A 48,790-nucleotide genomic window follows, 5' to 3' on the forward strand; every position below is an offset into this window, starting at 1 on the left:
CTCCACGACATCGGTGATCGTCGTGGGGCCGTACCGGGTGCCGCGTGCCTTGAGGTGGCGCCGGGGCAGCGGCCGTCACTGCATGGGGCCCGGCAGCCAGCCGTCGGCCGTCACGGTGCCCGGCTGGTCCTGGGCCTTGACCCAGCCCGCCTTCATCTGGTTGAGCGTGAGCTCGTTGAGCGTCCCGGTCTGCTCGGTGTCGAACAGCGACTGGTACGACTTGATCCAGGCCGCGAGGTTCTTGGTCGCCGTCTGCTCCAGCGGTGTCGATCCGCCCCGGAGGTAGGCGATGTTGGCCCGGGTCAGCTCCTCCGTCGTGCGCAGGTCCGCCGCGTCGATCTCCTCGTTGTTGGCCCAGAGCAGGATGTTCCGCACCCACGGCACCTCGGGGTCGGACTTGCCCTCCTCAAGCGGCAGGGACGTCTTCCCGGCGAAGTGGGCCGTCAGGAGCGCGGTCATCGTGGTCCGGCCCAGGTTGCCGAGCCCGTCCGTCTTCTCCAGCCTGCTGAAGTCGCCGTACGCCTTGTCGTTGGACTTCTGGAAGCACTTCAGCGCCTCCTCGGTCGTCGCGTCCAGCTTGCCGACCGTGTAGTCGCCGGTCAGCTTGCAGCCGCTCGCGCCCTTGGCCAGCCGTACCTGGGCGAACTGCACGAAGAGATTGGGCTTGTGTTCCGAGGTGATGGGGAGAGGTCCCCCCGCGGGTTCCTCCTCGGAGGCGTCGGACTTCTCCTCCTCCTTCTCCTCGTCCTTCTTCTCCTCGTCCCCGCCGCCCGCCTTCGGCAGTTCCTCGGCCGCGTCGTCCTTCGACGGTTGCGCCTCCGGGAGCTTCGGCGCGGGCTCGTCCGGCAGCACCTCCGCCACCTGCTGCTGGGCCTTCTCCTTGGCCATGGAGCGGACGGACGGCTTGTAGGCGAACCAGAGCACGACACCGGCGATGGTGAGCGCGAGTATCAGGCTCAGCGCGGTCATCAGCCAGTACGGCAGCACACCGCGCTGCACGTACGTCCCGTCCACCGCCAGGGGATCGTGCCCCGAGCGCCGCACCGCCAGTTCGTACGGCCGCTGCTGCTTCTGCCCCGCCCAGATGATCTGCCGGGGCTTGAGCGTCGTCTCGACGAAGGCCGCGCGGCCGGGCTCGATCTGGACGTTGGAGGGGACGATCTCGTACGAGAGCTCGTTGCTGCTGTCGCCGGAGATCGACGCGGTGAGCTTGGTGTTGCCGAGGTTGTCGACGGCCAGCCGGGGCCGGCCCTTGAAGCGCCCCTTGACGGTGTGCGGCACCAGCTCGGCCCGCACCTCCATGAACGGGGTGAAGGTGATGTTGCCCTCGGCGACCGTGGTGGCGTCCGGATGCTCGGTGGGCATGACCCGTACACCGAACGGATGCGGCCCCGCCGCCGAGTCCGGGGTACGGGGCGGCGCGAACGTCAGCTCCACGACCCCGGTGGTGCCCGGGAAGAGCCGGATCGACGAGGGCTCCACCGTCACGTACGGGGCGACCTCCCCGACCGTCTCGAAGCGGTACTCGTCGACCACGTCCCCGGTGTTGCGCAGACGCAGTCGTACGGTCGTGCTGCTGCCCGGGTCGACGGTGGTCGAGGCGGGCTCCAGAGCTGTCCAGATGGTCACCCTGTGGACGGTAGTGGTCCCGGCGCGGACGCGGTCAGAGGCCACCGGGTACCACCGCTGCCCGAACAGGCTTCCGCGGCTGCCCCCGGGGCCTTCCGTCCGGAAGAGGCCGGGGAACGTGCCCACCGCGCACCGCCCAAGGGCACCGGGGCAGGCAGCGGCGGCTGTCCGAAGGGTCCGCCCGGCTGCCCGAAGAGGCACGCCCACCGGCCCGTATCCCTTGCGCGCCGGGCCTCGGTCTCCTCGTGTTCACACCCTGCGCGGGTGGTTCACGCCGCCGAGGGCAGAAAGCATGCCCTCGCTCAGGTACGGCAGGACGTTTCAACCAGCGACCACCGGCGTGAGAGTGAGATGACGACTTGTCTTGTACCCCGAGGAGAGCAGAGCATGCCGTCTTACCTGTCGCCAGGCGTGTACGTGGAAGAGGTGGCCAGCGGCTCGCGTCCGATCGAGGGTGTGGGCACCTCCGTGGCGGCCTTTGTCGGGCTGGCGCCGGATGGACCGCTCAACGAGCCGACGCTGGTGACCAACTGGACGCAGTACGTCGCGTCCTTCGGTGAGTTCACCGACGGCTACTACCTCGCGCACTCGGTGTACGGCTTCTTCAACAACGGTGGAGCCGCCGCCTACGTCGTCCGAGTGGGCGGTGCGCGGGGCGGAGTGTCCGGCGCGCCGGCCGAGGGCACCGACTCGCTGGGCGGGCAGCGTGGCCGGTCGGCCATCGGTGCCGCCGGTTCGGCGCCCGCCGCCCTGACGGCCGCGGAGCCCACGGCGCTCGGCACGTTCAAGGTGTCGGCCCTCGCTCCCGGCGAGGGCGGCCCGCTCAGCGTCGAGGTCGCCGATGCCGAGGGCGAGGGTCCGGCCGAGCGTTTCCGGCTGATCGTCAAGGACGGCCCGAAGGCCGTCGAGACCTTCGACGTCTCCGCCAAGAAGAGCGCCCGCAACTATGTGGTCACGCAGGTCAAGGAGCGCTCCAAGCTGATCTCCGTGGTGGAGGGGGCCGCGGCTTCGCAGCTCGCCCGTCCGGAGAACCAGACGGTCGCCCTCCCGGTCCAGGCCGCCCCCGCCGCCGCCCCGGCGGCGCCCGAGGCCCTGGAGGCCGAAGAGGTCGGCGTCGCCCACTACCTGGGCGACTCCGCGGACCGTACCGGCTTCGGCGGTCTTGAGGCGGTGGACGAGGTCTCGATGGTCGCCGTCCCCGACCTGATGTCCGCCTACCAGCGCGGTGACATCGACCTGGAGTCGGTCAAGGCCGTCCAGCTCGGTCTGATCGCGCACTGCGAGCTGATGGGCGACCGGCTCGCCATCATCGACCCGCCGCCGGGCCTCAACGCCCGTCAGATCCGGGTCTGGCGCCAGGAGACGTCCAACTACGACTCCAAGTACGCGGCGCTGTACTACCCGTGGATCAAGGCCTTCGACCCGGCCAGCGGCAAGACGCGGCTCATCCCGCCGAGCGGTCACGTGGCGGGCATCTGGGCCCGTAACGACTTCGAGCGCGGTGTGCACAAGGCCCCCGCCAACGAGGTCGTACGCGGCGCGGTCGACCTGGAGATGCAGGTCACCCGGGGCGAGCAGGATCTGCTCAACCCGCTCGGCATCAACTGCATCCGCTCCTTCCCCGGCCGCGGTATCCGCGTCTGGGGTGCGCGTACCCTGTCCTCCGACCCGGCCTGGCGCTACCTGAACGTCCGCAGGTACTTCAACTACCTGGAGGAGTCCATCCTCATCGGAACCCAGTGGGTGGTGTTCGAGCCGAACGACCACGCGCTGTGGGCCCGTATCCGCCGCAACATCTCGGCGTTCCTGATCACCGAGTGGCGCAGCGGCGCGCTCTTCGGCGCCACGTCGGAAGCGGCGTACTACGTGAAGTGCGACGAGGAGACCAACCCGCCGGAGTCGGTGGACCTCGGACGCGTGCTGTGCGAGATCGGCGTCTCGCCGGTCAAGCCGGCCGAGTTCGTGATCTTCCGGCTGGCGCAGATCTCCGGTGCCGGGAGTGAGCTGGAGGAGTGACAGGCGGCTCCTTCGCCGGCCGGCGGTCCTCCGCCGGCCGGCTCGCCTGACGAGCACGAGCGGTAGCACCGCCCACGGCGCCAGCAGGTTCTGGCGCTCCGGCGGTGCCCGCGGTAACAGGAAGCGCGACGGCGTAAGCGGTGGCGGCAGCTAGTAGCGGTAGCGGTAGCAGAAGGAGCACGCTCCATGAGTCTTCAGCCTCATGACTCTTTTACTTCACACAACTTCGGTCTTCAGATCGACGGCGTCCTGGTCGAGTACCTCCAGGAGGCGACCGGCCTGACGATGAAGCAGGACGTCATCGAGAGCAAGTCGAACACGGCCCAGGGCCAGGCGACCACCTCGAAGGCGCCCGGTGTCCAGGTCGCGGGCGAGGCGACGGTCGTCCGCGGTATGACGATGTCCGACGCCTTCGACACCTGGATCAAGGACTCGATCCGCGGTGACATGGGGTCGGCGCGCAAGAACGCCACCATCGTGGTGATGGACTACCAGAACAACCCGGTACGGCGCTACAACATGCGTAACGCCTGGTGCTGCGCCGTCGAGGGCAGCGCGCTGAAGGCCGGTGAGGCGGGCACGCTCACCGAGACCGTCACGATCACCTACGAAGAAATGACAATCGAGTAATGCGCCGAGGGGTACCGACCAAGTCCGCTCCTGGGGACGCGGTTACGGCACCGGAGGCGGCGGAGACGCCCGCGCCGGTGCCGGCCCCGGTGCCCACCCCGGCACCGGCACCGGAACCCGCCGTTCGGCGGGAGCCTGAAAGGGAGCGGATGCGCACGGAGTTCGCGTTCGAGCTGCCGCGTGGATACGTGGACAGCGAAGGCGTCGTGCACCGTGACGGGACGATGCGCCTGGCCACGGCACGGGACGAACTGATCCCGTTGCAGGATCTGCGGGTTCAGCAGAACCCCGCGTACCTGTCGGTGGTCCTGCTCGGCCGGGTCATCACCCGGCTGGGCGGGGTGCCGATGGTGCACGACGGGGTGGTGGAGAACATGTTCGCCTCCGACCTCGCCTTCCTCCAGGACTTCTACCGTCAGATCAATGCCGAGGGCCACACGAGGGCCGGGGTCAACTGCCCCCACTGCGAGCAGCCGTTCGAGGTCGAACTCGGCGGGAGCCGCCTGGGGGAATCGTGACGTACGCGACCGACCGCATCCATGAGGAGGTCGCGTACATCGCTTACCACTTCCACTGGAGCCTGGAGGACATCCTGGACCTCGAACACCGCGAGCGTCGGCGGTACGCCGAGCAGATCGCCACGCTGGTGACGCGCGCGACGGGGGAGCGGTAATGGGAATGTTCGACCGGTTCAGGGGCCGGGGCCGCGGCGGCTCCGGTGCCAGTGCTGTGGGCGGGAACGGGGACGGCGTACAGCCGTCCCCCACCTCCGTCCCCGTCTCTGTTCCAGCTCCGGACGCCTCGGGCTCCGGGGCCGGGTCCGTCACGGATTCCGGTTCCGGGCCCGGGGTTGGTTCCGGTCCGGGGACCGGCTCCGGTGCCGCCCCTGTGGCGTCCGCCGGGGGGCGGGGCTGGGCCGCGCTGCCGCCGATTCAGCGCGCCCCGGCCTCGCACGCGGTCGCGACCGCCAACTTCGCGGGGACGCTGTCCACCTGGCAGAACCCCTCCTTCATGGGGACGCTCTCGCACGCCGTCCTCGACAGCGCGCCGACCGGTCTGATCCGGGACGCCCTGACCCCCGCGTCGACGTCCAGGTCCGGCGGGCTCGGCGAGCCCTCGCTGTCGCTGCCGGTCGCCGTGGTCGACGACACGGTCGCGGATGCCGGCGGCCCGGACGCGAGTGGTGCGGGCGGTGCGGGAGCTTTCCGTACGGCCCCGGCGGTCCAGCGCGCGACGGGCCCCAGGGTCGCGCCGGTACGGCCGCGTCCCGCCGCCACTTCCACCTCGGGCTCCGCGCCCACCCGCCAGCCCGCGCCGCGTGCGCTGACCCGGGCTCCCGCGCCGCGCACGGTGCAGCGCCGGGTACTCCCCGCGGCTGCTCCGCGTACGGCTGCGGCTCGTACGGACACGCCTCGTGCGACGCCTCCGCGTACGGCCGCCCCGCGTACGGATTCCTCGCGTGCGGCCGGGGCGGGTACGGAAGCGCCGCGTTCGGCCGCTCCTCGCACGGCGGTTCAGCGCACGGCGACACCTCCTGCGGCGACGCCTCCTGCGGCAGCCTCCGCGCCGTCGGTGGCCGCGCCTGCTCCCGCAGCCGCTCCTGTTCCGCCCGCGCCCGCTCGGTCCGCGGCCGTGCCTGGACCTTCCGCGTCCGGGCCTGCTTCCTCCGGGCCTTCCGCGTCCGGGCCTTCGTCGTCTTCGCCCGCTTCTCGTACGAGCCCGGCTCCCGTGCCCGTGACGGCTCCGCCGGCCGTGCCTGCTTCCCCGGCGCTCCCCGTGGCCGGCCCGCCGACCGCGTCCGCTCCTTCCTCTCCGGTTGGCCCGGTCGCTCCGGTCGCTCCGGTCGCTGCGGTGCAGCGCGCCGTCACGCCCGGTACGAAGCGGTCAGGCGGCGAGCCCGAGGGCGACTCGGGCAGCGGTTCGGGCGGTGGATCGGCCCCGGTCGTACCGTCGGGCCCTGGTCCCCGGCCCGCGGGGCCGCAGGGCGCGACGGGCCCGGCCACACCTCCGGCCGCCCCGACGCCCCCGGCGCAGGCCCCCGCCCGTGGCGGCCCCGGCCGGTCCACCCCGTCGGCGGAGCCCGCTCTTCCGGTGGCCCCGGCGCCTGTTCAGCGCAGCGCCGCGCCCCGTGGCACCGGCGGCCGTACGACCCCGCTGGGCGCGCCCAGCGGAGGCCCTGCCGTACCGCCGGCCTCCTCCCCGGCTTCCTCTTCGTCTTCTTCCTCGCCCTCCTCTTCGGCCCCGACGCCGCCGCCCCGCCGTTCGCTGCTGGGCGCCCCGGTGTCCGGCGCACCCGACGCGGGGCGACCGCCGATGGTCCAGCGCGCTACGCGGCGGCCTTCCGGTGGCTCGGCGACACCGCCGCCGCCCGCCCGGCCGTCCGCTCAGCGGCTCACCGCTCCTGACGCATCCGCCCCCTCCGGTTCCTCCGGCGCCGGATCGGCCTCGGACGCTGGTACCGGTACCGGTACGGGTCCTGCGCCGGTGGTCCGTCCTGGTACGAGCGGGCCTTCTCCCGCCGCGCCGGGGCCGCGTAACTCCGGTGCGGCGACGGGCGGCGCGGCCGGTGGAGCCGCTCCGGTACAGCGGCTCGTCGCGCCTGACGCGTCCACCGGCGGGCCGGGCCCCGTGCCGCCGGCCGCCGGTTCCGCCGGTGGCGCCGCTCCGGTGCAGCGGTCCGCCGCACCTGGCCGCGCCCCGGCAGGGGGACAGGGCACGGGGGAGCCGCCCGTACGGCGGCCCGCCGCCCCGCCCGCCCCCGACGGAGGCGCCCCGCGCACGAGCCCGGCGCCGGCCGGACCGGCGCCGGTGGTCCGCCCCGGCCTGGCCGCGCCCATCAGCTCTTCCGCTCCGGCGGGTTCCGGTGCGCGCGTTCCCGGTTCGGCCGGCCCGTCCGGCGGGCCGGTGAGCGCTCCGCCGGTACAGCGGCGTTCCGTCAACGCGCCTTCGCCCTCAGCTTCGTCCTCGCCCTCGCCCTCGTCTTCTCCGTCACCTTCCGCTTCCGGCCCGGGTTCGCCTTCCGCTTCCCGTTCCGGATCGGTGACGGGCGCTTCCGGTCCGTCCGCGAGTGCGGCAGGCGCGGGGAGTCCGGCGCGGCACGCGGCGGCTCCCGTTCCTCCTTCGGCTCCCGCGCCCGCGAGTGGTGCGCCCTCGACGTCCGCGCTGCCCGTGGCGCCTGCTCCGTCCGTACCGTCCGCGCCGTCCGTACCGTCTGCTCCGTCCGTACCGTCCGCGCCGTCCGTTCAGCGGGCACCGGCGCAGGGGGCGCCGCCCGTCACCAGCGTGTCGGCCGAGACGCCGTCGGTGCTCCGGCCGGGGCCCGTGCCCGCCGCTCCGCTGGTGGGTTCCAACCGGCCGGTGATGACGGCACGTTCCTCCGCGGCGGCTCCCGTGTCCCGTACCGCGCCCGCCGCTCCTCGTCCGGCAGGGACGCCGTTGCGGCGGCTGCCCGCCGCGCCCGCTGCCACCGGCTCCGGTTCTGGTTCCGGTTCCGGTTCCGGCCCCTCCGTACAGCGGGCCGTGGCCCCCGTGCCCGGTGCCAGGAGCCTCGGGGCTCCCGTGCAGCGGGCCGCCGCGCCCGGCGGCGCGTCCACGGCGCCGGGCCCACGCCCGTCCGCCGGACCTGGGCCAGGGCCGACGGCACCCGGCATCGGCGCCGCGCCCGTCGCGGGCCCGGCCGCCGGTCCGGACGCCGCCGTACGGCCGCTGCTGGCCGCGCAGTCCCGTTCAGGTCCGCTGACCTCCACGGCCGCCGTGGCCCCCGCGTCTCCCGCCTCTCCGGTGTCCCCGGCGCCCGTCGTCCCGGCCGCCGTCCCGCTGCGCCGTACCGCACCGACCGGTGCGGGCGACCCGTCCGGACCGGCCGGTCCGTCCGGTCCGGCGTCCGGTGGCGCCGTCCAGCGCGCCACCGCGAAGTCCGCCACCGTGCAGCCCGCCGTGCAGCCCGCCGCCGCGCCGCGCCCCGCGCAGCCCGGTCGGCACACCCCCGTCCAGCGCTCCCCGCACCACCCGGGAACCGGAACCGGCGGCGGCCTGCCCGCCCCGGCTCCCGTACGGCCCTCCGTACCGGCGCCCCAGGGGCTCCAGGCACCCCCGGTGTCTCCTGCCCCCCGGGCGCCCCAGGGGCGTGCCGCCGCGCAGGACGGGCCGCCCGTGCAACTCAGCACGGACGGACTGAAGTTCACCGGGGTGGCCCCGTCCTACCCCGTCGTGCAGCGCGCGGCCTCGGCACCGGCTTCGGCATCCGCACCGATGCCGCCGGCCCCGGGCGGGTTCGTCCGTACGCCGGTGATGAGCGCTCCCGGCGCGGCCCCCGGAGTCCCCACGGCCCCCGGAGTCCCCACGGCCGCCGGCGCCCCCGCCGCACCCCCCACGGGGCCCCCGTCCGCGCCGAACCGGGTCGTGTCCCTCGCCCCCGCGGCGCCCCGGCCGCCCGTGGACCTCCCCGTGCAGCGGGCGCCCGCGACCCCGTCCGTGGCGCCCCAGGCCGTCCCGCGGGCCCTCCGGTCCGCCGCCGCGCCCTCGCCCGTCACGGCGTCCGCGCCGCGTCGCGCCACGTCCGTCGCGGTACAGCGGGACCGCGGGGGGCACTCCGGGTCCCGGGGGAAGGGCGGCGGGTTCGCCGGGCGGGGATCGACGAGGCACACCCAGTCCTCGGGCGACAGCTCCTCGGACCAGAACGCCTCGGGCCAGGACTCCTCGAAGAGGTCGCCGTCCGTGACCAGCCAGTTCAAGCCCCGTGAGCTGAAGGAAGATCAGATGGCGGAGCTGGTCCACCGGCTGATCGGGCCGCTGACCCGGCTGCTCCGTACCGAACTGCGGCAGGACCGTGAGCGGATCGGGAAGCTGCGCGACCGCCACTGACGTCCTGACCCGCCCCCACCGACCCGCTCCCGCACGCGTACCGCAGGAAGGCCCACTGGATGTCCCAGGAGCTCGATCCCGGCACCACCATCTTCTTCCACCTCTCGATCGACGGTGAGAGCCTGGGCACGTTCAACGGCTGTGAAGGTCTCTCCTCCCAGGTCGAGATCGAGCAGCGGCAGGAGGGCGGCAACAACAGCTTCGTCTGGCAGCTGCCGACCCGCATCAGCTACTCCAACATCACGCTGACCCGCCCGCTCCGCCCGGAGACGTCGAAGGTCGCGGCCTGGATCTCCTCCGTCACCACCGGGGTGACCCGGCCCACCGCGCAGATCGTCGCGCTGCGCGCCAACGGGTCGATCGTCGCCCAGTGGGGGCTGCTCGACGTCCTTCCGGTGAGCTGGCGCGGGCCGTCCTTCGACCCGAACAGTCCCGCCGTGGCGACGGAGGTCCTGGAGATCGCGCATCACGGCTTCACGGAAGCCGGGGGAGAGGGTTAACCGATGGACCTCAGCAGCTTCGGTATCGGTGACAGCCTGGTACGGGCCTCGCTCGCCATCCATCAGCCGCCGATCGGCAGCAGCACCAAGCCCGGTGCGCTGATGAAGACGTTCGACTTCGACTTCAACCCGTCCCAGCTGTCGCTGACCCGGCGGGCGAACTGGAAGACCACGCCCACGGCCGCCGTGCGCGACGGCGCGGTCCCGGAGTTCATGGGGCCCGAGCCCCGGGAGATGACGGTGGAGATCTTCCTCGACCGCTCCGACGACCCGGACAGCAACGACGTGCGCAAGAAGGTCGAGTCGCTCTTCTCCTGCTGCGAGACGACCACCGCCAGTATCGCGGCGAAGCAGCCCTCCACCCCGTGGGTGATCTTCGAGTGGGGCGCCTTCTCCACGGCTCGCTTCAACGCGTACGTCAGTTCGGTGGAGGCCTCGTACACTCTCTTCAACACCACGGGGATGCCGATCCGCGCCACCTGTCAGGTGAGCCTGCACGAGATCCCGACCGACACCCTCGGCCAGAACCCGACCTCGGGCGCGCTCACCTCACGGCGGGTGCACCGGGCGGTGGCGGGCGACTCGCTCCAGTCCCTCGCCTGGCGGGAGTACGGGGACGCCAACGCGTGGCGCACGATCGCCGAGGCCAACGGCATCGACAATCCGTCGGTGCTGACCCCCGGCACCGAACTGATGCTTCCCGCGGGCGAGGAGGAGGAAGCCTGATGCCCGAGATCGGTTTCTCCTCGATCCTCTACGTGAAGGTCGCGGGCAAGAAGCTCAAGTCTCCCGAGGACAAGCAACTGGTGGGCGGCTGGGTCGACTTCGGCGCGGGCGTGCCGGGCGCGTTCCAGCTCACCTTCCGTGACCAGAAGAGGAAGCTTCTCGGCGATCTGAACGCCAAGATCGGGGAGCAGGTGGTCATCGCGCCCGTCACGGACGGCGACGGCGCGCAGAACCCGCTGATCACCGGTGAGATCACCGCCCTGGAGACGGACTACGACGCCTCCGGTACCTTCACGGTCATCCGTGGCTACGACAAGGGCCACCGCATGTTCCGGCAGCGGCGGGTGAAGGCGTACTTCAACAAGTCCGCCAGCGACATCGCGAAGGAACTGGCCCGCAAGAGCAAGATCGCGCTGGGCAAGGTCGAGTCCTCCGGCGCCAAGTACGAGTTCATCAGCCAGCCCAATGTCACGGACTGGGACTTCGTCCAGCGCCTCGCCGACGAGGCCGAGATGGTGATGTACATCAGCTCGGACGGCAAGTTCCAGTTCGTCAAGCGGAAACCGGCGGCCTCGGCCCCCGCGGTGAGCACTCCCAGCGACAAGAGCCCGTTCGTCCTGGCGGGCGGGGTGGAGATCCTGCGCTGCCGGTCGGCGGTCACCTCGGCCGACCAGGTCGCCGAGGTCGAGGTCCGCGGCTGGAGCGTCAAGGACAAGCAGGAGACCGTGAGCACGGATCCCGCCCTGAAGAACGACGGCTTCAAGATCGGTACCACCCCGGCCGAGGTGACGGCGCGATTCGGCAAGGCCCGGCTCGTCGCGACCGACCAGCCCTACGACGGCAGGGGCGAGACCGACAAGGCGGCCAAGGCGCTCTCCGACGACGTCACCTCCTCCTTCGCCGAGGTGGACGTCATGGCGCGCGGCAACCCCGAGCTGCGTCCCGGAATCCCGGTCACCCTCGCGGACGTGGGCGAGCCCTTCGAGGGCAAGTACACGGTCACCGGAGCCCGCCACACCTTCGGTGACCAGGAGCACTACCTGACGCACCTGACCGTCACCGGGCGCCAGTGGCGCTCGCTGTACGGGCTCACCTCCGGCGGGAGCGGGGGGAACTCGTCCCTGATACCGAGCGTCGCCAACGCCCTGGTCACCAACATCAAGGACCCGCTCAAGCAGGGGCGGGTCAAGCTGAAGTTCCCGTGGCTGGACGACACGTACACCAGCGACTGGGTCCGTACGGTCCAGTTCGGCGGCGTGAAGGGCGGCGGCCTCATCGGCCCGGACGTGAACGACGAGGTGCTGGTCGCGTTCGACCGCGGCGCCCTCGACCACCCGTTCGTGATCGGCGGCCTCTACAACGGCAAGGACAGCCCCGACCCCGTCGACGTGCCGGCGTACGACGCGACCCGCGGCAAGGTCACCCGGCGCACCCTGGCCGACCGCAGCAACAACCGTCTCGACCTGCTCGACCAGAGCGTGGGCAAGAAGCGCGGGGTGCGGCTCGCCACCGGCAACGACAGGCTCACCATCAACCTGGACCGGACGAAGACCGAGATCGTCGTGGACAGCTCGGGAAAGGTGACCATCAAGGGCTCCACGTCGGTGTCCGTCAAGGCGGGCACCAATCTGGACCTGACGGCGGGCGGGCGGCTGTCGATCAAGAGCGGCGGGCTGCTGAGCATCACCTCCGGCGGTCCGCTCAACATCAGGGGCACCGCGCTGTCCCTCCTCGGCACGGCCGCGGTGACCGTGAATTCCCCGGCAGCCGTCACGATCGGCTCCGCCATCAGCGTCGGTCTGAACGCGCCCCTGGTCACCTCCAAGATGAAGCCGATCCTGACCGTAGGAGGTGTCTGATGGCCGAACAGTTCGTCGGCTCCGGCTGGTCCTTCCCGATGCGCATCAGCCCCACCGGTGGCATCGCCATGGTCAGCGGGGAGCGTGAGGTCGAGGAAGCCATCCGGCTCGTCCTCGCCACCGCGCCGGGCGAGCGCCCGATGCGGCCCGAATTCGGCTGCGCCATCCACGACATGGTCTTCGCCCCGGTCAACGAGGCCACCGCCGGCCGGATCCAGCACGAGGTGTACTCCAGCCTCGACCGCTGGGAACCGCGCATCGAGGTGGAGGACGTCACGGTGTCCGCGGGGGAGGACGAGGGCGTGCTCTTCATCGACGTGCGCTACGGGATCCGCGGCACCAACAACCCGCGCAGCCTCGTCTTCCCGTTCTACGTCATCCCCTCCCACGACGGACCCGAGGGGTCCGGCCCGTCCGACGCACACATTGGAAACGACCGCTGATGGCCCTCCCCTCCCCGAACCTCGACGACCGCCGCTTCCAGCAGTTCGTGGACGACGCCAAGCGGTACATCCAGCAGCGCGCCCCCGAGTGGACCGACCACAACGTCTCGGACCCGGGCGTGACCCTCGTCGAGACGGTCGCGCACATGGCCGACCAGATCGTGTACCGGCTCAACCGGGTGCCCGAGAAGAACCACCTGGCGTTCCTCGACCTCATCGGGATCACCCTCTTCCCGCCGTCCGCGGCGCGCGCCGACGTCACGTTCTGGCTGTCGGCGCCGCAGCCGCAGCCGCTGATCGTGGGGACGGGCACCGAGGTCGCCTCGTCCCGCGCCCACGACGACGATTCGGTCGTCTTCGCCACCGAACGCGAACTCACGGTGGTCCCCTGTGAGTTGTCGTACCTCGTCACGCAGCGGGAGGGCGACCAGCCGGTCGAGCACACCTCCGACCTCGCCGAGGCCAACGACGTGCACTGCTTCGGGGAGTCCCCGCGCCCCGGCGACCGCGTGCTGTTCGGGCTCAGCGCCGCCGTACCGGAGTGCGCCGTCGTCATCGAGCTCGACAGCCAGGTGGACGGTGTCGGTGTGGACCCCCGGCAGCCCCCGCTGGTCTGGGAGGCGTGGACGCCGGACGGCTGGGTCGCCTGCGAGGTCGAACGGGACACCACCGGTGGCCTCAACCGCCCCGGCGAGGTCGTACTGCACGTCCCCGGCGGCCACGCGCTCTCGCGTACGGCACGGCGCGAGGCGGGGTGGCTGCGCTGCCGGGTCACGGAGCCGCTCCAGGACCAGCCGTTCTACACCAACTCGCCCACCATCCGCTCCTCCGAGGCGTTCACCATCGGCGGCACCACCGGCGTCGTGCACGCCGAGACGGTGCGCGACGAGGCGCTGGGCGAGGCCACCGGGCTGCCGGGGCTGCGGCTGCGGCTGGCCCGTACGCCCGTCGTCGGCGATGTGCCCCCGCTGCTGCTCCAGGTCGCCGAGCGCGACGGCTGGACCGACTGGGAGACCGTCGGCCACTTCGCCGCCTCCGGCCCCGACGACCGGCACATCACGCTCGACGCGACGACCGGCGAGATCGCCTTCGGCCCGGCCGTACGCGAGGCGGACGGCACCATGCGCCAGTACGGGGCGGTCCCGCCCAAGGGCGCCCCGATCCGGGCGACCCGCTACCGTACGGGCGGCGGCAAGGCGGGCAATGTGGCGCGTGGCGCGATCCGGCTGCTGCGCGACTCCGTCCCGTACGTCTCCGAGGTGAACAACCGGGAGGCCGCACGGGGCGGTGTCGACGGCGAGAGCGTCGAGGAGGCGAAGCTCCGGGCACCGATCGCGCTCAGCGCCCAGGACCGGGCCGTCACGCTGCGGGACTACGAGGAACTGGCCCGGCGCGCCGCGCCCGAGACGGCCCGTATCACCTGTCTGGAGGCGGAGCCGGACGAGCACGGGGCGCACGCCGTACGGGTCCTGGTGGTGCCGCAGGCCGTCTCGGACCTGGGCGGGCGGCTGCGTTTCGAGCAACTCGTGCCGAGCGACGCCCTGCTGGCGCGGATCACCCGCTATCTGGACGAGCGGCGCCTGATCGGGACCCGGCTGGCGGTCGGCCCGCCGTACTACCAGGGTGTGACCGTCGTCGCCACGGTGCACGCCTTCCGGGGCGCCGACACCGACCGGGTGCGCCGTCAGGCGCACGACGCGCTCTACCGCCATCTCGACCCGCTGACCGGCGGCGCGCACGGCACGGGCTGGCCGTTCGGGCGTCCGGTGCAGGCGGGCGAGATCTTCGCGGTGCTGCAACGGGTGCCGGGCGTCGAGCTGGTGGACGAGGTGCTGCTGCACCCGGCGGACCCGCTCAGCGGCAAGCGCGGCGACCCGACGGAGCGGATCGACCTCCAGGCGCCGGCGCTGGTCTTCTCGTTCGACCACCGCGTCCGGGTGATCGGCGACGCGTCGTGACCGGCGACGGGGTCACGGGGACGAGCACCCGCGGCTCGGTGGACGGTCTGGCCTCGTCGTCCCCGCTGGGGATGATGCTCCCCGCGGTCTTCGCCGACGACGACCTGGCGCAGCGTTTCGTGGCGGGTCTGGACGAGGTGTGGGCGCCGTTCCACAACGTCCTGGACTGCCTGGACACCTACTTCAGCCCATCGCTCGCCCCGGCGGACTTCACCCGCTGGCTGGGCAGTTGGGTGGGGGCCGAGACCGAGAGCTATGATGCCGCCCTCGCTTCGGGCGACCTCCCCGATCCTGAGACGACGGCGGCATTGCGCGCCGCCGTCGCAGCGGCCGTACGCTTGCACCGTATCCGCGGCACGCGGCGCGGGCTGGCGGAGGCGATCCGACTGGTCTTCGGCGTGGAGCCGGAGATCACCGAGAGCGGCGCGGCCACCTGGGAAGCGCGCCCGCTGGGAACGGTCCCGGGCGAGCACAGACCCGCACTGAACGTCACCGTACGGCTGCCCAACCCGGGCCCGGCCGACGCGCACCGGCTGGAACGCCTGGTCGCGGGGGCCCGTCCCGCCCATATGCCTTACACGGTCCAGGTGACCGTCGCCGAAAGGACGTCCGACAGGTGACCAGCCAGACTTCTTCCTCGCCCTCACCCTCGCCATCGCGGGGCTCGGAGGAGCCCAAGAACCCTGGGCAGAGGGCGGGCAACTGCGCGGAGTGCGGTACGCGTCCGGACCCGGGCGAGTCGTTCTGCGACGGCTGCGGGGCGGTCCTGAACTGGACGCCGGAGCCGGCGACCGGGCGGTCGACGGGTGCGCCGGATGCGGGGGCGGGGGTGTCCGGCTCGGCGGGCGCGACACCGGAACCGGCCCGCGCGGAGCCCGAGGAGCCGCGTGACCGGACTCCGGAGGGCCGTACTCCTGAGGGCCGGACGCCGGAGGACCGGACGCCTGAGGGCCCGGCGCCGGCCGTCCGTGAACCGCGCGCGCGGATACCGGACATGACGGATCAGGACGTCGAGGAGACGGACACGACGCCCACGATCCCGACCCGCTCCCAGCAGCCGCCGGCCGCGATGCCGGCCTCCTCTCCTTCTTCCTCCTCCGAGGACGCGGCGCGGGCGAGGGCCCTGCTCATACCCGTGGCCGACCCGAGCGCGCCCGCCGCGACGCCGGACGTGGCGCCGGTCCTGCCGGGCCGCCCCTCCGCCGCCCGCCCCCGCGTCAACGGGCCCAACGCGGAACCGGCCGACGAGACCGGCCCGCCGTGCCCCTGGTGCTCCACCGGCAACCGGCCCGACCGCCACTTCTGCCGCCGCTGCGCCATGTCCCTCACGGACCGCACCAACGTCCCGGACGCGCCCCGCCCCTGGTGGCGCCGCATGTGGTGGGGCGCCGGCGAGCGCCCGGCCCCGTGGGCCGGCGACCGCCCGGGGCTGCGGCGCGGTATCGGCCAGATCTTCCGCTGGATCGCCTGGGCGCTCGCGCTGGGGCTCGTGGTCTTCGCCCTGTTCAACGTCGATACGGCATGGAACGCGGCCCGCGACCACTTCGCCAAGCGCGCCCAGGTCAGCCCGGACTCCATGGCGGCGTCCCGGTCCTTCAAGGACCACGACCCGCAGAAGGCGTTCGACAAGATCAGCAACTCGTGGTGGGGCCCCGGCATCTCGGGGGACGCCGAGGGCGAGTGGATCGAGGCCCGCTTCTCGGAGCCCACCCGTCTGCTGGACCTGATGATCACCTCGGGCATCTCCTCGCGGTCGACCGACCTGACGGAGGCCGCGCTGCCGCACCGGATCGACGCGGTGATCACGGGTGCCGACGGCAAGAAGTTCACCCGCCAGATCGTCCTGGACCAGATGAGCGGCGCCCAGCGCCGCAAGTTCCGGGTGGGCGAGGTGTCCAACGTCCGCTTCATCATCCGCTCGGCGTACGGAGCCGGCGACAAGAAGCAGGTCTCGATCGCGGAGATCGAGTTCTTCCGCCGCTCGACGTCGAACGACGTCTGAGCCGACCGCAGTCGGCGGACAGGCCCCCCGTACCGGAATCCCGGTACGGGGGGCCTGTCCGCTGTGAGGCCGGGCGGGCCCGCCGGACGGGACCTTCCGCAGGAGGACGGCCGGGCCGATCACACCGGTCCACAGAACGACGTACGTTCCCGCTCACCCGCTCACCCGCGTACCCCCTCCACCGCCGTGCGCCACGCGTCGGTCACCGCCCGGCGGGCCTGCTCGGCGGCGGCGATCGGGTCGCCGGTCAGCGCCACCGGCGCCCCGACGTGCACATGGAGCGCGGGCCGCCGTACCGGCGCGGTCAGCAGCCCGGCGAGCTGCTTCCCCGTACCCCCGGAACTGACCCGCCGCGCCCCGGCCTGCCCGAGCGGCACGACCGCCGCCCCGCTCTCGCGCGCGAGCCGGGCGATCCCGAGCCGGAACCGCTCGGGCGCCGCCTCTCCGGAATCGGCCCGCTTCGGCAGCCCGCCCTCCCCGTAGATCAGCACACACCGCCCGTCCCGAAGCGCCTCCCGCGCCCCGTCCAACGCGTCACCGGCGCGCGAGCTGCCCCGGTGCACCGGCACGTACCCCTCCCGCACGAGCGCCGCCCCGAGCCCCGGTATCCGCCACAGCCCGGCGGCGGCCAGCACCACGGGCTCAACCCCGAGCCGCCGCAGGGCCGCCAGCACCAGGGCGGGGTCGAAGAGGCTGGTGTGATTGGCCGCGACGATGCTCCCGGGCCCCGGCCCACGCCCGTCCACGGCGTCGGTGGTGACGGTGAGGGGGCCGAAGGCGGGCACGAGGCGGTGGGCGATGCTGCTGAGCACGTACGGGTCCTCCGGATCGGCAGCGGGGTCGGGCACCAGGCCGATGGTCTCCCGGAGAGCCCGTACGCGCGTGAGTAGCCGTACTCACCTCCCGGCCCGCGTGTCCTGCGGGAACCCGCCGCCCGCACCGGTCCGGGCCCGCGACAATGTCCCCGCACCGCCCCGATGACCCGGCCCGACCCCACCGGAGAGAGCACCCCATGAAGATCCACCTCACCAGCGTCTTCGTCGACGACCAGGCCAAGGCCCTGCGCTTCTACACCGATGTGCTGGGCTTCGTGAAAAAGCACGACGTCCCGTTGGGCGAGGCCCGGTGGCTGACCGTGGTCTCACCGGAGAACCCCGAAGGCACCGAACTGCTGCTGGAGCCCTCCGGCCACCCGGCGGTGGCCCCGTACCGCACGGCGCTGGTCAACGACGGCATCCCGGCCGCGTCCTTCGCCGTGGACGACGTACGGGCCGAGTTCGACCGCCTGCGCGGACTCGGCGTGCGCTTCACCCAGGAACCCCTGGACATGGGCCCGGTGACCGTCGCGGTCCTGGACGACACCTGCGGCAACCTCATCCAGATCGTCCACAGCGGCTGAGACGGAACCGACTGCACCCGCCGCCCCCGCGCCCTCACCGCCTGGGGCTCCGCCGATGGCGTCCCGCTAACGGGGTGGCGGCTGGGCGCTGAAGATCTGCCGGAAGAGCGCGGGTTCGTCCAGTGCCCGCAGCTCGGCCCGGACCAACTCGTCCCTCACCGCGTCGAGTTCCGCACGCATCGCCTCGCGGTGGCGCCACAGGGCGATACGGCGCCGCAGGAGTTCCCGCTCGGAGGCCCCGTACACCGGATCCGCGTACAACGCCCGCGCTTCACGCCACAGCCCCCTACGCCGTCGGCTGAAGACCCGCACGGGCCCACTGAACTGCCCCCGCCACAGGGCGACGCTCTCCCACACGGCCCGCGACCACACCCGCACGTCTGTCACCGCGCACCCGGCCCACTGCCGGGCTCGGCGTCCCGCTCGCCGTCGTCGTCGGCCCGGTAGCCGGGGCAGATCGCGTTGCCGCACTCGCAGGGCGGCCACGTGAGCGGAGCGCCGGGGGCGGTCTTCTGTACGACGAGGACGCCGTCCGTCCCGTACGCCTCGATGAGCAGCGACATACGTCGCCGCAGCGACATTCCGCACTCGACCTACGTCGGGTTGGAAGCAGAGGCCGGGTCCATCCTGACCTACGAGAATGTCATCCCCGGACTGTTCCAAACTCGCCGGTACGCCGAGAAAATCAACGTGGGTACGTCCCTGACTCTGGCGGAGTCGGAGGAGGTGCAGGAGCAGCGCGCTGACGTACGGATGCAGCGTCAACAGGTGTTGACCGGCGCCAGCCCCCTTGAGGTGCGTGCGGTGCTCGACGAGTCAGCACTGCGACGGGTGGTCGGAGGCGCAGACCTGATGCGCGAGCAGTTGGAGCGACTGTTGGAGGTGGCTGAGCTGCCCAACGTCATTCTCCAAGTGATTCCATTTACCTCCGGCGCCCATCCTGGGACGAGGCTGGGGCCGTTCGTTATCCTGCGGTTCGAGCATCAGGAAGACCCTGACGTGGTCTATGCCGAGGGCCCTGGGGATCCGTACCCCGCCGACATCCAGCAGTACGAGGTGGCGTTCGACTACCTACGGGCCCACTGCCTGAGCATTCAGCAGACGCTGTCGTTGATCAGAAACGTGATGGACGAGTTGTGAACGACGAAGGAGGCAAGCGCATGGATCTTGCTCACGCGCGATGGCGCAAGCCTCGCCGTAGCCAGGGTGAAGGCAACTGCGTCGAGGTGGCGGACGGTGTGTCGGGGGTCGTTCCCGTACGGGACTCCAAGGCCCCCGACGGTCCGGCGCTCGTCTTTCCGCTGACCGCGTTCGGGTCGTTCGTGTCGGCCGTTCGGCGGGGCGAGTTCGGGGACCGCGCATGAGCGCCGGCTCGAAGTTCTCGGCCGCCGAGTGGATCAAGTCCTCCTACAGCGACGGCAGCGGCGGACAGCGCGTCGAGTTCTCCCGGAGTTTCGCCCCCGACCCGGCAGGCGGCATCGTCCCCGTACGGGACAGCAAGGCCCCCGAGGCGCATCCGCTCGTTCTCCCGGTCGGCGTCTTCGCCTCCTTCATGGCTGCCGTTCAGGCTGGCGGGTTCGGCGACGTCTGAGGCTCTTGAGGTGCTGGGCGGCTGCCGGTTGTCGGGGTTGGCAGGGCCCGTGTACGGGTTCGTGCGCCTGGCGGGCCGTACGGTACAGGCGCCCGGGGGTGGCGAGGCAGCAGGGCCCCCTGGGGAGGCCCTGCTCGGGTTCGCGGGCGGCGGCTTCGGCCCGTGCGTGGTCGCCGTTCAGGCGGGGATCTTCGGCAGCGGCTGCCCCGGGTCCACGGCCGGGTCCACGGCCGGGTCCAGGGTCGGGGTCGTGGCCGGGGGCGCGGCCGGGCGGTGGTGGCCCAGGCGGCCTCGGGTGGCGATGAGGATGATGACGGCCGCCACGCCCGAGGCGATCAGCGGGATGCGGTGGGCCTCGTGCTGGAAGTCGACCGTCGGGAACATGTCGGCCCCGGCCACCGAGGCGAAGGTGTTGATGCCGACGTGCAGCAGCAGGGCCATGGGCAGGCTCTCGCCGGTCCGGTTGAACACCCACGTCATCACCAGGCTGATGGTCGTGGCCCCGGCGACGAATTCGGCCATCATGAGCCAGCTGATCTCCGGGTAGCCGCCCCATTCGCTGAAGAACAGCGGCAGGTGCCACACGCCCCACAACGGGCCGAGGATCAGCGTGCCCACCAGCGGGCCGTACCGGTCCTGGAGGCGGGGGAGGGCGAAGTCGCGCCAGCCCGGCTCTTCCGCGAGGCCCGTCGTGACGATCTGGAGGACGAGCACCGGCAGGTAGGCCACCAGCACCGTTGCCGAGGGGAACCGGATGTCGCCGCCGGACAGGGGGAGCGTGGCGAGGACGAGGGCCGCGGGCACGCCGAGCAGGATCCCCGCGTACCAGCGCCAGCTCACCCGCCACTTCGTCAGCCGCGCCACCCACGCCCTCAGCCCGGCCCGGCCGCCCGTGGCCGCGGTGACGAGGAGCGCCGCCGTGATGGGGCCCAGGTAGGCGCCGGGCAGGACGCCCAGGAGCTGCGAGGTGCCGAGGAGTGCGGGGAAGCGGATGTCCAGGACGCCGAGTCCCGTCTCCGAGAGGATGTACGGCGTCCACGCGACCCAGCTCAGCAGCATCGCCCCGGCGAAGAACCAGAGCATGGGGCGGCGCCTGACCGCGCCCCGGATCCCGGTGTCCGGGGTGGCGGTCGGGTGGACGGTGAGGGATGGGCGCTCGTGAAGGGTCACGGTGTTCCTCGGGGAAAAGGGCCGGCTTTCGGTGTGATCAGCACACCAAAGGGCGGCCCCTGGGGTCACTCCCGCTCACTGCCCAACGAGGGTGGAGTCCGCTCCACCCTCAGACCTCCACTTTCCACCCTCAGACCTCAGACGAAGAGGAACGCCGCCGCCGTCGAAGCGCCCAGCGCCGTACCCGCCACCGTCTGCGCGACCGTGTGGTACGAGAGGACCACGCGGGACCAGCAGACCGCCGCCACCAGCGTGTACGCCGACAGCCACCACGGGGAGTGCGCCGCCGAGAGCAGCGCCACGACACCGGAGGCCACCGCCGCGTCCACCGAGATCTTCCACACGGTGTTGACGGCCAGGAGCCCCACCGTCATGACCCAGAGGGCGAGCATCGTCGCCAGGATGCCCGTCGGCGCGCCGCCCAGGAGCATCACGGCCGCCCCGGTGCCGATCGAGCCCAGGATGACGAGGAAGATCGGCGCGCGCTGGGTGCGGTCGGCGACGTGGCGGTCGCCCCAGGCGCCGCGCTTGACGCGCCATTTGATGTAGCCGGCGGGTATGAGCCCAGCGCACAGCGCCGCCAGCAGCCCCCACGGGACACCGGTCCAGTCGCCCGCCGTCGCCAGGCCGATGCCGGGCGCGGCGGCCAGGATGAGGTTGCGGGGCTGAAGTACGTTCGTGACCGTGCGGGCCCACCTCGTGGCGGAGCCCGCGGAGCCTACGGAGCCCGCGGGAGTCGCGTGCGACGGGTCAGGGGTGGTGTCGGGGGTCATGCCGGCTGCTCCATGGACGCGGGCACGCGCCGCGGTCCGGTCGTCGGTGAGGGTGTCCGGTACGCGTCGGCCACGCGACCTCGTCGTCCTGGTCGCTCCGGTCGGCGGCGTACCGCGGCTCCACCGCCGCGGCCGGACCGGCGGCCGGGGCCGCCTCGATCCAGTATGCGTCGCCCGCGGCCCGGCCCGCTCCGGAGTACGGGCCTCGGCCGCGCCCGCTACCGCTCCGGCTGTCCGCCGGCCTCGTCCGGCAGGCCGTCCCGCCGCCGGGGCGCCGCCCCCGTGTCCTCCAGGAGCGAGAGCGCGAACCGCAGCAACTCGGGCGGGAGTCCGCCGCCGTCCAGGTCCTGCGCGGACAGCCCGCTGATCTCTCCCGTACGGCGCCTCACCAGGAACTGGAGGCCCGCGACGACCTCGTCCACGACCTCGGACTCCTCCTTGAAGAAGCGCCAGTCGACGCCGAAGCCGAGCCCGAGCGCCCGGAGGATGTCCTCCGACGGGTGGGTGACCTTCCCGGCCAGGATGTTGGAGAAGTAGCTGTGGGAGAGGGCGCCGCCGCGCTCCTTGACCAGGTCGGAGAAGACCCGGCCGGAGATCCGGCGACCCGGGAAGGTCTTCTCCACCATGTACGCGACCTTCTGCTGCAACGTCCGTAGTTCAGGCGCCTGTTGGACGCCTCGCCCCGCCGTGCGCTGCTCGGGGATCACGGGGTCGGCGGGGTGCTGTTCCGGGGCCTGCTCTTCGCCGCCGTCCATTCAGCCAGCCTCCCCCACGTCCACGCCCGCCTACGGCTCGGGTCAACGGGTCCGTACTGTAACCGACCCTGACCTGGTGACGTACCGACGACGGCGAGAAGTGGAACGTCTTGATCCACGGTCAGGTACGGGCTTGCGCAATCAATCCACGGCGCTGTTAACTCGAAAAAACACGGGCAGGGGGCCGCGAGGGGAGTCTCTTGCCCGTGAAGCGTTCCCCGCGCGCGACGGCCCCGGTCGCCTGGGGCGTTCCGGGGCCGTAGAGCTTTGGGCAGAGGTGTAGCCCTTCGCGACGGGGGATGCACGAAGGGCTACGCAACCCATTATGACACCTTGTCAGGGCGTTCGACAGCCGACCGGCCAAAGAGTGTCTGTTTTCCCAGCTCAGAAGCGTCGCATCGATTTTGGACGCGCTCTCAGGGCGCCATATGCCCGCCGGCGGACCGCCGCGTTCACAGGGGGCCCGTCGCGCGGCACGCCGACCACATCGGCGGCGACGGCGGTGCCCATCGGACTCGAAGGCCTCCCAGGGGGCGCGGGAAGTCTGGCCGAAACTGGGCGTCGTCACGAGGGCGTCGCCGAGGGGCCCGAGGGACCTCAGGGACCCGGGAGGCTCAGGAGACATGAGAGGCCCTGAGGCGCCTTCCGGGGCCGGCCCGCGTGTGGTTCTTCCGTACTCGTCGCGTACTCATTCCCCTGGTCGCAAGAGTTCCGCGGAGTGCTTCCATGGTTCCTTTGCCGGTCGTCCGCCGGTCGTCAACTCGGCCGCGTGTCGGCCCGGTTCCGGTCGGCCGGCCACAGCAGGACGAAGCCCGCCTCGGCGCCCGCCGTTTGGGCGCGACCCGGCACCCACTCGATCTGCGTGTTGCGTGCAGGGCGCTGACATGACTGCGCGTTACGCGCGACGGTCTGTACGGTGACGTCTGTGCGGCGGGGATAACCTGTCCGGTGACCCGGGTGACCAGAGGATGACGACGATGGATCCGCAGAACGCCCCGCAGAGCCCGCACGGCGACGCCGGCCTCGGTCCTTCCGGCCCGGCCGCCGGCCCCGACCGGCTGCGCGCGGCGGACCGCCGCGAACTGATCCTGCGGATGGTCGCCGCCGACGGCACAGCGGCGGTGGAGGAGTTGGCCCGCACGCTCGCGGTCACGCCGTCCACGATCCGCCGCGACCTGGCCCAGCTCACGGAACAGGGCAAGCTGGCCCGTACCTACGGCGGGGCCATCACCCCCGGTCATGCGCCGGAGGCCTCGCTCGACCAGCGCTCGGGGCTCGCGGTCGCGGAGAAGGACCGGATCGCGCGCTGGGCCGCCGCGCGGATCGCGCACGGCGATACGGTCATCCTCGACGCGGGCACGACGACCGGCCGGCTCGCCCACCATCTGCGCGGGCGGAGCGAACTCACCGTCATCACCAACGGGTTGACCACGCTGGTCGAACTGGCGGAGGCGGACGGCGTCGAGGTCATCACCCTCGGGGGAACCCTCCGCCATGTCAGCCACGGCTTCGTCGGCCCCCTCGCCGAACTCACCCTGTCGCGGCTCACCGCCGACAAGGTCTTCCTCGGCGCGGACGGCCTGGACGCCGAGCTCGGCATCTGCGAGGCGAGCCTTCAGCAGACGTCGCTGAAGGAACTGATGGCGGCGCGCGGCGCGGAACTGTACGTCCTGGCGGACAGCGGCAAGTTCGGCCACCGTCCCTTCACGGCCTGGGCGCCCCTGGACCGGGCCTGGACCCTCGTCACCGACACCGGCGCGACCGACGAACAGCTGGCGCCGTTCCGGCAGTTGGAGCACATCACCGTCGTCACCGTGTGAGGGATGTCCGAGGGCGTCCGGGCGGCGGCCTGACGGGCCAGCGACGGCCGGCCCGCGACTGCCGACCGGCAGCCACCGGCCGCTAGCTGATCAGACCCTTGCCACGGAGGTACGGGAGCGGCGAGACGTCCGAGCCGAAGGCCGGGCCCGTACGGATCTCGAAGTGGAGGTGCGGTCCTGTGACGTTGCCCGTGGCGCCGGAGAGGCCGATGACCGCGGAACCCTGCACGCGCTGGCCGGCGCTGACCCGTATCTCGGAGAGATGGGCGTACTGGCTGTACGTGCCGTCGTCGTGGCGGATGACGATCTGGTTGCCGTAGTCGCCGCCCGGCCCCGCCGTGTCGATCACGCCAGGGCCGATCGCCTTGACCTCGGTGCCCGTCGGGACGATGAAGTCGATGCCCGTGTGCAGGCCGGTGGACCAGGAGGAGCCCTGCTGGTGGTACGGGGCGCCCGCCGGGCCCGTGACGGGAAGGGTCCAGCTCCCGGGCAGTGAACCGCCGGCCGGTACGACCATGTAGGCGGAGGACTTCACGACGCCCTTGACGTACTCGTACGTCGCCCCGTCCGCCCAACTGGCGCGCGGTACGCCGCCGTACGTCTCCACGGTGTCCCACCCCGCGTGGTACGCGGCCAGGGCCACCTCGATCGGTTTGCCGCGGTAGTCCGGGTGCTCCTTCGCCTTCGCGAGGAGCTTGCACATCGCCCGGCCCTGCGACGGTATGGCGTCGGCCGGGTCCCAGACGTCCGCCGTGCCGTCCTCGTTGGCGTCGTACCCCTCGGCCTCCCAGTCGGCGGGCCGGAACTGGGCGATGCCCTGGGCCGGGGGACGGTCCCCGGACTCGATCGACTGCGCGCGCGGCTGGAAGTTGCTGCCCTGCTTGAGCTGGGCCGCCAGGACGGTGGCGGACAGCTTCTGGTCGCAGTCGGCCGCCGTGTCCAGGATGAGCTGCCCGTACTCGGGAGGCACACCGCCGTCGCCGGGCTTCAGCTCGGTCGACGCGGGCGCGGGCGAGCCGAGGTCCATCTCCTCGCCGTCGTTGACCGACGAGATCAGCAGAAAGCCGAGCCCGACCGCGATGGGAGTCATCACCATCCCGGCCAGCACCGGGACGATCCAACGCGCGTTCCCCACCGCTTCCCCCAGTTCGGGTGTTCGAAGTCCCGACGGCGCACGACCCTATGCCATCGGCCCGCCGGTGAAGGCGGCGGGCCGGGAACGGTCAGCCGGCGACCATACGGAAGGCGCTGTCGGCCCGGTAGAGGCCGCTGTTCTGGTACGGGTCCAGGAGGAGCTGGAAGTTACGGTGCCGTACGAAGCGGCCGGGGTAGTTGACGGACTCCAGCATGATCGTGCCGTTGCCGAGGGCGCGTTGGCAGAAGGTGGCGTCCTTGCGGAAGGTGGCGCCGCCGTCGTTGGCGTCGGCGCGCAGCCGGAACTGGGCGTGGCGCAGATAGCGGCCCTTGCCCAGGGTGAAGGAGTAGCAGTCGGAGTCGGCGAGGCCCGCCGTCACGGTGAAGGTCGCGGCGCCGCGGCTGACGGCGTCGAGATAGCCGCCGCCGTTGTCGCGTATGTGCCAGTAGCGGTCGGGGTAGTTGACGGCCTGCATGGCGGCCCTGCGGGTGGGCGCGGTGGTCGGCTTGCCGACCGCACCGCCTCCGCCGTTCCCTCCGCCCGCGCCGCCGTCGCCCTTCCCGTTCCCGTCGGGGGCGCCGTCCTGCCCGGTCCCGGGCTTGTCCGCGGACCCCGTACCGGACTCCGGTGCGCCGCCGTCCTTCCCGTCCTCGCCGGGGCCGTCCGGGGACGCCTCCGGCGCCTCGCTGCTCGCCGCGCGAGGGGGTCGGCCGTTCGCGGTCTCCTCAAGGCCCCCGTCCGAGGCGGCGGACTCGCCCTCGGACAGGGACCCCGCGGAGTCGCCGCCGTCGCCCGGGTTGCCCTCGGGCCGCTCGGGGAAGCCGCGCAGCCCGGGGACGCTCGCGCCGGTGACCGGCGCGGCGGCCTGCTCGGCCCGCCGGTCCGGCTGACCGGCGACGACGACGAGCGTGGCGCCACAGGCGAGCGCGGCCACCCCGGCCAGCACCGTGAACCACAGGGAGCGCGAGCGCGGCTCCGGCCGCTCGTACGGCATGCGCCCGCCCGGCAGCGCGCCCGCCCCGCGACCGGGCGGCGGCGGCCCCGGCGGCGGCACGGGCAGCAGCGCCGAGGGCCCGACGGAACTCCCGGGCCATCCCAGCCCGTTGGGCAGCCCCTCCGGAGGGAGACGGCCCGGGAGGCCGTTGAGGCGGCCGGGGTTGGTGCCGGAGAGGCGTCCCGCGCCTTCGGCGAAGAGTTCGAGGTCCGAGGGATCGGGTCCGGCGGGCGACCCGGCCGCTCCCATGACCGCGAGCTCCTTGCCCGGAGAGGGCGGTTGCCCGGTGTGGGGCGGTCGGGCGGTGGGGTGCGGTTGCGCGCCGTGGGGCGGTCGCGCCGGTACGGGAATGCCGCCCGGATCCACCGGAGCGGCGCTCGGCGGGGTGCCGGGAGGCGCCTGGTCGATGGGCCGCGTGGGGTCGGCACCGTTCATCTCTGACATGCGCAGCTTGCCTCCAGCGTCGCCCGCGGGGACGGGCGTACGCGGATCCGTGATCACGATCGGGGATCAGTGATCGGTCGGCACAAGAGAAACAGGGGGGCGTCTCGGGGGACGCGGATGGCCGAACGGGGCCATGGGCGGGGTGTGTTGAGTGTAGACACTGTGGTGCTGGTGGTGTGACAAGTGGAAGAGTAGTGGACCAAGTGACCTTTGAGTAAAGGCTGTCGGTGCCGGTTCCGGCCCCGTAAACGCCAAGGAGGCGGTGTGGCCGATACGTTGCGTCGCACCGGTTCGCGGTCGGCCGCGACTTCCGGCTCCACCCCGCGCCTGGCCTCGGACGACGATGGTGGCACCGAAGGGGCGGGCGCGCCCCGCGATCACTCGGATATGGCGGGATTCAAACGCTGCCGAACGCTGCCGAGCGTGACCGGTAGCCGGCCCACTCACACGCGGGGCGGCGGCGCGTTGAGCCCTCCGCGGTCCCCGAGGTCACCCGGATCTCCCAGGTTTCCGGGTCCCGCGAGGTCTTCGAGGTCACCGAAACCTCCAAGATCACCGAGGTCACCGAGGTCGCCCAGGCCCCCCAGACCGCCCAGGCCCGGGTGGTCCCCGTCCGCGCCGGGGAGCGCCTGCTCCGTCCAGATGCACTTGCCCGTGGCCGTGTACCGCGTACCCCACCGCTGCGAGAGCGCCGTGATGAGCTGGAGTCCGCGCCCGCCCTCGTCCGTCGCCGAGGCGCGGCGGATCCGGGGGGTGGTCAGGCTGCCGTCCCCGACCTCGCAGACCAGCTCGGCGCTGCGCAGCAGCCGGAGCCGTACGGGCCCCTTGGCGTGCCGTACGACATTGCCCACCAGCTCGCTGACCAGCAGTTCCGTGGTCGTCGCCAGCTCGTCGAGGCCCCAGGCGGTGAGCTGTTCCCGTACGTGTTTCCGTGCCTCCCCGGCGGCCTGCGGGTGCGAGGGGAGCGGCCAGGAGGCCATGTGGTCGGTGGCGAGCGCGTGGACGCGGGCGACCAGGAGCGCCGCGTCGTCGGAGGTGGGCTGGTCGGCGGGGAGGAGTCCGGCCGTCAGGGTGTCGCAGAGCTGGTCCAGGTCCGCGGTGGGCGAGGTGTCGGCGGTACGGAGCAGCCGGGCGAGGGTGGCCATGCCCTCGTCGATCTCGCGGCCCGACGACTCGATCAGGCCGTCCGTGTAGAGGACGAGCAGCCCTTCCTCGGGGATCGTCAGCTCGGCCGTCTCGAACGGCGGCTCCGCCGCGCCGAGCGGCGGGGCGAGGGCAAGTTCGGGGAAGTGGACGGTGCCGTCGGGGTGGACCACGGCGGGCGGCGGGTGCCCGGCGCGGGCGAAGGAACAGATCCGGGTGGTCGAGTCGTACAGCGCGTACAGGCAGGTGACGAACGAGTCCTCGCCGAGGTCGCCGACGATCTCGTTGAGGTGGCTCATGATCTCGTCGGGCGGCATCTCCAGGGCGGCCAGGGTGTGGACGGCCGTACGGACGCGGCCCATGGTGGCCGCCTCCGGCAGCCCGTGGCCCATCACGTCGCCGATGACCAGCGCGACCTGCCCGGCGGAGAGCGGGATGATGTCGTACCAGTCGCCGCCCACGTCCATGCCCTGCCCGGCCGGCAGATAGCGTGCGGCGGCCGTGCACGCGGGCAGCTCGGGCAGGGTGCGGGGGAGCAGGGCGCGCTGGAGTTCCTGCGACCGGGTGTGCTCGGCGTCGTACAGCCGGGCCCGTTCCAGGGCGTGCGCGACGAGGGCGCTGATCGCGGTGAGCAGCGTACGGTCCTCGTCGGGGAGGCGGTGCGGCCGGTCGAAGGCGATCACGCAGACGCCGAAGGTGTGTCCGGAGGCGATCAGCGGCAGGAACACCCACGCTTCCTTGGCGGCCTCGGACGGACGGTGCCGCATGTCCGGGTAGCGCGCCATGAACTCGTCGGCGGACGAGATGAACAGCGGCGTCCGGGTCAGGAGCGACTCCCAGATCGGGCCGCCCCGTGCCGGCGTGGACCGGACGATCACATCGACGAAGTCCGGCGGATAGCCGACGGATCCGATGCACGACAGCCGGTCGCCGCCGACCTCGACGGCCAGCACGATCAGCCCGCCCGCGCCGAACGGCGGCAGCACGCGCCGCGCGACGGCCTCCACCACGTCCCGGGAGGTCGTCGCCCCGGCGAGCGCGGTCGTCAGTTCGGCGATCCGGGCGGCGCGCTCCGCGGCGGCCCGCTCCATGGCGTCCTGCTCGGCCTGGCGGCGGCGGCGTTCGGTGACGTCGGAGAAGTAGAGGGTGACACCGTCGGGCACGGGGACGAGCCTGAGGTGGTAGCTGCGGTCGGCGCCGGGCGACCGTACGTCGAAACCCGCGGGCCGGCCCGCGGCGGCGGCCTCCCTGCACCGGGTTTCCAGGCCGGGCACGTTCCGGACGGAGGGCAGCTCCCACAGGGGGTGCCCGAACAACTCCTCCTCGGAGGAGCCGAGCGCCTGCTCCGCCGCCAGGTTGACGAAGGTGACCCGCCAGGTGTCGTCCACGGCGAGAAAACCGTCGCTCATGTGGCGCAGGGCGCGGCTGAGGGCGTCGCGGGCGGAGGGCGACTCGTTGCTGTCCCAGGCCCGGCCGACCATACGGACCGGCTCGCCCCGGTCGTTCAGTACGGTCCTGCCGCGCGCCTGCGTCCAGGCGTAACCGCCGTCGGGGCGCCGTACCCGGTACTCGGCCTCGAAGACGGTCCCGTTGCGGATCGCCCGCTCGGCGGCGGCGAGGGTCCAGGCCAGGTCGTCGGGGTGGACGACCTTCAGCCAGCTCTCGATGCTGGGGACGAAGTCGTCCGGATCGGTGCCGTAGATGACCATGGCCGCGTCGTCCCAGGCCAGCTCGCCGGTGTGGATGTTCCAGTCCCAGGTGCCGATCGGGACGGCCTTGAGCGCCTGCCGCAACCGCTGCCCGCTCATCTCCTCGCCGGGCGGCCGGGCCCGCGCGGGCGGCGGCGCCTGGCCCATCCGCTCCTCGGCCCAGTGGACGACGGCCCGCAGGAACTCCCACTGGGCCTCGGTCGGCCGGCCCCGGTCGCCCATGACGATGGTGAGCGCGCCGACGGGACGGTGCCCACCGCGCACCGGCACGGCCGCGAGCCCGGCCCCGGGCCACCCGTCCCCGCTCCCGGCCGCCCCTGCCGGCACCCACACCCCGGCGGCGCTCCCGTTCCCGGCTCCGTTCCCGTTCCTGGTTCCGCCGCCCTGGCGTACGGCGCGGGCAGGAGCGGTCGGCCCTTCCTGGTCGACCATCTCCCAGGGCCGCACCAGACGCGGCGGCAGCCCGGTCGAGGAGACGAGCCGCAGCGCGGACATCGGCCCGCGCAGATGCACGGTCCCGCCCAAGCCGTCCAGCTCGGCCACCGAGTGCTGGAGGGCCAGCCGGAAGATCTCGCTCTCCGTGACGCCTTGATCCACGGTGGCCAGCAGATCCAGCCGCGCTTTCATTGTTTAAGGCTACATGTTACGTATGTGCGATTCATTGCTTATCGCACCCATTGGTGTGCGGGGCGGGACGGCGTCGGGTGCGGGCCCGGGCCGGTTCGGCCGGGCCCGTTGCTGTCCGGTGTCCCTCTGTTCCTGTGCTGTGTCCCTGGAGCTCCTGAATCCGGGACTACGGGGACACACCTCCCCCCGGCATCGGCCGGCCGCTCCAGACGTTCACGCCGCGCGTCGCGAGGTGTGCGGCCACGGCGGACGGGGTGCGGCCCTCGACGCGGAGGTGCACCGTCGCCGTGCGGCGTTCCGGGTGGCCTTGCGGCAGAGGCGACGCGCGCGCGGAAAATCCGGTCGGCTTTGAACCGGGCCCGGGCCCCGTACGTATGGGAGGAGGGCCCTCTGATGCCCGGGGCTCCGGCGCTGGCGATGTCGTAGACGTCGTACCGGTACGACATTGGGGGCCACGGATGAAGCACGCGCGACGCCATCTCCGGCGGATCACGCGAATCGCCGCCGTCGGCGGACTGGTCTGCGGCGGACTGCTGGTCTCGAACGCCGTCGCGGACGAGCCGGCCGGCCGCGCGGCGGGGGCCGATGGCGCGGCCGTCGCCGAGGTGGGGACCGGCCTGGTGGCGAAGCTCGGTACCTCCCGTACCGCCGGCACCTGGATCGCCGCGGACGGGCAGCCGGTCGTCGCCGTGACGGACGAGGACGCGGCGGCCGAGGTGCGGCGCGAGGGGGCGCGGGCCGAGGTGATGCGGTACAGCATGCGCGACCTCACCTCCGCCACCGAGGCGCTGCGCGAGGCGCCCCGGGTTCCCGGGACCGCGTGGGCCGTGGACTACGCCGCCAACCGGGTCGTGGTGCAGGCCGACCGGACCGTCTCCGCCGGTGACTGGTCACGGATGACCGACGTCGCGGACGGGATCGGCGGCTCCGTGGAGATGGAACGGAACGCGGGGGAGTTCCGTACGAAGGTGAACGGCGCAGCCCCGATCTTCACCAACAGTGACCGCTGCTCCGTCGGCTTCAACGTGACGGACGGCCAGAACGACTTCGTCCTGACGGCCGGGCACTGCGGCCCCGCGGGCACCACCTGGTTCCAGGACACCGGAGGCGCCACGCTGGTCGGCTCGACGGTCGCCACGACGTTCCCCGGGAGCGACTTCTCCCTCGTGCAGTACGAGAACCCGGCCGCGTTCGACGGCACGAGCACCGTGGACATCGGTGACGGCCGGGGCGTACGGATCATCGGCGCCGCCGACCCCGTCGTCGGCCAGCAGGTGTTCCGCAGCGGCAGCACCACGGGGCTGCGCTCCGGGCAGGTGACGGCGCTGAACGTGACGGTGAACTACCGCGAGGGCACCGTCACCGGCCTGATCCAGACCACGGTCTGCGCCGAGCCCGGGGACAGCGGAGGGCCGCTCCTCGCGCAGGGGCTGGCGCTCGGCGTGACCTCGGGCGGCAGCGGGGACTGCACCGTCGGGGGGACGACGTTCTTCCAGCCGGTGTCGACGGCGATGGCGGCCCTCGGGGTGCGGCTCGCGGGCGTCGAGACCGGTGGCGGCAACGAGACGGCGACCGGGAGCGGCGACGGGACGGCCGACCGGACGGATCCCACCCCCAGGGGGACGGAGGCGGGCGGCGGCGTTCCGGCGGGCAATGGCACCGGGAGCGGAACGGGCGTCGGGGCCGGGATCGGTACGGGAACGGGCGCGGTCGGTTCGATCGTGGACTACCGGACCCTCGTACCCGGGCTGGTGATCATCGCTCTGAGCCTGCTGGGGCTGACGATGGCCCAGCGGATGTGGTCGGAGAAGGCCAGCTACCGCAGCCAGTACTCGCAGAGCTGGGGCTGAGGGGCGAGGGGCCGGGGCTGACGGCCTGTCTGCCGGGCCGTTCACCGGCGCGTGCGCCGGGCCGCCCACCGGGCTGTTCGGCGGGCCGCGCGACGGCTGGTGCCGGTGCGCCGAATACCGCGCCTATGCCGCGCTTTCGGCTGCCCTGCGCGGGTATTCGACCGTAAGTGAATCATGTCCCAATGGGACATTTGGGGTGTACGATCGGCTCCATGAAGGTGATGAGGTGACCCGGCAGAAGACCGCCCCGACCGCCGCCCCCGTCGAGGACGGCCGGCAGCGCAAGGCGCGGCGCACCCGGGAGGCGCTCGGGTCCGCCGCCGTCGATCTCATGCTGGAGCGGGGCCTGGCGGACGTCACCGTCGAGGCCATCGCCGAGCGCGCCGCCGTCACCCGCCGTACGTTCAGCCGCCACTTCAGCGGCAAGGAGGACGCGGCCGTCGAGTCGACCCGCGTCGACGGCGAACGCATCAACGACGCCCTGCGCGCCCGTCCGGCCGGCGAACCGCCCCTGGTGGCCTACCGGTCGGCCGTCAGGGAGTGGCTGTTCGACGAGGTGTGCCCCGGGGTGCACCGGCGCCCGCGCGGCCGTGAGCTGTTCGCCCTCGTCGACCGCGAGCCCGCGCTGTTCGCGGCGTACGAGCGGGTGCGGATCGAGGCCCAGGAGGAGTCCGTGCGGATCCTCGCCACCCGGCTCGGTGTGGACCCCGACCGGGATCCCCGTCCCGCGGTGGTCGTCGGCGCCGGCGCCGGGGTGCTGATTGCCGCGCTCCGCTTGTGGGCGCGCGGTGCGGACGGTGACCCCGAGGGGCTGCCCGCGCTGGTCGAGCGGGCGTACGACGCACTGGGCGGGGAGGCGGCGGCGAGGAAGGGCGGCCCCCCAGGGGAATCCCCTTACCCGGGCGGCGAAAATCGTTTCTCCTTGTCCCGTTCGATGTATTGAGGTTGCCTCGGGACCCGTCCGCGGTCGCCCCGGAACATCAGATTCCCCTCAACAATAAATCTTCATACCCCCACCAGAATCTCCTATTTGAGCGGAAGTGGGATCGGTGCTTTAGTTGCCATGTCGAGATTGATCGGCCATGGGCAATCCGCAACGGGGGTAAGAAAACATGGCGGCCACACCGGTAACCAACATATTCGAAAGCGCGAGGGAGGCGACGGAAGGGATCGAGGCCGGTCCGCGAAGGGATCGGGCCGTCCGGCTGGACGCCGGTCCGGCGGACATCGCCGAGTTGAAGCGGCTCCTGCGACGCGGCGCCCGCGTCGCGCACGAGCAGTTCGACGAGGACACGCATCTGGACGAGGTCATCCCGAAGCCGTGGGGGTACGAATACCGCGCCTTCGTGGACGAGTTCTTCGACTTCTGGGCGCTGCACATCGACGCCCCGCACAGCACCTCGGTGCATGTGCACCCGCGCAAGCTGACGTATCTGCTCTGTCTGGGGGGACAGGGCGTCACGACCGGCCTGGGCGGGGTCTCGATCCCGATCAGGCAGGGCAGCGTCGTACGGATCGCGCCCGGCGCGTTCCACGGCACGCGGAACGCGGGGGACGAACCGCTGGAGCTGATCGAGGTCGAGTCACCGAGGAACAAGTTCGATCTGATGCGGCTCAAGGACGACTACAACCGGGCGGGAACGGCGTACGAATCGACCTCGCTCGAAACCCCGTGTCACCCGATGCGGAAAGTGGTCGCGTTTCCGAACACACGGATGCGGGCGCGGACGCCGGACGGGCGTTTCCGTTTCGAACTCCGGACGGGAATGGACCTGTTCTACCGGCGGCGCGCCGAAGACCTCTTCCACATTCCGCTCTGCGTCTCCGGCGCGGTGTACGCGGACGTGGAGATCCTGACCGGCCGGCCGGAGGAGACCCGGCGCGTGCAGGCCGACAAGCAGTATCTCTGCGTCAGCCGCGCCTGACGGAAAGGAGAGCGGTCGCGGGAGAAGACCAGAGAACAGGCACCAGAGAACAGGCACCAGAGAACAGGGACCAGGGAACAGAGACCAGAGAACAGGGAACCGGGAACGCGGTTCGGAAGACAAGGCGAAAGAAGTAAGGAAAGAGCACGAGCGGGATCGCGAGATAAAGATCGCGGGAGAAGGATCCGGGGGGATCGTCATGTCTCACACTGCTGTCATCATCACCGGTCAGGGATTTCAGGACCACGACGTCGTCTTCACCTACTACCGCCTCCTTGAGGAGGGCTGGCAGGTCGACATCGCCACCAAGAACGGCGATCCGGCCACCGGCAAGTACGGTGTTCCGCTGCCCATGGACAAGACGGCGCGACCGCTCATCGCGTACGAGGACCTCGCCGTCGAGCTGTACGACACCGTGATCCTCACCGGCGGCCACGAGGCGCCGGACCGGGTGCGGCAGGACCGCGACGTACTGGACTTCGTCGCGGGGATGAACGAGGCCGGCAAGGTCGTCGCCGGGCTCTGCCACGGTCCGTGGATCATGGTGAGTGCCGGGGTGCTGCGGGGGCGGCGGGCCTGTGCGTACATCGGGCTGCGCGACGACGTGATCAACGCGGGTGCGGAGGTTGTCGACAGCGACGTCATCGTGGACGGCAACATCATCACCTGCTCGTACTACGGCTACATGGGCGCGTTCATGCGCGCCGTGTTCCACACGACGGAGCAGCTCGCGGCGAAGAGCGCCGTCCGATGAGCCGTCACCCGCGGGCACGGGCCGGGGCACCGGGTCCGGAGGTGGGGCGCGAGCAGGGGCGGGGGCTGCTCGCGCTCGACTTCGACGGGGTCGTCTGCGACGCCCTCGACGAGTGCGCCCTCATCACCTGGCTCGGGGAGCAGCCGCACGATCGTGCGCTCCCCGGGCCGGGGCAACTGGCCCTGGTGCCGGAGGAGTTCACCGTACGGTTCCGGAAGGTACGGGACTACGCGCGGGTGCTGGACCACTTCCTGGTGGCCCATCACCCCGAGGCCGGCGCGATCGGCTCCCAGGCGGAGTTCGACCGGTTGTACGCCTCGCTGCCCGAACCGCGCGTCCGGCGGTTCGTGGCGGCGGCGTCCGCCGCCCGGGACCGGTTCCGGGAAGCGGAGCCGGAGTTCTGGCTCGGGCTGCACACGCTCTACCCCGGCGTGGACGACCTGCTGCGGCGGGCCGACGTACCCGTGGTGATCGTGACGGCGAAGGACGAGCCCTCGGTACGCGCCATCCTGGCCCGGCACGGCCTGGAATCGGCGGTCGCCGAGGTCTACGGGGAGTGCGCCGCCAAACCGGAAGCGGTCCGGGAGGCGTGCGCGCGGCGGGGGGTGCCGTTGGAAGCCGCCACGTTCGTGGACGACAACCTGGCCAATGTGCGCGGGGTGTCGGCGGCGGGCGTGCGGGCGCGGTGGGCGGTGTGGGGTTACCAGACCCCAGAACACCGCGCGGAGGCAGCGAAGTTCGGGATCACGGGGCTCGAACTGTCCGGCCTGGCCGGGCTGCCGTTGACCTTCTGACCCCTCCCCGGGGAGGGCGTCCGGTGCACTCGGTACGGCACCGGACGCCCTCTTCCATGCCCGTCCCCTGACCATGCCCGTCCCCTGGCCACGCCTGTCCCCGGCCATGCCCGTCTTCGGCTCATGGCCACCTTCGGTCCATGGCCACCTTTCGGCCCATCTCCGGCCCATTCCCGGCTCATCTCCGGCCCTTCTCCGGTCACTTCCAAGGGGGTTCCATGACCACCACCGCCGCCACCGGGCCCGCGCGCCGCGGGGTCCCGCGCCGCCGACGAGCGCCCTCTCCGTCTCCGTCTCCTTCTCCCTCCCGCTTCTCCTTCTCCGGCCAGCTCGCGCTGCTGGTGGCCATGGCCTTCGCCATCCCCGCGCAGCTCTACCTGGCGATACCCGTCGCCGACCGCGTCCAGATCGCGTACGGGGTCGACGCGGCGTCCGCCGCCTGGACCGGGGCCGCGTTCTCCTTCGCGTACGCCCTCGGCTTCCTGGTCTTCGGGCCCCTGTCCGACCGCGTCGGCCGCCGCCCCGTCCTCGCGGGCGGCGCGCTGGCGACGGCGGTGACCACCGCGCTGACGGCCGCGGCGCCGGGGCTCGGCTGGTTCCTGGCCGGCCGGGTGCTCCAGGGGTTCGCGGCGGCGACGTTCGCGCCCGTCGCGCTCGCGTACGTGACCGAGCGGGCGCCCGCCGCCCGGCGGCCCGTCGCGCTCTCGCTGCTCACCACCGGGCTGCTCGGGGCGGGGATCGCGGGTCAGGTGTACGGCCAGTTGGTGACGGAGCACGCCGACTGGCGGGCCGCGTTCTGGCCCGCGGCCCTGGTGTACGCGGCTGCTGCCGTGGCCTTCCGGCGGCTCCTGGCGTCCGGTGCGTCCGGTGCGTCCGGCCTCGCCGCGCCCGGGGCGGCGGGGCCCGCTCCGGCGGCCTCCGTCCGTGCCGTCGCCGCCGCGGCGCTCGCGCTGCTCCGTACACCCGGCCCGGCGGCCGTGTTCGCGGCGGCGCTGCCGGTCTTCGGCAGCTTCGTCGCCTTCTACGCCGTGCTGGAGAGGGAGTTGCGCCTCACGTACGGGTTCGACGCCAACGGGCTGCTGCTCGCCCAGGCCGCCGGGGCGGTGGGGCTGCTGGCGGGCCCGCTGGTGAACCGGCGCTTCGGCACCGCCGGGCCCCGGGCGCTCGCGCTCACCGGGTACCTGGCGTCGGCGTCGGGGCTGCTGCTCGCCCTCGCGGCAGAGGCGGCCGCCCGGCCGGAGGCGATGATCGGCGCGGGGGCGCTCTTCGTCGCGGGTACGGGGCTGATCGTGCCGGGAACCGTCGGCCTGCTGCACCAACTCGCCCCGCACGCACGGGGAACGGCGGGGGCGGTCAACACCTTCGCCCTGTTCGCGGGCGCGTCGGCCGGCCAGCTCGCCGCCGCGCACCTGGGCCCGCGCCCCATGCTGGCCGTGCTCGTGGCCGCCACCCTGCTCGCCGCCCTCACCGTGGCCACCGGTACGCGTACTCGTACCCCTACCCCTACCCGTACTGGAACCCGTACGGACACCCCTGAACCGACCAGGAGCCGGCCATGACCGTGATCCGCACCCGGCGCGTGCTGTACGTGCTGACCAGCCACGACACCCTCGGCGATACGGGCGCGCCCACCGGCTTCCACCTCGGCGAGACCGTCACCCCCTGGCAGCGGCTGCGCGCCGACGGCCACGCGGTGGACTTCGTCTCCGTACGCGGCGGCCGGCCCCCCGTCATCGGGTACGACCCGCACGACCCGGTCCAGCGCGCGTTCCTGGCCGATCCGGAGGGCGGCGGCCGGCTCGCCGGTACGGCACGGCCCGAGGAGGTGGATCCGGCGGTGTACGCGGGCGTGCTCTTCGTCGGCGGCCACGGCACGATGTGGGACTTCCGGGGGCACCCGGCGCTGCACGCGCTCGGGCGGCGGGTGTACGAGTCGGGCGGGGTGGTGGCCGCGATCTGCCACGGCCCCGCGGCGCTCGTCGACCTGACCCTCTCGGACGGTACGCACCTGGTGGACGGCCGGGAACTGACCGCGTTCTCCCACGCGTCGGAGACCGCGCGCGGGCTGGCGGACGTCGTACCGTTCTCGCTCCAGTCGGCGCTGGAGGAGCGCGGCGCCGTCTTCTCGGCCGCCTACGACCGCTCGCCGCACGTGGTGGTGAGCGGCCGGCTCGTCACCGGGCAGAACCCGCAGTCGGCGGCCGAGTTGGGGGAGCGGATGGCCGGACTGCTGCGTTCGCGTTCACGCCGGCCCCGGGGTGAGCAGTTCCAGCGCCTCCTCCCAGCGGAACAGGCCGGCCCCGCCACCGGACTCGGGCTCGTGGGGCGCGTACGAGCCGACCAGGACGCCCATCTCGCGCAGCAGGTCCAGACTCCGGCGGTACGCGGGGTGGGCGGCCAGGGCGGCGTTGACGTACGGGAGGACGGCTGTGGGGATACCGGAGCCGTACGCCTCGCACAGGATGCCCAGCGCCAGGGTGTCGGAGATCCCGGCCGCCCACTTGTTGATCGTGTTGAAGGTGGCCGGGGCCACCGCGATGGCGTCGGCGGGCGGCAGCGGCCGGGGGTCGCCGGGTGAGCGCCAGGCCGAGCGGATGGGGTAACCGGTCCGGGCCTCGACAGCCGTGGCGTCGAGGAAACCGAGGCCGTACGGGGTGGCGACGACGCCCACGTCCCAGCCCGCCTTCTGGGCCGCCGTGACCAGCGTGCCGGCATCGGCGGCCACCCCGGCCGCGCACACGACGACGTACAGGAACGGCTTCCTGGTCTGCTGGTCCAGTGGTCCGGGCTGATCGGGCTGGTCGGGCTGATCGGGCTGGTCGCTCACGCGGGAACTCCCCCTCACGGCTGAAGTGATGCGGTGCAGGCAGGGTACGGCGACGGTCGCGTGCGAGGCGGCCCCCTGTTCGCGACCGTCGCCGGGCCGCAGGGGCAGCCACCCTGCCCTCCCGTCGTACCTGGCGCCTCTTCCCGGATGCCCGAAGCCGGGGAGAATGGGCGGGTAACCCCTGACCCTGTGGAAGGAACCGCCGTGCACAGTCGTGACGCACACCGCTCACACGACCCGGGCCGGGCGCGTGGGCGCGCCGCGGACGACCGCCCGTCGGTGCGGACCGGCGGGCCGGAGAAACCCATGCACACCTTGCAGAACTCCGCGGGGAACCAGGCGATGCTGAGCGCGATGTCCGAGGCGGGGACGGGGGACCGGCAGCAAGCCGGGCCCGTGACGCCGCTGCAGAGGGCGATGGGCTCGGCGCTGCCGGTGCAGCGGGCGGGGTTCCAGAACACGCCCGTGGGCGAGCCCGGGGGCTTCGGCGGCTCCCTCGACGACGACGACGTCCGGCTGATCGGCGAGGCCGCGGGCCGCGTCCACGAAGTCATGGCGAAGGCGCAGACCGCGGGGAAGGACGTACTGCTCTTCATCGGCGTCGGCACGGGCAACCCGTCGGCCGCCTGGGGCAACCCCACCAGCGGCGGTACCGGCGGGATCACCGATGAGGACCAGAGCTCCCCCGGCTTCCTCGCCGAGGCGGGCGCCGCGGGCTACACGGTGATCGCCGTCAACTTCAATGTCGGGGACGGGAAGGCGATCTCCGAGACCGGTGGCGACGGCCCCGTGGTGAAGATGTCCGTACCCGCCCGCTTCCCGCTCGACGCGGACGGCAAGAAGAAGGCGGAGGGTCCCGTGGGGGCGCTCCACGCCGCTGCCGGGGCGGCCAGCCGCTTCGCCATCATGAACGCCGTCACGCAGGCCGACTACCAGCCCCTGATCGACCTGGCGACCGCCAAGACGAAGGGCCAGTCCGCCTACTTGAAGTCGTACATGCAGGACGGCAAGACCAGCGCGTTCTCCCCGATGACCAAGAAGAAGGGGATGCAGTCCGAGGGCGGCAAGTTCGCCTCCATGGGCGACGTCTTCGCGGCGGACAAGGACGAATAGGACGACCGACGGGCCCCGGCGGGGGCGCCGCACGGGGCCCGCGCCCCGAGCGGCGCGTACGCGTCCGCCTCACCCGGCGGTGAGATCGTGCCTCACACCTCCGGTGGCCCCGAAGGCACGGCGTGGATCTCCACCGGCTCGTTGGACGGTGTGCCATCCGGGCCCGGTGCCGCCGAGACCTGGGCGGCGAACTCGATCGCCCGCGCCTCGCTTTCCACGTCGATCACCCAGTAGCCGGCCAGGATCTTCTCGGCCCGGAGGTGCGGTCCCGCCGTCACGTCCGGGCCGGCGCCGTTCCGTGCGCTCACGGACGTGACCAGGGACGGCCCGCCGAGCCCCTCGGCCTGCACGAACTCACCGTTCTTCACGAGCTCGTCATTGAGCCTGCCCATGTGCGCGATCATCGCGCGCACGGACTCCGGCGAGTAGGAGGCCATGTCGGCGTCCCAGGTCTCGCGGTTCCCGAAGACCTGCACCATGTACTTCATGCCGTGACTCCCTTGTTCCGTACCGGTGGTCCCGTACTGGCTGTCCCGTACCGGCTGTCCCCTGGCGGTGGTCCCGTCCGGGGCTTCCGAGGGGTTGACCGTTCCCCGCTCCGGAACTCATCGCGCCCCGGGCCGCGGGCCGGCCGGCCGCCTTGGGCCACCGAAAGAGGAATTTCTCCGTCCGGGTATTTCGCGGTCATTCAACGAGCATTCCCGGCCGCCGTCGCGGGTACGGAACCGGAGAAATTCGTGCTGTGCCCGATCAGCCAGTTCCCGGGAAGTTCCCTGCCGAGTGCCAGCCGCATACCGAGTGCCGTGGCCTCCGCGGCCGACGCCGGATTCTGTCCCGTGACCAGGTTTCCGTCGCGTACGACATGAGACGCGAAGGGCTCGCCCGACTCGTACCGCGCCCCGCGCTCACGCAGCGCCTCGTCGAGGAAGAACGGCACGGTGGCGGCCAGCCCCGCCGCCTCCTCCTCGGCCCGGGAGAAGCCGGTGACGCGGCGCCCGGCGACCAGCGGGGCTCCCTCGGGCGTACGGGCCGCCAGCAGCGCAGCCACGCCGTGGCAGACCGCGACCACCACACCGCCCCCGGCGTGGAAACGCGTCAGGAAGCCGGCCAGGCGCGGATCCTCGGGGAGGTCGAGCATGGCGCCGTGGCCGCCCGCGATCAGCACGATGCCGAAGCCCGCGCTCTCGTAGTGGTCGGCCGTCGTCGTCGCGGCGAGGCGTTCGCGCACCGTGGTGTCGTCGAGGAAGAGGCGTTGCGGCAGGTCGGAGCGGTCGACGCCGCCGATCTGCGGGGTGCCTTCGCGGGTGCCCGCGAAGGCGAAGTCCCAGCCGGCGGCGAGCAGGGCGCGCCAGGGGTACGCGGCCTCGGGCAGCCAGAAGCCCGCCTGACGGCCGCTGGGCAGCCTGGCGACGCTGCTCACCACGATCAGCCCGCGCCGCGCGGGCCCCGCCCCGCGCTCCCTGGTCTCCGCGCTCCTGCCGCTCTCGCCGCTCTCCGCGCCCGCTCCGCTCTCTCCTGGCTCGCTCTCTCCGGGCTCTTTCATATCCATTCCATTCTCCGAAGGGAGCTCACCCTAACGAATAACTTCCATGAAGTTCTCTATGGGGGCGATCGAACAGATTATTTGGCGGTCGGGATTCCCGGTGCCTACATTCGGTGAACGGAATCGCACACGGAAATGGAGAATGGTAATGGCCAAAAAGGTTCTGTTCGCGCTCACGAGCCATGGCGCCCTCGGCGACACCGGCCGTCCCACCGGCTTCTACGTCCCCGAGGTGGCGCACCCCGCCGCCGTGTTCCGCGCGGCGGGCTACGAGATCGCGTACGTCTCCGTCCAGGGCGGCGCGCCGCCGCGCGACGGGTTCGACGCCGGGGACCAGGTGCAGGCCGACTTCCTCGCCGACCCCGGGACCGCCGCCGCCCTGTCCGGTACCGCCGCGCCCGGTGAGCTGTCCGCCGCCGACTACGACGCCGTCTTCTACGCGGGCGGCCATGGCGCGATGTGGGACCTGCCCGGCTCGGAGGAGCTGGCCGCGCTGGCCGCCGGGGTGTACGAGCGGGGCGGTGTCGTCGCCGCCGTCTGCCACGGTCCTGCCGGACTGGTCAACATCCGGCTCGGGGACGGCTCGTACCTGGTGGAGGGCAAGCAGGTCTCGACGTTCACCAACGAGGAGGAGGCGGCGGTCGGCCTGACCGAGGTCGTGCCCTTCCTGCTGGAGAGCAGGCTCGCGGAGCGCGGCGCGAAGATCACCAAGGCCGGCAACTTCGCCGAGCACGCCGTCGCCGACCAGCGGCTGGTCACCGGCCAGAACCCGGCCTCGGCGCTGCGGGTCGCGGAGCTGGTGGTCGAGCAACTGGAGGCGCTCGCCGTCTGACCCGCCCCGCCGGAGGAACCGGAGGAACCGGAGGAACCGGAGGAACCGGAGGAGGAACCCGAGCGACCGGAGCGACCGGAGGAGGTCGACGCGCGCTCCCCCACGCAGGTGGCCGCTTCTCGTGCTCTCGGGCACGAGAAGCGGCCATACGTGCGTATTCACCGTGCCCTTACGGGTGTTTTCCACCGACCGGACTGCGCGAGCGCGGCATTGCGCGCAGCATGGACAGCGGACACCCGGCCGCCCCCGACGACCCCGCTGAGTGTCGGCACTGTCGACCGACGAGTACGACCACCACCCCGCCGAGCACCGCGCGGGGCGAGCGCACAGGGGGACGGCCTTGACCATGGCGGTACAACTGAGCTGGCTGCGGACGTTCGTGACCGTCTACCGCCTGGGCTCCTTCACCAAGGCGGCCCAGCGGCTCGAACTGTCCCAGCCCACCGTGACCCACCAGATCCGCAATCTGGAACGGGAGCTGGGCAAGTCGCTCTTCGAACGCATCCCGCAGGGCGCCCTCCCCACCCCCGCCGCCGAGACCCTGCTGCGGGAGGTGCAGGGCCCGGTCGACGCGCTCGGCACGGTGGTGGAGCGCCACTTCGGCGGCGCCCCCGACGGCCATCCGCTCTACGTCGGCGGGCCGGTGGAGCTGATCACCTCGCGCGTCCTGCCCGCGGTCAGCGACCTCGTCGCCGACGGGCTGCGCCTCACGTTCGGCTTCGGTCTCGCGGACGATCTGCTGGGCCGGCTGATGAGCGGCGACTTCGACCTCGTCCTGTCGACCGTACGGCCCCGGCTGCGCGGCATCACCGCCACGACGCTGGTGGACGAGGAGTTCGCGCTCCTTGCCTCCCCGGAGCTGGCCAGGGACATCCCCACCGACCGGCTCACGGAGAAGGAGGGCCCGGCGGTCCTCGCCAAGTACCCGCTGATCGCGTACGCCGAGTCCCTGCCGATCATCCGCCGCTACTGGCTCACGGTCTTCGGGTTACGGCCGACCGCGACGCCCTCCCTCGTCGTACCGGATCTGCGCGGGGCGCTCGCCGCGGTCAAGTCCTCCGCGGGCATCTCCGTACTCCCCAGCTATCTGGCGGCCGAGGAGCTGGTGCGCGGCGAGGTCGTCAAGCTGCTGGAGCCCGAACTCCCGCCCATCAACACCTTCTACCTCGCCACGCGGGACGGGGATCTGACCCGTACGGACCTGTCCCTGCTCCACGGTCAGCTCCTGATGAAGGCCCGCCTGTGGATGTGACGGCCGTATCCACCACCCGCCTGTTACTCTTCGCCGTCAATTGATCGCTCTGTGTCATTCTGGGAGTGCGTGTGAAGGTCGCCTGTGTCGGCGGCGGGCCCGCCGGACTGTACTTCTCGATCCTGATGAAGCGGCAGGATCCGTCCCACGAGATCACCGTCTACGAGCGGAATCCGGCCGGTTCGACCTACGGCTGGGGGGTGACCTACTGGGGCGGGCTCATCGAGAAGCTGCGCGCCCACGACCCCGAGTCCGCCCGCACCATCGGCGAGCGCTCGGTCCGCTGGAGCGACGGGGTCGCGCACGTGGGCGACCTGACCACCGTGCACCACGGCGACGAGGGATTCGGCATCGGCCGCCGCGAACTGCTGGACATCCTGGCCGGGCGAGCCAGGGAGCTGGGCGTACGCGTCGTGTACGAACACGAGGTCACCGGAGGGCCGGACGAGGGGGAGCTGGCCGGCGCCGACCTCGTCGTGGCCTGCGACGGCGTGAACAGCGGCCTGCGTGAGCACCACGCGGAACACTTCGGTACGGAGGTCACCGAGGGCCGGAACAAGTACGTCTGGCTCGGCACCACCAAGGTCTTCGACTCCTTCACCTTCGCGTTCAAGGAGACGGAACACGGCTGGATCTGGGCGTACGGCTACGGGTTCAGCGAGCGGCACAGCACCTGCATCGTCGAGTGCTCCGAGGCGACCTGGACGGGCCTCGGACTCCACGAGACGGACGAGGCCGGCACCCTGGCCCTCCTGGAGAAGCTGTTCGCCGTACCGCTGGACGGGCACGGCCTCATCGGCCGGGCGAACTCCGGCGGCGCCGCCGCCCAGTGGCTCACCTTCCGCACCCTCACCCACCGCACCTGGTCCCACGGCCGCCTCGTCCTGCTCGGCGACGCCGCGCACACCACGCACTATTCCATCGGCGCGGGCACCACCCTCGCGCTGGAGGACGCCATCGCCCTCGCGGGCGCGGTGCGCGACCACGCGGAGCTGCCGCCCGCCCTCGCCCGCTACGAGCGCGAACGCCGGTCCGCGCTCCTGCCCGTGCAGAGCGCGGCCCGCTACAGCGCCCGGTGGTACGAGGACCTGACGCGCTACATCCACCTTCCGCCCGCGCACATGTTCGCCCTCCTCGGCCAGCGCCACTCCCCGCTGCTGCCGTACGTCCCGCCCGCGCTCTACCACCGCCTCGACCGCGCGGCGAGCCGCGTGACGGCGCTGCGCACGCTCAAGCGCCACCTGGGCCCGAGGCTCGCCCGGGCGCTCGCCCTGGGGCGGCAGGCCGTACGGAAGGGCGGGCCGGGCGGGTAGGCACGCCGCCATGAACCCCGCCCGGGAGGACCTGCCGGCTGCCGAAAGCCCCCTTCACCTCGACACCTCAGCCCACACGGCCTTCCCGAACGGCCGATCGGCCACACCCCAGCACTCCGCCGGTGCCTCCACGATGAACAAACCGCGCCCCCGGCCCCGTTCGTCCGACGCCGCCCGAAAACACGGCCGCCGTCTCACCGGATCCCGCACCTCGATCCGTACGCATGTGTCCATGACCGCGAGCACGACCAGCACGGAGTCCCCGGGCTCGGTTCCGTACCGCACCGCGTTCGTCACCAGCTCGGACACGACGAGCTGGACGTTGTCGGCGTGTTCCTCCGCGACCCCCGGCAGGTGGTACGCGAAGAACTCGCGCACGTAAGCACGGGCCGCCCGCACCGACTCCGGAGCGCTGACCAGCGTGAGCTGTGACGGCGGCCCCGCCGGCGGACGCCGGCGGGCGTTCTCGTACCGCTTCGGGAATGTGGTCACCACGTGGATCCCTTCTTGGACATGCTCTGCCGCAAGCACGGCACAGGACTTGGGCCGTGCGCGACCGAAGTCGTCCTCCGGGCAGAGGGGTGCCGGATCAGTTATGCGACACCCTCTGCTGTCCTGGGACTACGGGTCGTGAGCGAAGACCTTGCCGCATGGTCCGCGTGCTGTCAACAGTCCCGGGACTGTGGTTGACTTGGCCTGTCGAGAGGAGCCCTACATGGCACCGAAGTGGCGAAAACTGGCTGACCGGCTGGCCGACCGCATCAGGAGCGGTGACCCCATGTACGCCCCGGGGCGTCAGCTACCGCACATTCGGGAGCTGGTCGAGGCGGGCGAGGGCTCCAAGTCCACTGTCCATGCGGCGTACAAGGCGCTGGAAGCGGAAGGTCTCGTCACGTCGTCGCGGGGCCACGGAACCGTGGTGCGGCAGCAGGCGGCACTCAAGCGACTCGGCATAGGTCGGTACGACAAGGCGAAATGGCGTGACGGCGACGAGGTGGCGTTCGTTGCCGACCGGGTTGCCTCCGGCCGTACGTACCGGCGCGGTGAGCAGACGCAGAGCGTCACTCTTGGCGAGGCCCCACCCGAGGCTCTTGCCGCGTACGGCCTGCCGACAGGCACGGAGCTCTACGCCCGCGCCCGTCTTGTGAAGGAAGGGGAGCAGCCGACGCATACCCTGACCAGCTACTACCGGCCCGAACACGTCGATGGAACCCCTCTGGTCGACCCAACTCCCGGACCCGCCGGCCGCGGCGGCGGATTTCGGGTTCTCCTCGACGCGGGATACGAGATCGACCAGATGAAAGAAGAGCTGCTCGCTCGCGCTCCCACGCGAGAAGAAGCGAAGCTGCTTCGGTTGCCGGTCGGTGAACCGGTTGTCGAGTTGCGCAGGACCACCCGCACAGCGGATGGCACCGTGGTCGAGTTCGCCGTCGGCGTGCACGCCGCGTCGCGCTTCGCGTGGGAGTACAGCTTCAGGATTCCCGACTCGGCGCGGGACGGAAGGGATGTGCAGTGATCTCGGCACAGGCATGGTCGGACGCCGTGCGGTTGTGGGACTTCCACCAGATGCGTCACGAGCCACGTCCTTGCTCGGTGGCCGTCGGCCTCGGCAGCCATGACCTGAGCGTGGCCGACACCACCGTGGAGCTCTACCGGCGCGGCATGGCACCGCTGATCGTGTTCACCGGGGCCACCAGCCGTACGACACAGGACCGCATGCCGCGCGGGGAGGCCGTCCACTACCGGGAGCGCGCCTTTGAACTCGGCGTCCCGGAGCGGGTCGTGCTCGTGGAAGCGCGCGCACGCAACACCGGCGAGAACATCCGCTTCTCGCGTGCGCTGCTCGAAGACGCCGGGGTCGACGTCACGTCCGTGCTGCTGGTCAGCAAGCCCTACGAGGAGCGACGCGCGTACGCCACGGCGCGCACACTCTGGCCCGGCGTCGAGATCGTCAGCGCGTCCACGCCGATGACCTTCGAGGCGTACGTCGAATCCATCGGGGAGCCGCGCCTGGTGCTCGATATGCTCGTCGGCGCGCTGCAACGACTGCTGGTCTACCCCGAACAGGGATTCATGATCGCGCAGTCCGTGCCTCACGACGTGAGAGCCGCGTATGACCGGCTGTGCCGCGCGGGCTACACGAGCCGCCTCGTCCTCGGATGACCTGACCTCGCGTTCACCGGTCCTGGTCTCCGCCGGCCCGGGTCGGGCCGTACCGCCGGGCTGCGCGGAAGCGGAACCGTAACGGAACTGAACATCCCGTACACGTGTACAACCTGCCAGAGTGTCCGAAAAGCAGCGCAACCTTTGGGGATCATCCCTATTCGGGCAACCGGGACGGATCGGGGTGAGTCCTACCCCGTGAAGGTGCCGCCGGGAGCGTTCGACGGCACGGGGGAAAGCAACGGGGGGTCGTACCTTGTCCGAGACCATCATCGGCGCGCCCGGAAACGGCGCCGACACGGAATCCACCGCCACCACTACCGCCGCCGAGTCCGGCGGTCTCACGCCCTTCCTGGACCGGCTGCGCGTACCGCGGACGCTCCGGCCGGGCAGTGGTGTCGAGAAGATCGAGCTGAAGTCGACCTGGGTGCGGCTGCACGCGCAGATGGCGCCGACCCATGTCTTCGCCTACGACGGGCAGTTCCCCGGTCCCACGATCGAGGTGAACAGCGGGCAGCGGGTCCACATCGCCTGGACCAACCGCATCAAGAACGCCCCGTACCCGGTCGTGGCCGGGGAGGCGCCCGCCGTCAACGGGTCGGCCGTGCCGTACGCGCCGCCGGGCCGGGGCGAGGGGTTCGTGGAGATCAAGGAGGTGGCCGACCTCCCCGCCTGGTCCGTGACCCATCTGCACGGCGCCGAGACCGGCGGCGGCAACGACGGCTGGGCGGAGAACGCGGTCGCGTACAAGGACGCGCAGCTCTCCGAGTACCCGAACGAGCAGCCCGCGACCACGCTCTGGTACCACGACCACGGCATGAACATCACCCGCTGGAACGTCTTCGCCGGTCTCGTCGGGATGTATCTGATCCGCGACGAGGAGGAGGCGGCGCTGCATCTGCCGAGCGGGAAGTACGAGGTCCCGCTGATCCTGATGGACCGTAACTTCGAGACGGACGGACGGGGGCGGCCCACCGGGCAGTTGCTGCACAAGGTGCGCCGCGCGGCGGACGCGCCGGACGCGGAGTCGGGGAAGCATGTCGCCCTGCCGTTCTCCGGTCCGTACAACCTGGTCAACGGGGTGGTGTGGCCGTACCTCGACGTGGAGGCCCGCTGGTACCGCTTCCGGCTGCTCAACGCCTCCAACGCCCGGATCTACAACCTCGCGCTGGTCGACGAGGAGAACCGGCCGGTGCGGGGCGCGATCCGGCAGATCGGTTCCGACGGCGGGCTGCTGCCCCGACCCGTCCCGGTGGAGTACGACGAGACGGCGCGGCGCGGGCTGTCCGTCGCGCCCGCCGAGCGGATGGACCTGCTGATCGACTTCCGGGCGCTGCGTGGGAAGAAGGTGCGGCTGGTCAATGCCGGCGGACAGCCGGCGGGTCTGCCCGACCCGGCGCGGGACGTGCTGTTCCCGCAGATCATGGAGTTCCGGGTGGGGGCGCTGCCGGTCGCCGACCGGTTCGTCCTGCCGTCGGTGATCTCCTCGTCGTTCCGCCGGCTGACCCATGACACCCCGCACGGCCACCGGCTGGTCGTGCTCAGCGCGCCCGGTACGAAGGGGGGCGCGGGCCATCCGGAGATCTGGGAGATGGCCGAGGTCACCGACGGGTCGGCGGCGCCGGGGCAGGACGGGGTGATCGCGCTCCTCGGCGAGGGCGAGACGCTGCCGAAGATCTACCGGCGGATCGCCAGGACCTTCGACGACGCGCTCGGGTTCAAGGTCGCGCACGGCGACCACGAGCTGTGGAGCTTCCTCAACCTCGGTGGCCCCACGCACCCCATGCACATCCATCTGAGCGAGTTCCAGGTGCTGGAGCGTGAGGTGTACGACGTGTCGGGCTTCAGCCCGGCGGGCGCCACGACCACCTCGCCGGTCAGGTACACCGGGGCGAACCCGGTCCCGGACAACGAGCAGGGCTGGAAGGACGTGTTCCAGGTGCGGCGCGGCGAAATGGTCAAGGTGATGGGCCAGTTCACCGGGGCGCACGGCCGGTTCATGTACCACTGCCACCTGCTGGAGCACGAGGACATGGGCATGATGCGGCCGTTCACCGTGATGCCCCGGGAGGTGCTGGTCTTCGACCACCACCAGCCGGGCCACGGCGGCCACTGACGGGACACGCGCACACCGGACGTCGCCAGCGTCGCGCGGTGCTGCCCACCCCCCTGATGGAGCGGCGCCCCGCGCTGTAAAGGCCCGCGGACGGTGTGTTAGTGCCACTCATCAAGATCCAG

General features: G+C 72.1%; 46 protein-coding genes and 1 pseudogene. 31 read left to right on the plus strand and 16 right to left on the minus strand.

The window, feature by feature from the left end; genetic code table 11:
- Window positions 1-75: 75 nt before the first annotated feature.
- Window positions 76-1,629 (minus strand): hypothetical protein, encoded by a 1,554-nt coding sequence (locus ACFXPL_RS29760; RefSeq protein ID WP_384925386.1) that lies wholly within the window; start codon window positions 1,627-1,629, stop codon window positions 76-78.
- Window positions 1,630-2,016: 387 nt separating this feature from the next.
- Here ACFXPL_RS29760 and ACFXPL_RS29765 point away from each other — a divergent pair, with 387 nt between their 5' ends.
- From ACFXPL_RS29765 to ACFXPL_RS29780, 4 genes are all read left to right on the plus strand, one after another.
- The gene (locus ACFXPL_RS29765) at window positions 2,017-3,645 is read left to right on the plus strand and encodes a phage tail sheath family protein (RefSeq protein ID WP_384925388.1); all 1,629 of its coding nucleotides are present in this window, start codon (window positions 2,017-2,019) and stop codon (window positions 3,643-3,645) included.
- 186 nt (window positions 3,646-3,831) lie between these two features.
- Entirely contained in the window at window positions 3,832-4,275 is a 444-nt protein-coding gene (locus tag ACFXPL_RS29770; RefSeq protein ID WP_384925390.1) for a phage tail protein, read from the plus strand.
- Entirely contained in the window at window positions 4,275-4,793 is a 519-nt protein-coding gene (locus tag ACFXPL_RS29775) for a hypothetical protein (RefSeq protein WP_384925392.1), read from the plus strand. Before ACFXPL_RS29770 ends, ACFXPL_RS29775 begins: the two co-directional genes overlap by 1 nt.
- Window positions 4,790-4,948 (plus strand): DUF6760 family protein, encoded by a 159-nt coding sequence (locus ACFXPL_RS29780; RefSeq protein ID WP_329824309.1) that lies wholly within the window; start codon window positions 4,790-4,792, stop codon window positions 4,946-4,948. The genes ACFXPL_RS29775 and ACFXPL_RS29780 overlap by 4 nt, the downstream gene beginning before the upstream one ends.
- Window positions 4,949-5,207: 259 nt before the next feature.
- On the opposite strand, the gene ACFXPL_RS29785 is transcribed toward ACFXPL_RS29780, so the two are convergent.
- Window positions 5,208-5,684 (minus strand): hypothetical protein, encoded by a 477-nt coding sequence (locus ACFXPL_RS29785; protein WP_384925395.1) that lies wholly within the window; start codon window positions 5,682-5,684, stop codon window positions 5,208-5,210.
- 1,833 nt (window positions 5,685-7,517) lie between these two features.
- Entirely contained in the window at window positions 7,518-7,742 is a 225-nt protein-coding gene (locus ACFXPL_RS29790; protein ID WP_384925397.1) for a hypothetical protein, read from the minus strand.
- 91 nt (window positions 7,743-7,833) lie between these two features.
- On the opposite strand from ACFXPL_RS29790, the gene ACFXPL_RS29795 reads away from it, so the two are divergent.
- From ACFXPL_RS29795 to ACFXPL_RS29830, 8 genes are all read left to right on the plus strand, one after another.
- Entirely contained in the window at window positions 7,834-9,138 is a 1,305-nt protein-coding gene (locus tag ACFXPL_RS29795; protein ID WP_384925399.1) for a hypothetical protein, read from the plus strand.
- Between the two features lie 59 nt (window positions 9,139-9,197).
- A complete protein-coding gene (locus ACFXPL_RS29800) occupies window positions 9,198-9,638 on the plus strand; it encodes a phage tail protein (RefSeq protein ID WP_384925401.1) in 441 nt (146 codons plus the stop codon).
- A gap of 3 nt (window positions 9,639-9,641) precedes the next feature.
- Window positions 9,642-10,364: a LysM peptidoglycan-binding domain-containing protein gene (locus ACFXPL_RS29805; RefSeq protein WP_384925403.1), complete on the plus strand. Its 723-nt coding sequence runs from the start codon at window positions 9,642-9,644 to the stop codon at window positions 10,362-10,364.
- Complete coding sequence (locus ACFXPL_RS29810; RefSeq protein ID WP_384925405.1) at window positions 10,364-12,223, plus strand: VgrG-related protein; 1,860 nt, start codon at window positions 10,364-10,366, stop codon at window positions 12,221-12,223. Before ACFXPL_RS29805 ends, ACFXPL_RS29810 begins: the two co-directional genes overlap by 1 nt.
- Window positions 12,223-12,666, plus strand: a complete 444-nt coding sequence (locus ACFXPL_RS29815) for a GPW/gp25 family protein (RefSeq protein WP_384925407.1) — start codon at window positions 12,223-12,225, stop codon at window positions 12,664-12,666. The genes ACFXPL_RS29810 and ACFXPL_RS29815 overlap by 1 nt, the downstream gene beginning before the upstream one ends.
- Window positions 12,666-14,624, plus strand: a complete 1,959-nt coding sequence (locus tag ACFXPL_RS29820; protein ID WP_384925409.1) for a putative baseplate assembly protein — start codon at window positions 12,666-12,668, stop codon at window positions 14,622-14,624. The genes ACFXPL_RS29815 and ACFXPL_RS29820 overlap by 1 nt, the downstream gene beginning before the upstream one ends.
- A gap of 71 nt (window positions 14,625-14,695) precedes the next feature.
- Entirely contained in the window at window positions 14,696-15,244 is a 549-nt protein-coding gene (locus ACFXPL_RS29825) for a phage tail protein (protein ID WP_384925468.1), read from the plus strand.
- A gap of 374 nt (window positions 15,245-15,618) precedes the next feature.
- Window positions 15,619-16,626: an NADase-type glycan-binding domain-containing protein gene (locus ACFXPL_RS29830; RefSeq protein ID WP_384925411.1), complete on the plus strand. Its 1,008-nt coding sequence runs from the start codon at window positions 15,619-15,621 to the stop codon at window positions 16,624-16,626.
- A 161-nt stretch (window positions 16,627-16,787) separates the two neighbouring features.
- Here ACFXPL_RS29830 and ACFXPL_RS29835 read toward each other — a convergent pair whose 3' ends face one another.
- Window positions 16,788-17,438, minus strand: a complete 651-nt coding sequence (locus ACFXPL_RS29835; RefSeq protein WP_384925470.1) for a lysophospholipid acyltransferase family protein — start codon at window positions 17,436-17,438, stop codon at window positions 16,788-16,790.
- Window positions 17,439-17,638: 200 nt separating this feature from the next.
- Here ACFXPL_RS29835 and ACFXPL_RS29840 point away from each other — a divergent pair, with 200 nt between their 5' ends.
- A complete protein-coding gene (locus ACFXPL_RS29840; RefSeq protein WP_384925413.1) occupies window positions 17,639-18,025 on the plus strand; it encodes a VOC family protein in 387 nt (128 codons plus the stop codon).
- A gap of 66 nt (window positions 18,026-18,091) precedes the next feature.
- On the opposite strand, the gene ACFXPL_RS29845 is transcribed toward ACFXPL_RS29840, so the two are convergent.
- Together ACFXPL_RS29845 and ACFXPL_RS29850 are read right to left on the minus strand one after the other, a co-directional pair.
- A complete protein-coding gene (locus tag ACFXPL_RS29845) occupies window positions 18,092-18,412 on the minus strand; it encodes a hypothetical protein (protein WP_384925415.1) in 321 nt (106 codons plus the stop codon).
- Window positions 18,409-18,588: a hypothetical protein gene (locus ACFXPL_RS29850; protein WP_384925417.1), complete on the minus strand. Its 180-nt coding sequence runs from the start codon at window positions 18,586-18,588 to the stop codon at window positions 18,409-18,411. The genes ACFXPL_RS29845 and ACFXPL_RS29850 overlap by 4 nt, the downstream gene beginning before the upstream one ends.
- Between ACFXPL_RS29850 and ACFXPL_RS29855 the strand changes: the two genes are divergently transcribed.
- The 3 genes from ACFXPL_RS29855 to ACFXPL_RS29865 are packed head-to-tail and all read left to right on the plus strand — an operon-like array spanning window position 18,575 to window position 19,616.
- Window positions 18,575-19,165, plus strand: coding sequence for a DUF5753 domain-containing protein (locus tag ACFXPL_RS29855; RefSeq protein ID WP_384925419.1), 591 nt, complete (start codon window positions 18,575-18,577; stop codon window positions 19,163-19,165). The genes ACFXPL_RS29850 and ACFXPL_RS29855 overlap by 14 nt on opposite strands.
- A gap of 20 nt (window positions 19,166-19,185) precedes the next feature.
- The gene (locus tag ACFXPL_RS29860) at window positions 19,186-19,389 is read left to right on the plus strand and encodes a DUF397 domain-containing protein (RefSeq protein ID WP_384925421.1); all 204 of its coding nucleotides are present in this window, start codon (window positions 19,186-19,188) and stop codon (window positions 19,387-19,389) included.
- The gene (locus tag ACFXPL_RS29865) at window positions 19,386-19,616 is read left to right on the plus strand and encodes a DUF397 domain-containing protein (RefSeq protein WP_384925423.1); all 231 of its coding nucleotides are present in this window, start codon (window positions 19,386-19,388) and stop codon (window positions 19,614-19,616) included. Before ACFXPL_RS29860 ends, ACFXPL_RS29865 begins: the two co-directional genes overlap by 4 nt.
- Window positions 19,617-19,793: 177 nt before the next feature.
- Here ACFXPL_RS29865 and ACFXPL_RS29870 read toward each other — a convergent pair whose 3' ends face one another.
- From ACFXPL_RS29870 to ACFXPL_RS29880, 3 genes are all read right to left on the minus strand, one after another.
- Window positions 19,794-20,786, minus strand: a complete 993-nt coding sequence (locus tag ACFXPL_RS29870; protein ID WP_384925425.1) for a CPBP family intramembrane glutamic endopeptidase — start codon at window positions 20,784-20,786, stop codon at window positions 19,794-19,796.
- Between the two features lie 137 nt (window positions 20,787-20,923).
- Window positions 20,924-21,559: a hypothetical protein gene (locus ACFXPL_RS29875; RefSeq protein ID WP_384925426.1), complete on the minus strand. Its 636-nt coding sequence runs from the start codon at window positions 21,557-21,559 to the stop codon at window positions 20,924-20,926.
- A gap of 218 nt (window positions 21,560-21,777) precedes the next feature.
- Complete coding sequence (locus ACFXPL_RS29880; protein ID WP_384925428.1) at window positions 21,778-22,314, minus strand: hypothetical protein; 537 nt, start codon at window positions 22,312-22,314, stop codon at window positions 21,778-21,780.
- Window positions 22,315-23,291: 977 nt separating this feature from the next.
- On the opposite strand from ACFXPL_RS29880, the gene ACFXPL_RS29885 reads away from it, so the two are divergent.
- Window positions 23,292-24,134 carry a DeoR/GlpR family DNA-binding transcription regulator gene (locus tag ACFXPL_RS29885; protein WP_384925430.1) on the plus strand — a complete coding sequence of 281 codons (843 nt, stop codon included), beginning with the start codon at window positions 23,292-23,294 and terminating at the stop codon, window positions 24,132-24,134.
- A gap of 82 nt (window positions 24,135-24,216) precedes the next feature.
- Here the strand turns inward: ACFXPL_RS29885 and ACFXPL_RS29890 are convergent, their stop codons facing one another.
- From ACFXPL_RS29890 to ACFXPL_RS29900, 3 genes are all read right to left on the minus strand, one after another.
- Entirely contained in the window at window positions 24,217-25,269 is a 1,053-nt protein-coding gene (locus tag ACFXPL_RS29890; RefSeq protein WP_384925432.1) for a peptidoglycan DD-metalloendopeptidase family protein, read from the minus strand.
- Window positions 25,270-25,357: 88 nt separating this feature from the next.
- Entirely contained in the window at window positions 25,358-26,512 is a 1,155-nt protein-coding gene (locus tag ACFXPL_RS29895) for an AbfB domain-containing protein (protein WP_384925434.1), read from the minus strand.
- Between the two features lie 638 nt (window positions 26,513-27,150).
- Complete coding sequence (locus tag ACFXPL_RS29900; protein WP_384925436.1) at window positions 27,151-30,186, minus strand: SpoIIE family protein phosphatase; 3,036 nt, start codon at window positions 30,184-30,186, stop codon at window positions 27,151-27,153.
- Window positions 30,187-30,644: 458 nt separating this feature from the next.
- Here ACFXPL_RS29900 and ACFXPL_RS29905 point away from each other — a divergent pair, with 458 nt between their 5' ends.
- From ACFXPL_RS29905 to ACFXPL_RS29935, 7 genes and pseudogenes are all read left to right on the plus strand, one after another.
- Window positions 30,645-32,036: a S1 family peptidase gene (locus tag ACFXPL_RS29905; protein ID WP_384925438.1), complete on the plus strand. Its 1,392-nt coding sequence runs from the start codon at window positions 30,645-30,647 to the stop codon at window positions 32,034-32,036.
- A 226-nt stretch (window positions 32,037-32,262) separates the two neighbouring features.
- Window positions 32,263-32,979 (plus strand): TetR/AcrR family transcriptional regulator, encoded by a 717-nt coding sequence (locus ACFXPL_RS29910; protein ID WP_384925440.1) that lies wholly within the window; start codon window positions 32,263-32,265, stop codon window positions 32,977-32,979.
- Window positions 32,980-33,148: 169 nt separating this feature from the next.
- On the plus strand, window positions 33,149-33,961 hold the full coding sequence (locus ACFXPL_RS29915; RefSeq protein ID WP_384925442.1) for a cupin domain-containing protein: 813 nt from the start codon (window positions 33,149-33,151) through the stop codon (window positions 33,959-33,961).
- Window positions 33,962-34,160: 199 nt separating this feature from the next.
- Complete coding sequence (locus tag ACFXPL_RS29920; RefSeq protein WP_384925444.1) at window positions 34,161-34,715, plus strand: type 1 glutamine amidotransferase domain-containing protein; 555 nt, start codon at window positions 34,161-34,163, stop codon at window positions 34,713-34,715.
- Window positions 34,712-35,509 (plus strand): HAD family hydrolase, encoded by a 798-nt coding sequence (locus ACFXPL_RS29925; RefSeq protein WP_384925446.1) that lies wholly within the window; start codon window positions 34,712-34,714, stop codon window positions 35,507-35,509. Before ACFXPL_RS29920 ends, ACFXPL_RS29925 begins: the two co-directional genes overlap by 4 nt.
- A gap of 218 nt (window positions 35,510-35,727) precedes the next feature.
- On the plus strand, window positions 35,728-37,068 hold the full coding sequence (locus ACFXPL_RS29930; protein WP_384925448.1) for an MFS transporter: 1,341 nt from the start codon (window positions 35,728-35,730) through the stop codon (window positions 37,066-37,068).
- Window positions 37,065-37,712, plus strand: a pseudogene (locus tag ACFXPL_RS29935) (type 1 glutamine amidotransferase domain-containing protein); the annotation flags it as partial. The gene ACFXPL_RS29930 and the pseudogene ACFXPL_RS29935, both read left to right, overlap by 4 nt.
- Window positions 37,713-37,751: 39 nt before the next feature.
- Here the strand turns inward: ACFXPL_RS29935 and ACFXPL_RS29940 are convergent.
- Window positions 37,752-38,288: a flavoprotein gene (locus ACFXPL_RS29940; RefSeq protein ID WP_384925472.1), complete on the minus strand. Its 537-nt coding sequence runs from the start codon at window positions 38,286-38,288 to the stop codon at window positions 37,752-37,754.
- A 354-nt stretch (window positions 38,289-38,642) separates the two neighbouring features.
- Here ACFXPL_RS29940 and ACFXPL_RS29945 point away from each other — a divergent pair, with 354 nt between their 5' ends.
- Window positions 38,643-39,449 carry a hypothetical protein gene (locus tag ACFXPL_RS29945; RefSeq protein WP_384925449.1) on the plus strand — a complete coding sequence of 269 codons (807 nt, stop codon included), beginning with the start codon at window positions 38,643-38,645 and terminating at the stop codon, window positions 39,447-39,449.
- A gap of 92 nt (window positions 39,450-39,541) precedes the next feature.
- Here the strand turns inward: ACFXPL_RS29945 and ACFXPL_RS29950 are convergent, their stop codons facing one another.
- Both ACFXPL_RS29950 and ACFXPL_RS29955 read right to left on the minus strand, forming a co-directional pair.
- Complete coding sequence (locus ACFXPL_RS29950; RefSeq protein ID WP_384925450.1) at window positions 39,542-39,937, minus strand: YciI family protein; 396 nt, start codon at window positions 39,935-39,937, stop codon at window positions 39,542-39,544.
- Between the two features lie 200 nt (window positions 39,938-40,137).
- Window positions 40,138-40,992: a type 1 glutamine amidotransferase domain-containing protein gene (locus tag ACFXPL_RS29955; RefSeq protein WP_384925452.1), complete on the minus strand. Its 855-nt coding sequence runs from the start codon at window positions 40,990-40,992 to the stop codon at window positions 40,138-40,140.
- Window positions 40,993-41,140: 148 nt separating this feature from the next.
- Here ACFXPL_RS29955 and ACFXPL_RS29960 point away from each other — a divergent pair, with 148 nt between their 5' ends.
- The 3 genes from ACFXPL_RS29960 to ACFXPL_RS29970 all read left to right on the plus strand — a co-directional run bounded on the left by ACFXPL_RS29960 (window position 41,141) and on the right by ACFXPL_RS29970 (window position 44,389).
- The gene (locus tag ACFXPL_RS29960; RefSeq protein WP_384925454.1) at window positions 41,141-41,824 is read left to right on the plus strand and encodes a type 1 glutamine amidotransferase domain-containing protein; all 684 of its coding nucleotides are present in this window, start codon (window positions 41,141-41,143) and stop codon (window positions 41,822-41,824) included.
- Window positions 41,825-42,170: 346 nt separating this feature from the next.
- Window positions 42,171-43,076 (plus strand): LysR family transcriptional regulator, encoded by a 906-nt coding sequence (locus ACFXPL_RS29965; RefSeq protein WP_384925456.1) that lies wholly within the window; start codon window positions 42,171-42,173, stop codon window positions 43,074-43,076.
- Between the two features lie 65 nt (window positions 43,077-43,141).
- Window positions 43,142-44,389, plus strand: coding sequence for an FAD-dependent monooxygenase (locus ACFXPL_RS29970; RefSeq protein ID WP_384925458.1), 1,248 nt, complete (start codon window positions 43,142-43,144; stop codon window positions 44,387-44,389).
- A 54-nt stretch (window positions 44,390-44,443) separates the two neighbouring features.
- Here ACFXPL_RS29970 and ACFXPL_RS29975 read toward each other — a convergent pair whose 3' ends face one another.
- Entirely contained in the window at window positions 44,444-44,881 is a 438-nt protein-coding gene (locus tag ACFXPL_RS29975) for an ATP-binding protein (protein WP_384925460.1), read from the minus strand.
- Between the two features lie 223 nt (window positions 44,882-45,104).
- Here ACFXPL_RS29975 and ACFXPL_RS29980 point away from each other — a divergent pair, with 223 nt between their 5' ends.
- The 3 genes from ACFXPL_RS29980 (at window position 45,105) to ACFXPL_RS29990 (ending at window position 48,668) form a co-directional block, all read left to right on the plus strand.
- Entirely contained in the window at window positions 45,105-45,905 is an 801-nt protein-coding gene (locus ACFXPL_RS29980; protein WP_384925462.1) for a GntR family transcriptional regulator, read from the plus strand.
- Window positions 45,902-46,552: a YdcF family protein gene (locus tag ACFXPL_RS29985; RefSeq protein ID WP_384925464.1), complete on the plus strand. Its 651-nt coding sequence runs from the start codon at window positions 45,902-45,904 to the stop codon at window positions 46,550-46,552. The genes ACFXPL_RS29980 and ACFXPL_RS29985 overlap by 4 nt, the downstream gene beginning before the upstream one ends.
- 256 nt (window positions 46,553-46,808) lie before the next feature.
- On the plus strand, window positions 46,809-48,668 hold the full coding sequence (locus ACFXPL_RS29990) for a multicopper oxidase family protein (protein WP_384925466.1): 1,860 nt from the start codon (window positions 46,809-46,811) through the stop codon (window positions 48,666-48,668).
- Window positions 48,669-48,790 lie beyond the last annotated feature (122 nt).

It is taken from the genome of Streptomyces sp. NPDC059092, from assembly GCF_042756365.1.
Taxonomy (GTDB): Bacteria; Actinomycetota; Actinomycetes; order Streptomycetales; family Streptomycetaceae; genus Streptomyces.

Coding starts and splice junctions, on each gene's coding strand:
- ACFXPL_RS29900 (WP_384925436.1), bottom strand. CDS start 30,186: ATGAAAGCGCGGCTGGATCTGCTGGCCACCGTGGATCAAGGCGTCACG.
- ACFXPL_RS29875 (WP_384925426.1), bottom strand. CDS start 21,559: ATGACCCCCGACACCACCCCTGACCCGTCGCACGCGACTCCCGCGGGC.
- ACFXPL_RS29825 (WP_384925468.1), top strand. CDS start 14,696: ATGATGCTCCCCGCGGTCTTCGCCGACGACGACCTGGCGCAGCGTTTC.
- ACFXPL_RS29920 (WP_384925444.1), top strand. CDS start 34,161: ATGTCTCACACTGCTGTCATCATCACCGGTCAGGGATTTCAGGACCAC.
- ACFXPL_RS29965 (WP_384925456.1), top strand. CDS start 42,171: ATGGCGGTACAACTGAGCTGGCTGCGGACGTTCGTGACCGTCTACCGC.
- ACFXPL_RS29865 (WP_384925423.1), top strand. CDS start 19,386: ATGAGCGCCGGCTCGAAGTTCTCGGCCGCCGAGTGGATCAAGTCCTCC.
- ACFXPL_RS29855 (WP_384925419.1), top strand. CDS start 18,575: ATGAGCAGCGACATACGTCGCCGCAGCGACATTCCGCACTCGACCTAC.
- ACFXPL_RS29885 (WP_384925430.1), top strand. CDS start 23,292: ATGGATCCGCAGAACGCCCCGCAGAGCCCGCACGGCGACGCCGGCCTC.
- ACFXPL_RS29800 (WP_384925401.1), top strand. CDS start 9,198: ATGTCCCAGGAGCTCGATCCCGGCACCACCATCTTCTTCCACCTCTCG.
- ACFXPL_RS29815 (WP_384925407.1), top strand. CDS start 12,223: ATGGCCGAACAGTTCGTCGGCTCCGGCTGGTCCTTCCCGATGCGCATC.
- ACFXPL_RS29945 (WP_384925449.1), top strand. CDS start 38,643: ATGCACACCTTGCAGAACTCCGCGGGGAACCAGGCGATGCTGAGCGCG.
- ACFXPL_RS29895 (WP_384925434.1), bottom strand. CDS start 26,512: ATGGGAGCGGCCGGGTCGCCCGCCGGACCCGATCCCTCGGACCTCGAA.
- ACFXPL_RS29765 (WP_384925388.1), top strand. CDS start 2,017: ATGCCGTCTTACCTGTCGCCAGGCGTGTACGTGGAAGAGGTGGCCAGC.
- ACFXPL_RS29810 (WP_384925405.1), top strand. CDS start 10,364: ATGCCCGAGATCGGTTTCTCCTCGATCCTCTACGTGAAGGTCGCGGGC.
- ACFXPL_RS29860 (WP_384925421.1), top strand. CDS start 19,186: ATGGATCTTGCTCACGCGCGATGGCGCAAGCCTCGCCGTAGCCAGGGT.
- ACFXPL_RS29915 (WP_384925442.1), top strand. CDS start 33,149: ATGGCGGCCACACCGGTAACCAACATATTCGAAAGCGCGAGGGAGGCG.
- ACFXPL_RS29830 (WP_384925411.1), top strand. CDS start 15,619: ATGACGGATCAGGACGTCGAGGAGACGGACACGACGCCCACGATCCCG.
- ACFXPL_RS29905 (WP_384925438.1), top strand. CDS start 30,645: ATGAAGCACGCGCGACGCCATCTCCGGCGGATCACGCGAATCGCCGCC.
- ACFXPL_RS29960 (WP_384925454.1), top strand. CDS start 41,141: ATGGCCAAAAAGGTTCTGTTCGCGCTCACGAGCCATGGCGCCCTCGGC.
- ACFXPL_RS29840 (WP_384925413.1), top strand. CDS start 17,639: ATGAAGATCCACCTCACCAGCGTCTTCGTCGACGACCAGGCCAAGGCC.
- ACFXPL_RS29850 (WP_384925417.1), bottom strand. CDS start 18,588: ATGTCGCTGCTCATCGAGGCGTACGGGACGGACGGCGTCCTCGTCGTA.
- ACFXPL_RS29775 (WP_384925392.1), top strand. CDS start 4,275: ATGCGCCGAGGGGTACCGACCAAGTCCGCTCCTGGGGACGCGGTTACG.
- ACFXPL_RS29770 (WP_384925390.1), top strand. CDS start 3,832: ATGAGTCTTCAGCCTCATGACTCTTTTACTTCACACAACTTCGGTCTT.
- ACFXPL_RS29805 (WP_384925403.1), top strand. CDS start 9,642: ATGGACCTCAGCAGCTTCGGTATCGGTGACAGCCTGGTACGGGCCTCG.
- ACFXPL_RS29955 (WP_384925452.1), bottom strand. CDS start 40,992: ATGAAAGAGCCCGGAGAGAGCGAGCCAGGAGAGAGCGGAGCGGGCGCG.
- ACFXPL_RS29950 (WP_384925450.1), bottom strand. CDS start 39,937: ATGAAGTACATGGTGCAGGTCTTCGGGAACCGCGAGACCTGGGACGCC.
- ACFXPL_RS29930 (WP_384925448.1), top strand. CDS start 35,728: ATGACCACCACCGCCGCCACCGGGCCCGCGCGCCGCGGGGTCCCGCGC.
- ACFXPL_RS29980 (WP_384925462.1), top strand. CDS start 45,105: ATGGCACCGAAGTGGCGAAAACTGGCTGACCGGCTGGCCGACCGCATC.
- ACFXPL_RS29925 (WP_384925446.1), top strand. CDS start 34,712: ATGAGCCGTCACCCGCGGGCACGGGCCGGGGCACCGGGTCCGGAGGTG.
- ACFXPL_RS29820 (WP_384925409.1), top strand. CDS start 12,666: ATGGCCCTCCCCTCCCCGAACCTCGACGACCGCCGCTTCCAGCAGTTC.
- ACFXPL_RS29880 (WP_384925428.1), bottom strand. CDS start 22,314: ATGGACGGCGGCGAAGAGCAGGCCCCGGAACAGCACCCCGCCGACCCC.